Source organism: Bacillus sp. JJ1533 (genome assembly GCF_036965045.1).
Lineage (GTDB): Bacteria > Bacillota > Bacilli > Bacillales > Bacillaceae_L > Ferdinandcohnia.
In genome coordinates, this window is the sequence record NZ_JBALOV010000041.1 from 1 (window position 1) to 57671 (window position 57671).

The window sequence follows — 57671 nt, forward strand, 5'->3', positions numbered from 1 at the left end:
CGAGATATCATTTATCGTTTTACAGACCAGGGATATACCGTTTAACCCGGTTGCACAATATCATTTATCGTTTTGCAGATTGATGATATGCCGTTTACCTAGGGTTGTAGTTTGCCTTTTATTGCTTTACGGTGATATTCCAAATAATACACATAGCATAATTAATCTCGAAAAAAAATACCCCTTCTAAAAAGGAGTATTAACGATACTTATTTCTTAAAAAAAGCCTTTCCGCCTACTTTTTCAACGAGTCGAGGAAAAAGAGTATAAAACATGCTACCTGCATTCATCCAGCCTGGTAGGTTTATTTCGCGTTTTGGGGTTAGCATAGCGTTGACAATTTTTGAAGCAACGGCATCGGGATCCAGCATAAAACGATTTACATTCTTCGCATATGTACCCGACTCATCCGCGATATCGAAAAAACGAGTTCGAATCGGCCCTGGATTTACGGCTGTTACATGAATGTTCATACTTGAAAGCTCCATCCGCAAACTATTTGTAAATCCGAGAACCGCATGCTTTGAAGCAGAATAGACACTTGATTTTGGTGTCGCTATTTTTCCAGCTTGTGAAGCAATATTAATGATATGACCCGAATTTTGCTCAATCATCGTCGGTAATACCATTTTCGTACAAGAAATGAGTCCGAAAACATTCACTTCAAACATCGCCTTCATCTGCTCGATTTGAGCATCCACAACATTTGCAAACACACCAAACCCAGCGTTATTCACAAGAACATCAACCGTTTTTACCTTCCGTAAAATATCCTCAAACACTTCTTTTACATTCTCTGTATCACGAACATCTAATCTATAAAATAAGCAGTCTATGCTGTATTTTTCTTGAATGTTCTGGGCTATTTTTTCTAACTGGTCATAGCTTCGCGCCAATAGAATGGGAGATGCCCCTTGCTCAGCAACAAGATAGGCAATTTTTTCACCAATTCCGCTCGAAGCCCCAGTAATGACAATCGTTTTTCCTTTAAGTTTTGAATTCACGAGCTTATCACCTCAGGGAAAATTTTAATTTGCGTGGTAGATATGTTGTCCGTTTACAACTTCTATCTTAATTTCACCTATTTCCTCAAGGAAGTCAAGCTGTCCAACTGTTTCAGACACTGTAAAGAGCGGTTGCTTCAAATAAACTCGGGGGAATAACCTAGTACATACTTCAAATGCAGTCATTGGCTTTTCCTTGATCATGTCCAAAACATGATATGCTCGCTCTTTTTGCGATACGAATCGTTCTTGAATTAGCTCATGGGGATTTAGAATATCGTCTCCATGCCCTGTCACAACCTTTGACATATCAAGGGTTAAAAGTTTTCTTAAAGAGTTATTATATTGAATTAATGGTCTTGGTCTAGCAGTTTCACCAAATTGCGGCGGTTCAAGCAATGGGTTTGGTGAGATTTTTGCTAAAAGGGTGTCTCCTGCAATAAGCATTCCATCCGCTTCCCGATACAGAACAATATGACTTTGCGCATGCCCAGGCGTTTCAATTACCTTAAAGCCGGTTAATCCATCAATTGTATCTCCTTCCCCAACCGTCGCTGTTAGAGATCTACGGCAAGAGTATTCAAGTTCCTCATCCATATTAATTAAAGCGATAAATGCTGGATCCAGCCCTAATTGAGTAAAAAGCTCTTTATAAAACGGCTCATTATCTGCAAAGAATTGCTTATCTTGACTAATCCACGGTTGATTTTTAGGGTGACCAATTATAGGGATATTTGAGTTAAAATAATCAAGAAGGCCAACATGGTCCGGGTGATGATGAGTAATCACAATTTGTTCGATATCAGATGGTTTATATCCTAACTGTGTAAGCTGCTCATTAAAGGACTGCCATGCAACCTCTGTTTTTGCACCTGCATCGATTAAAGTTAAGGTTTCTCCCTTAACAACATATACATTCACATCCCCGACAGCAAAAGGTGTGGGCAAGGTAATTTTAAAAACATCCTTGGTGGTCGTAAGTTTGCTCATATAAATCTCCTTTGTACTATACCGATATAGTTCATTTAATTTATCCACTAATAGTTTACCTTTTCATCCTCATTTTGTCATTATATTCAAATAATATATCTGTTATGTAAAGATATTTGGGCTTATTTTGAACAAATAAGACCTTGACATCCTCTTTAAATCAGTGCATAATGACTATCAATATTAATTTCGTAAGGCAATGATTAGGACTAGTAAGTCATGAATGGCGAAAAAGAGAGTGAGATCCACCGGCTGAAAGATCTCTCGCCCGCTTCTTGATTGAACCTACCTATGAGCTGTTAGGAAAACCTAACCGTTCACCCACGATACGGGTTCGAGTCGAACATCGAAAAAATTTTTTTCAGATGTTAAATAAGGTGGTACCGCGGATAGCAGGCATATTCCGTCCTTTAACAAGGATGGGATATGTCTTTTTTATTTTTATCTTACGGAGGGATAGTTATGGAAATGAAACAAAATATTGTGTTTGTTGGGGCTGGCTCAATGGCCGAGGCAATGATTTCTGGAATGCTACAAAAGGAGCTCTTCTTACCCGGACAAATTTCTGTAATGAATCGCTCCAACCATAGTCGATTAGAAGAACTAAACAATACCTATGGAGTGAAGATCAGTCAGAATATAAAAGAAACGATTAAAAATGCGGGCATTATCATTCTTGCAATAAAACCAAAGGATGTTGCGGAAGCTGTTTTAGCCATAAAAGATTTTGTCACCGAAAAACAGCTGATTATCTCAGTGTTAGCAGGTGTCGCAACCACAACCATTACCGACTTACTCAACAAGGAAGTTGCAGTTGTCCGCGCAATGCCAAATACATCGGCAGCCATCGGAAAATCAGCTACTGCCCTATCAGTAGGAATGTACGCAAACGAAAACCACCTTCTGATTGCGCGCCAATTATTTGAAACCATTGGAATTGTTACAACAGTAGCTGAAAAAGATCTTCATGCGGTCACAGGTCTTTCTGGCAGTGGGCCTGCATATGTATATTATTTAGTTGAAGCAATGGAAAAAGCCGCCGATGATATCGGGCTCGAAAAAGCCATTGCCAAAGATTTAATTCTTCAAACAATCATTGGTGCTGCAGAAATGCTGAAAAGTTCTCCGAAGAGACCTGCAACATTACGAAAAGAAGTAACAAGTCCAGGTGGTACGACAGAAGCAGGCATAAACGTGTTGGAGCAGTATAACTACCAGCAAGCAATCGTGGCCTGTATTAAGCGTGCTACTGTTCGCTCCGCAGAGCTTGGAGAAGCCATGCTCCAATCCGTTTCACAGGAAAATTAAAAGCCAAATTTATAAAAAGTCAGTGGAATTCTACCGAATTCAAAAAAGTGGTGTACAGCGGTAGGATTTTACTGACATTTTTGGTAAAATAAAAGNNAGATTCTATGAGTGCACCTCTTATTAAAGAAACACCACCACAACTAAGTACGATCAAAGAAAAAATTTGGACCCGTGATTTTACCCTTATTTGCATTTCAAACTTTTTTATATTCCTCGGTTTTCAAATGACACTGCCGACGATTCCGCTTTTTGTAGAGCAGCTTGGAGGCAATGATCAACTCATTGGATTAGTTGTTGGAGTTTTTACTTTTTCCGCGCTTTTAATCAGACCTTTCGCCGGCCATCAATTAGAAAAAAGGGGTCGACGCTTCGTTTATTTACTAGGACTTACCATCTTTGTCTTATCTGTTGGATCCTACGGAATCATCTCAAGCTTACTTTTTTTATTCATGTTTCGAATCATTCAAGGTATTGGTTGGGGCTTTTCAACAACAGCCTCAGGAACAATTGCTACAGACTTAATCCCAGCTAAAAGACGTGGTGAAGGAATGGGCTATTTCGGTCTATTCGGTAATATCGCCCTTGCCTTTGGCCCCTCTTTAGGGCTTACACTTGCGGGTACCATTTCCTTTACTAAGCTCTTTTCTATTTGTGCCATTCTTGGTATAGTGGCACTCATCCTATCATCTAGAATCCACTATAAAAAAGTCGAACCAGTAAAAGAAGACCCTAGAAAATGGGACTTTTATGAAAAAACAGCACTCCCACCTTCAATTCTATTATTCTTTATAACTGTTACATTTGGAGGGATCGCAGCCTTTTTACCTATCTATACTGCACAAAAGGAAATACCGGGGATTGAATGGTACTTTCTTTTATTTGCGATTGCTTTAATGATTACTCGTACGTTTGCCGGTCGTATTTATGATTTGAAAGGACATCAAGCTATTTTTGCACCCGGTGCAGGTTTGATTGTAGTAGCTATGTTCCTATTAGCTTGGTTACCTAGTAGTCTTGTTCTATATATTGCGGCTTTTCTATATGGACTTGGTTTTGGTGCCTTACAACCAGCCTTACAAGCATGGGCAGTGCAATCGGCACCACCCCATCGAAGAGGTATGGCAAATGCAACCTTTTTTTCATCCTTTGATTTAGGAGTAGGGATTGGAGCGATTACTTTCGGGCAAATTGCCCACCTATTAGGGTACCATTCGATCTACATTGCCTCTGCATTCTCTGTGCTAATTTCCATTTTGCTGTATTTTACATGGATTGCGAAATCTACAACTCCAACCAAAGTTTAGGGGACCTTCTCCCCTTTTTCGTTTTTCGTCATATATTTCTTATCGTATCGAAGAAATTTGGATAGAATGGTATTTAGGGATTGGAGGGTACTTATGAGGAGGATCCTATTAGTTTTATCGTTTATATTTTTCTTATATGCCGGGTGGACCGTACTAGATAAACTTGCTGCTAAAACTGATAATCAATCAGTTTTTGATACTATTACATCTGAGATTGACCGAGTTTCTGAATCTGAGGAACTTGCAACAATTAAAACCAAACTAAATGATGGTATAGACTATATCGCTACATTACTACAATCGATAGAGGAAAAAGCACCGGAAAATTCAATTATCGACCAGAACGAAATCGAAAAGCCGGAGTTACATGTACCAAGTGAACAGGCTTTTTCGATCCACAATATCGAGCTCGGTGAGAGTAAACAGAGTGTGGAAAAGAAGCTCGGTGCCCCAGAACGCACATCATTAAATGAATATGGAACGAACTGGCATACGTACCATGAAAACTACCATAATTTTATGATGGTGACTTATGACTCGCATGACAAGGTTATGGGCTTATACACAAATCAAGATCTTATTTCATCAACAAAAGGGATTAAACGAGGAACACCGAAACAAGAGGTCCTTAATCTACTCGGTGAACCTATGACCCGAATCCAAAAGGGATTTGTCTATTATGAATTTCAGCAGGACCGTGACTATGATGTCTTCCACATTGATAACACCTATGTCACCCTCTTTTATGATAAACACGAAAACAATACGGTGACTTCCATTCAAATTATTTCAGAAGCACTCGAACGTAATCGAGAGGATTTTTATACAGATGCCAGTGACCAGTTAAAAGAAGGCTTCGAATTTCAATTATTTGATCTAACAAATGCATCGAGGGTCAATCATGGCTTAGGGGTACTGACTTGGGATGATCATGTGAAGGAAACGGCACGAAAGCATATTGGATATGGCGGAAAACAACTATTTTAGTCATACTAACTTACAAGGTCTGTCTCCTTTTGACAGAATGCTTGAAGACGAAATTTTATTTTCAATAGCCGGAGAAAATCTCGCGTATGGACAGTTTAGCAGTATTTTCGCCCATGAAGGGTTAATGAACTCCATGGGGCATCGAGAAAATATTTTAAAAAAGGAATATAAGTATTTAGGGGTGGGAGTTGCCTTTAATACGGAATCGCATCCTTACTATACGGAGAATTTTTATACAAAATAAGCCAATTCACCTATAGACCTCACCTCTTTTGGTTATCCTACAAAAGAGGTGATTTTGTGAAACTGGTACGATTTTTATTATTATTAGGTTTTCTCATCGGCTTTCACAGTGTGACTCTAGCCGTGGAAACTGATGTAGAATATGGCCCTTTTACAATAGTTCAAAAAGAGTATGTTGATTTAGACGGAGATGGCAAAAAGGACATCATTGAGTTATATGCGAGAAAAAATCAACATAATCTCGCGAATGAGTGGTCTTTAAAAATCAATGGTGAGCAATTAGGCACCTATCATAACAAACAGGATTTATACCAATTGGCTGATATGAAGTTTGCTGACGTTCTTCAAAATGGGAAACAAGATATTCTCTTATATTTTCATTCTGTTGGGAGTGGAGGTATCACCGGGTTAACGGTCCTAAGCTATACAGGTGACAAAGTTGAGGAAATTTTCAACGACCCTAATACGTCAGGATGGTTTGATGAAGCAAAAAAGCGTTTCTCGATGAAACACATTGGCGATTATCAAGTTGAATTTGTGGATAGACAGACTGACTTAGAAGCGGTCATCCCCCAATCAGAGGATCGTTATCGAGATTTTCCTGACAAAAAAGAATTAAAAAAACGACTTGAAGCAATTGAAACATGGGTTAACCCAGCTTCTAGCTATCGTTTTGATAAATTAACAAAAATGAAGCCTCAGGAAATTGTGGCAATTCGAGCAGTTTCAGGTATCGCCCATTATGATGTCATTGCATACTTCGAAACAAGATTTGTTTTTGATAAACAAAATCAAAAATATATGCCATCGAAAGTGGCACTCATCAGCGCAGAGACGGGAAAAAAATTGGCTGAAGCAACATATCAATAAACTTAGAAGCATCGACATTGATAAGGTCGATGCTTCATTATTTGATACGCACAATCGATGATTTTAACGTCATATCTTGATATACTATTTAGTGTAACGAAATACATAGGAGGCGAATATTTTATGGAACCAGCACTATTCTCACCATATACGATTAAAAATGTGACCTTAAAAAATAGAATTGTGATGTCACCGATGTGTATGTACTCCAGTCATAATGAAGATGGGATGCTGGAGGATTGGCATTACACCCATTATGTTAGCCGCGCTGTTGGTCAGGTTGGGCTCATCATGGTTGAGGCAACAGCTGTAACACCACAAGGAAGAATCTCTCCACAAGATTTAGGAATATGGAGCGATGAGCATGTACCAGGCTTCGAAAAACTTGTTGAAATGATGAAAGCTCACGGTGCAAAAACAGCTATCCAACTTGCTCACGCAGGTCGAAAAGCAACGGTTGAAGGAGAAATCGTTGCCCCTTCAGCGATTGCATTTAGTGAAAGTTATAAAGTTCCAAAAGAATTAACAATCAATGAAATCAAAGAAACAATCGAAGCGTTCAAGGATGGCGCACGACGCGCAAAAGCAGCGGGCTTTGATATCATTGAAATCCACGGAGCACACGGGTATTTAATAAATGAGTTTTTATCTCCACTTTCAAATAAACGTGAGGATGAGTATGGCGGAAGCAGCGAAAACCGCTATCGTTTCCTTCAAGAAACAATAGATGCCGTTAAAGAAGTATGGGATGGTCCCTTATTGGTTCGTGTATCAGCAAATGATTATACAGAAGGTGGCTTGACTCCTGCCGATTATGTAGAGTATGCAAAACGCATGAAAGACCAAGGTGTTGACCTAATTGATGTCAGTTCGGGTGCTGTAGTACCGGCTAAAGTTGATTCATATCCCGGTTATCAGGTCGGTTTTGCAGACAAAATTCGTAATGAGGCGGAAATTCCGACCGGTGCAGTTGGTCTGATTACCGAAGCGGTTCAAGCAGAAGAAATACTAAAAAACAAACGTGCCGATTTAATCTTTTTAGCACGAGAATTATTACGTGACCCATACTGGCCAAGAACAGCTGCAAAAGAATTAGGGGTTTCAATCGAAAGCCCGAAACAATACGATCGCGGTTGGCTTTAATTTTTGTTGGAATAACAAAGGCACTCCCCCAAGTGGAAAGTGCCTTGTTTTATATCATAAGTAGTTCCCGAATATCCTCTTCCGAAAGCGTCGTATTTTCCTCAGAATCGATTAGGTCTGAGATCAGATTTCGCTTCTTGTCTTGTAACTCATTCATTTTCTCTTCAATGGTCCCGCGGGCAAAAAGCTTAATTACCTGGACAACCTTTTTCTGACCAATTCGATGAGCACGGTCTGCAGCTTGTTCTTCTACTGCTGGATTCCACCAAAGGTCATATAAAATAACCGTATCAGCACCTGTTAAATTCAGACCTGTTCCACCGGCTTTCAACGAAATTAAAAACAATTCCCGCTCCCCTGCATTATAGCGTCCGCATAATTCCACTCGTTCATCTGTAGGTGTTTGTCCATCTAAGTAAAAGAATGTAAAGTCCCGTTTCGTAAGTTCCCTGCCAATCAATTCAAGCATTTTCGTAAACTGTGAGAAAATCAATACTCTTCTCCCAGACAATTTGGATTCCTCAATGATTTGCAAAAGCTGCTCAAATTTTGCAGAACTTCCCTTATAGCCTTCCACGAACAAACTAGGATGACAGCAAATTTGCCTTAATCGAGTTAGCCCTGCTAAAATTCTGATTTTATTTTTTCGAATTGTCCCCTTATCAAGATGCTTTAATGTATCATGTCGTAGCTTTGCTAAATAAGCCGCATATAGCTTTTTTTGTTCGGGAAGAAGCTCTGATGATTCAAGAATCTCAATTTTTTTGGGTAACTCAGCAAGAACCTCTTCTTTTACACGGCGAAGTAAAAATGGCCGAACCCTTCTTGCGATGTCTTTTCGAGTAAGATGACTATATTCCTTTAATCCCTTAAAGAGTTGTGGAAAGACAACATGATAAATCGACCAGAGCTCCTCGATTGAATTTTCTACAGGGGTCCCTGTTAATCCAAACCGATGAGCTGCCTTTATTCGTTTGACTGCCCTCGCTGTTTGCGTAACTGAGTTTTTAAAGGCCTGTGCTTCGTCAAAGAAAACAGAATGAAAATGTTGTGATTCATACCATTTAATATCACGTCTTAATAATGGATAGGATGTAATAAGAACATCCATATGCTCGCTCTCTTTTTGCAGCTCTTTTCGCTCTGTTTTATCTCCATCAATCACAATCGCTTGAAGCTCTGGAGCAAATTTCAATAACTCATGAAGCCAGTTATATGTCAACGATGATGGACAAACAATTAGTACAGGCTGCTTCCTATTTCTAATAGTTGAAAGCTCAGAAACCATAAAAGCAATGCTCTGCACCGTTTTCCCCAGCCCCATATCATCTGCAAGTACACCACCAAATCCGTAACTTGCCAGCGTCTTCATCCATTTAAAACCTATCTTCTGATAATCTCGTAAAATGGGATCCAGATGCTTCGGAACCTCAATAGATAAATCATTCGGATTCCGAATTGAGTCAAGAAACTGACGAAATGACTCCTCTGCTGTGAAAATCTCACTATCATCAATTGAATCCAAAAGGGGTAGAGCTTCAATCATAGGCATATTTAAGGATGCTTCAAAATCATCATCTTGGATAGGAACAGCATGTAAAAACCGCTGAATTTCCTCCATTTCTCTCGTTTCGAGAGATAGCAGTGATCCATTTTTCAAACGGTAATACTTTCGTTTTTCCTCAAGGGCGGATAATATTTCGCGTATCTCCTGGTCAGCAATCCCCTTCATTTCAAATTTGAATTCAAGCCAATTTGTGCGTTCCTTTTTGATTTTCACCCTGATTTTCGGATGTTCATTTTTCGGGACAATGCGATTCCGTATCGCTGTTGTCGCATAAATTTGGCAGAGCGGCTGTAGCATCGGAATGATACGAAATAAAAACTCATACTCAAGTTCCTCATTATGCATGAAATATCCGCCTTCAGTTTTCGAAAAGCCACTCTCGTCCATAATCTGTAGAATTTCATCCTCTTTTTCCACATCTCTGAAAATCATAGGGCCAGTAGGGAGATCACGATTCTCTAATGGTTGGATGATGATATTTTCATAGTGAAATTCAAGCCCCGCAAGCAATTTATGTCTCAGACGATCCAAGTATAGCTTAGCAACCAGAGGTGTTTTCATAAACTCTTTGGATATGGCTTGAGACATGTGAATGACGCCAATTTTTTTAAGGCTAGGCACAATTTTTTTAAGAAAAAAATGAGCTTGATCCTTCGGAATGGGAATATGATTTGATCCAGGACTTGCAAGCATCTGCTTTAGTTCCAATAATCGGTTACAATCCTCTTCTTCGATTTGATATAAAAGTCCATCGCTAAGAACCGTGTGATAAGGTTTTAAAATACTCATTCCATTGAAACCATGAATCCTTAACCGATAGTCACTCTCCTCCCCTTCTTCAAATGAAAATTGAAGTGGCGGCGGCTCTTGTATAATTTGAAGCCCTTCATAAGAATGACCATTGTATTCTAGCAAAACGGATGGACATTTTGAAAATAAAGAAATGATTCCTTTCCAAGATGATGGAGGAATGAGCAATATTTCAGGACTCGCTTTGTATTTTGAAAGCCCAGAGATCATGTCTAGAAAAATCGTTTCATCCTCGGTTACTTTCACTAAATGCTGAAGAAGACTATCTGCTTCATGTAAAAAGCAATGAAGATTTGGATCATATGTAAAATGGGAAGAGATTATACCTTGCTTCCCTAGTTTTAGATCCTTCAAAAAGTTACGAATATCATGTATTTTTATTTGATTCATTTCAATCTCGACACCAATTAACGTTTGCTCACTTGAAACCTTTACAGGTGTACATGTAAAGCGGACATCCATGACTTCTCTTTTTTCAAAATGGCGCTGGTGACCACTAGTACGTGTAGGGCGCTCTAAAAAAAGCGTCATGAAGTCATTTGTAAGGTTATTATTTTCTGATGTTGAAGTCATCGAGAATTCAGATGGCTGCTCACTTTGCTGTTCATGAATCGCGATTAAAACTGCCGCAATATGCTGGCAGTCCTTATCGAAATTTGCAAGAGACGGACACGTGCATGTAGACTTTAGTTTTCCATTTGTCTTAATTTCAATATGGACATGAAAGTCTTCTGCACCCTTTACTATAGCTGTGCACCGGTCAGGCCCGTATTCCGTAAATGCCACCTTATTTGTCCGATAAAAAGCGTCCCCTCTTTTGAAGGAGACGGTACCACACATTTCTTTAATCATTTTTTGATTGATTTTGATATCCATGGGTTCCGCTCCTTTCCTTTTGTTTTAGGGGTTATTGTTGATTAAAGCCTTGTTTTTTTACAAAGTTCTTCATATACATGCGTTTTGGGTTTTCAAGCATATTAGCCATCTGTCTCGTCCATGTATCTGAACGTTTCCCATTTGTGCGATTGGTGTAGTATTCAGAAATGATTTCATTGTATTGTGCTAATTCTTGCTTTACCAAGCTTTTATCTTGATTGTATTCCTCTTCATGATAGACATGATGTAATGGAAGTCGTGGCTTTTTATCAGGCATTTGTGACGGATAACCAACTGCAATTCCGAAAAGTGGGATCACCAATTTTGGGATATTTAAAATTTCACAAACTTCATCTAAATTATTTCGTAAGCCACCAATATAGCAAGCACCTAAGCCCATTGATTCTGCTGCGAGTACAGCATTTTGTGCAGCTAAAGCAGCATCAATTGTTGCAACCATAAACTTCTCTGTACTTTCCAATGAGGTTGATAAGTCCTTTTCTTCTATTTCGCTAATCACTTGGTGACGATGAAGATCACCACAAAATACAAAGAAATGACCATTCTCAGCAACATAAGCTTGATTGCCAACAATTTCAGCAAGCTTCCGTTTTTTCCCCGGGTCCTTAACCCCAATAATCGAATAGGCCTGAATAAAACTAGAGGTTGAGGCCGCTTGGGCACATTCAACGATCGTGCGGATTTGTTCATCTGTTAAAACTTTATCTTCAAATTTACGAATCGAACGATGATTCATAATCGTTTCAATAACAGTATTCATTTGTATGTATCCTCCTTGTTGACTCTTATTCGCTATGGCTTGACTTGATATCAAATTTAAAAAAATCCTTGGCTACGTATGTATGCAAAAACACTTGCTGGGCTTCATCTAGAAGCTTCTGACTATCTTCGCCTTGGTACCTTGAGCTGATATGTGTTAATATTAGACATTTTACCCTTGCTTGTCTTGCAACATCAGCTGCTTGGGTAGTCGTGGAGTGAAAATAATCATGAGCCAAATCAGCTTCATTTGCACTAAAGGTGGCTTCATGAATGAGCAAATCCGCATCCATAGCAAGTTCAATACTTTCCTTCATGTATCGAGTATCACCTAAAATAGTTACAATCCGGCCTTTTTTAGGAGGGCCAATATATTCTCCACCATTTATACGACGCCCATCTTCAAGGACGACAGTTTGTCCATCTTTAATTTTTTGATAGATTGGGCCTGGACTAATCCCTTCTTTTGTTAGCTTATCAACCAATAGTGTTCCAGGCAGGTCTTTTTCAACAATACGATATCCGTACGATTGAATCCCATGGTCAAGCTCCTTTGCAATGACAGAGAACTGATGATCTTCAAAAACCACGCCTTCCTCAATTTCAATCACCTCAAGAGGATACCGAATATGGGTCGTACTTACTTTTAATGATGTTTCTATAAATGCTTTAATACCCTTAGGGCCATAGACCGTAAGTAGGGATTCTCCCCCTTGAAAGGATCGGCTTCCAAGTAGACCAGGCAATCCAAAAATGTGGTCACCATGTAAATGGGTAATAAAAATCTTTTCAATTTTCCCAGGTTTAATGGATGTATATAAAATTTGATGCTGTGTAGCCTCCCCACAATCAAACAACCAGGAGGCCCTTCGTTCATCAAGCAATTGTAAGGCAATTGATGTGACATTCCGTTCTTTTGCAGGTACCCCTGCACCCGTTCCTAAAAATAAGACTTCCACCTGTGAAATCCTCCAATAAAAATAAAAATTTTTTACGTTTTTCTTCCGTTGTCCTTTTACATACTATATCATATTTTACCATCTGTTCACTAGAAAGAGCCCTAGCCATACTTTCAATCGTTTTCGAATATCAGTGCCTAGTTAAGGCATACTTTAAGTGTAAACCTAAAAAAATAATTTGAATTAGTTGATTTACTAAACAAAAAAGTATAAATTAAATAGATATTACTAATGCGTGATAAATGGGGGATTAATATGACAATTAAAGCACCAAAATCAATCGTTATTATTTTTGGAGCAACTGGTGATTTGGCGAATCGAAAGCTGTATCCTTCAATATATAACCTTTATACAAAAGGAAAACTTTCTGAAGATTTTGCAGTTATAGGTGTAGCAAGACGTCCATTAAAAAATGAAGAATTCCAACAAAACGTGCGAAATTCAGTTGCTGGACAATTTGAGGAGCAAAGAGAGGATATTGAAAAATTCTCAAAGCATTTTTATTACCATCCGTTTAATGTAAACGACACTGCTTCTTATCGAGAATTAAAGGTAATTGCTGAGGAATTAGATTCAATCTACAATACAGGTGGAAATAGAATCTTTTATTTAGCGATGGCTCCCGAGTTTTTCGGTACAATTGCAGTAAATTTGAAGTCAGAAGGACTAACATCAACAGATGGTTATACAAGACTGGTTATTGAAAAGCCATTTGGACATAATTTACCTTCTGCAAAGCAACTGAATGAACAGCTTCGCCACGCCTTTTCAGAGGATGAAATTTACCGAATTGACCATTATTTAGGTAAAGAAATGGTACAAAATATTGAAGTTATTCGTTTTGCAAATGCAATATTTGAACCACTTTGGAACAACCGTTACATATCCAATATCCAGGTTACTTCAAGTGAGGTACTCGGTGTCGAAGATCGTGGCGGATATTATGAAAAATCAGGTGCACTTCGAGATATGGTACAAAACCATATGCTTCAAATGGTTGCCCTTTTAGCCATGGAACCACCGATTAAATTAAACACGAACGAAATTCGAAGCGAAAAAATAAAGGTTTTACGTGCACTTCGCCCATTGGAAGAGGAAGATGTTAATAAGCACTTTGTTAGAGGGCAATATGGTGCTGGTACAATAAATGGAAAACAAGTTCCAGGGTACCGGGAAGAAGAGAAAGTAGATCCAGCATCAAATACTGCTACATTTGTTGCAGGCAAGCTTTTAATTGATAATTTCAGATGGGCAGGTGTACCATTCTATATCCGTACCGGGAAGAGAATGAAAGAAAAATCCACAAAGATTGTTGTTCAATTCAAAGACATTCCAATGGATTTATATTATAAAGAGGATAATGAGCGTCAAAATCCTAACCTGCTTGTCATTAATATCCAACCAGATGAGGGAATCACACTCTATCTAAATGCGAAGAGACCCGGACAAAATACAATGACATTGCCTGTTAAACTAGATTATTGCAATAACTGTATTGACGGTATTAATACACCAGAGGCTTATGAAAAACTTATTTTTGACTGTATGATGGGTGATACAACAAACTTTGCTCACTGGGATGAAGTGGCCCTTTCATGGCGTTACGTAGACTCCATTTCAAAGGTTTGGGAAAATCAAATTGCAACTGAATTTCCGAATTATCCTTCTGGTTCTAACGGTCCAAAAGCTGCCGATGAATTATTGGCGGAAAACGGATTCCACTGGTGGCCACTAGAAGATTAAATGGAAACTGTTTGGGTGAAGAATCCATACTATAAAAAGACGAAAGAAGCATTAAATGCATCTTTCGCCTTTTTTATTTCCTGTTATTAATTTAATTCTGGCCAGTACCCTTTATTCGCTTCAATTAAATCGTCTAAAATATCTTTTGCTACTTTTGCACTTGGAACTGTTTTTGATAGCGTTAAAGCTTGCCATAATTTTTGATAGCTACCTTCAATAAAGGCTTGTACGACTAATTTTTCGACAGTCACCTGTTGGTACATTAACGCTCTCTGGAATTCAGGAATTTTTCCTTGACTTAAAGGCTCTGGACCGTTACTTCCAACAATACAAGGAACTTCCACCATTGCATCATCGTCAAAATTAGCAATGGCTCCATTGTTTTCCACGATCAACAGCATTCTTTCGTGCGTGTTAAAAGCAATTGCAGTGGCTAAGTCAACGACAAAGGTTGCGTGTGCACCCATCTCAAATTCACTGCCTTCAGCTGTTCCCTTTTCAATGATAGCTTTAGCTGTTGAAAAGACAGTTTTTTCTCTCCCCTCTATGACTTCATTTGCTCTTGTATGCTCCGGATTTGAATGTTCTACTACATAATCAGGGTAAAAATAATATTTTAAATACGTATTTGGAAGGAATCTCGGATCTACAGCTAACAGATCCTTCGCTTTTTTATGTGTGTCCTGCCAACTTGCATCTGTATGCTGAGTATCCACTTCTTTTTGTGTTAGATAACCATTTTCCGCTACGTAATCACGAATTTCTGGTAGATATTCATGTCCTTCTTTATCTTTTACACTAGTCCACCAACCAAAGTGGTTTAATCCAAAATAGCGTACTTCTAAATCTTTTGGTTCTTTACCGATGATATGCGACATTCTACGCAGCGTTCCAACAGGCATATCACATATATTCAATACCTTTGAATCTGGACGAAGAACACGACAAGCTTCCGCAACAATCGCTGCTGGATTTGAATAGTTTAACATCCATGCATCGGGAGAATATTTTTCCATCATATCAATTAACTCGATCATATCACCGATGCTTCTCATCCCATATGCAATACCGCCAGGACCACATGTTTCTTGGCCAACGACACCATGCTTTAAAGGAATTTTTTCATCTTTTTCACGCATTTCATATTTTCCCGTACGGATATGTGCAAAACAGAAGTCGATATCAGTAAATGCTTCCTCTGGATCAGTTGTAAAGCAATATTCAATATCCGGTGCCTTTTCTTTTAAAACAATATCAATTGCTTCCCCTAAAACGGCTTGTCTTTCGCCGTCATTATCATATAATTTTAATTTTCGAAGCGGGAAGCGATCTAGGTTATCTAATAACATCATCACAATCCCTGGTGTATAGGTACTTCCTCCACCAGCAATTACAACTGAGAACTTTTTCATGTTTCTCCATTCCCTTCTAACATTCTGTAGTATCTTGGTTAGTTTAAATTACTGTTTACTCATTGGAAGTGAGTCCTAAGAAGCTATCAACTTCTTTACGAATATTTGTCACTTGTAAGCCGTACACAACCTGTACATTATTACCCTTGATGACAACCCCGCTTGCGCCAGTCTCTTTTTTCAAAGTATCCTCATCAACCTTATCTGGGTTATCCAATGTTAATCGGAGTCTTGTATAACAATTTGTCACTGTATTTATATTGCTAGCGCCGCCTAAAGCATCTACAATAACACCTGCAATTCCATCATTGCCTACTGATTCGGTAGCCCCTGTTTTTGCATTGCTTTTCTTATCGTTATATTCCTTCTTAGAATATAATTTTGTTTCTGAGCCTTCATCCTCTCTTCCAACTGTCTTAAAGTTAAATCTCACAATTAAGAATCGGAAGACTACATAGTAAATGACAAAGTATAAGAGACCAACTACGATATACATAGGCCAGTGAGTTTTTTCGATTCCTAGTGGTAGATTGAATAATAGGAAGTCAATCATTCCATTTGGACCAATGGCTCTAACATCTAATAGATTTAATGTAACCATACTTAAACCACTTAACGCAGCGTGAACCACGAATAACAATGGTGCTACAAACATAAATGAAAACTCAATTGGCTCAGTGACACCCGCAATAATGGAAGTTACAGCAGCTGGAATTAATATCGCCTTAACTTTGCCTTTATTTTCAGGCTTTGCTGTATGATACATGGCTAAACAAGCCCCAATTAAACCAAACACTTTAGAAATACCGCGTGCATCCCATATTACACTTTCAGATAGAACCTTAACGGATGGGTCGGCAATTTCAGCATAGTAAATATTTCTAGCACCTTCAAATACTTGTCCGCCTACTTCTGCAACACCACCTAATGATGTATATAAGAATGGTGTGTAGATCAGATGGTGTAAACCAGTTGGTATTAATAGACGTTCCAATGCTCCGTATAAGAAAAGACCAAAGCTTCCACTATGATTAATTAAATCACCGAGTTTATTAATTCCCTCTTGGAAAAATGGCCAAATAAACGTTAAAGCAATCGATAAGAGCACCACAACTGGAATAAGTACAATAAAGACAAAACGTGACCCGCCATAGATTTGAAATGCCCCTTTAAAGTCTGTATCAATGAATTTGTTATGAACTAAAGCAGTGATAATTCCTAGAATCAACCCTAGAAAAACACCCATATCCAAGATTTGAACACCGAGAACTAGGGTTTGTCCAGTTCCTTGTAAAGATTCACCTTTGAAAAGAACCCCGCTAAGTTCCATAAATCTATTCATTGCATTAACAAACACCAAATAGCCTAGTAAAGCTGTAAAACCTGCAACCGCTTTTTCTTTATTTGCTAATCCTACTGTGATTCCCACACAGAAAATAAGTCCCAAGTTCCCAAGTATGGAAACCAAAGATCCTGTTAAAATAGATCCAAATCCAGTAGTAATTGGATTATCTAAAAATGGGATTACCTCCAAAAGTCTTGGATTTGTAAATAAGTTTCCCAGAGCAATTAAAATACCCGCAATCGGCAAAATAAGTACTGGAATAAACATCGCTTTTGAAAATCGTTGCATCCCTTCCATGACTTGCGTTTTCATTTTGCCTTCCCCTCCTGTATGTGTTTTCTTTTGTTGACATGTCTAGAATACAATGTAACCGTTTTATAGTCGATAGATTCAACAACATAAAAAACGTGTTTCACACTTAGAAACACGTTTCACTCAACACTATCTTTTTTGGCAATAAAAGTTTCAAGATATTGCTTGACGATAAATTCAAACAACAATGTCAATCTAGGAAAGAAGCTGTTTGGGAGCATGTTACGATCATCAAGTTTATTCTGATCGATAATCTTAAAGTTTAAATCGGAAATGTCTGCAATTCGATTATGTGTTTCTTTTGTGAAAGACACTGTAAAAATATGATGCTCTTTTGCTGCAAGTAATTTATCAACTACCATCTGGGTCTCCCCTGATTTTGAAATCACAACCAGCGCGCCAATATCTTCCAGATTATTTTCAAACACTCCAATTGAATCCGTTCCACTTGCTAAGATCGTTTTTCTTCCTAATACCAATAATTTTTTATATAAGTACTCGGCAGCAATCGCTGAAAATCCAGTAGCATAGATAAAAATATAGCGTTGCTGTAAATTAAGCACTTTTTGAATAAAGGTTTGTATTTCTTTTATTGAATTATGGGCCAAGTAATCCCTTTGATTAATCTCCAAAAAATCCTCCGTTGTACCTGTTTTTGTTATTACCTTGTTTTGAACGAGCGGAAGTAACTGATAATACATATCAACAAAACCTGTATATCCTAACTTTTTTGACAAACGAATAACAGTTGCTGGAGAAGTAAAATTTTCTTTCGCTATTTTCCGTACTCCCATTTGTAGAACAGTATCAATATTTTCAAGAATATATCGGACAAGCTGGACATCATTTTCGGTTAAATTTTTCCCTTGAATAATTTTACTAATATCAATCATAATTACCTCACCTAATCACTTAAAAAATCCTTCTCGAAACTTGTCCCATGTTCATTATTTCGAGGATTTTTATCCTTTGGAAGCTTGATCCCATTTGATAGAATGTCGTTTCCATATTTGTCTTTCAAATCGTCAATAACCTTTAATAAAGGTTCTTTCTTCGCCTCTTTTTCATAGGAAAACAGATCGAGCTGTTTAAATGCCTCATGTTTCTCTACTAGGTCCTGTGCAGTAACACCTAATAATCGGATGGCTTCTCCATTCCAATGACTCTTCCAGAGACGCTTGGCAGCCTGAAAAATTTCTTTGTCCTGGTCAATTGGATTATCAAGCTTTCTGCTTCTAGTTACCGTTTTTCGGTCCGCATATCGTATCATCAACTGGATATTATTTGATAGCATGTCCTTTCTTCTAATCCGAGACCCTACCGAATTTGATAGCCTTTTGATAACACTAAGAAGCTCCTCTTCATCGGTTGAATCGTATGGTAATGTTGTTGAATTTCCAATGCTTTTAAACTCTGATATGGCATCAGGGTCAACGGGGCGATTATCCATTCCATTTGCTCTTTGCTTTAATCTTTCCCCATTTATACCTAACAATTTCTTTAATTGAATATCATTACCTTTTGCAAGATCACCAATTGTATGTATATTGATTGTTGATAACTTCTCAGCGGTCCTTGATCCCACTCCATGCATTTCACCGACCAGCATTGGCCAAAGGACAGCAGGGACATCCCGTTTCCGTAAGACGGTAATTCCTAACGGCTTTTTCATATCCGATGCCATCTTGGCGAGAAATTTATTCGGTGCAATTCCAATACTACAAGGAAGAAGAAGGGTCTTTCGTAGCGTTTCCTGAATTGAGGTTGCAATTTCAATTGGTGACCCTTTTTCATAACAGTCCGTTATATCAAGATAGCCCTCGTCTATTGAAACAGGTTCAATCAAGTCGGTATAGGAACGAAGAATATCAAACATCGCAAGTGACGCCTTACGGTAACGTTCAAAATTGGGTTTTCGGACGATAAGATTCGGGCATTTTCGTTTCGCTTCCCATAGAGGCATCGTCGTTTTCACTCCAAATGCACGAGCTTCATAGCTACAAGTGACAATGATGCCTTTACGCTCTTCGGCATTCCCCGCAATAGCTAAAGGCTTGCCCTGTAAGGACGGGTCATACGCAGTTTCAACCGATGCATAGAAGCTGTTCATATCCACATGTAAAATAACCTTTCCGTTTTTCGGATACATTTCTTTCATGTTTCACACTTCCCTAATCATCCACTACTACTAGTTTATCATAGAAAAAGCCACCTTAGTCTATAGGTGGCTGTGAATGTGTTCCTCTATTCGTTCGAATCCTTCTAGACCATTAAATAGCTTGTGAGGGTCTAGTAAAGTAACCAATCTCTTCTCAAGAGTTGCAACTCCTGTTATGTACGGAGAAAGCTGATACGTTAGATTTAGTGGTTTCATTTGATTCTGAGGGATATCGAGTATTTCTTTGGCATCATCGACGAGTAATCCAACTGAAAGGGTATCTGTTTTGGCGACGATGATTTTCGTTTTATCTGTAGGACCTATAGACTTATTAAATAAGATCATGCCTGTATCCACAATTGGAACAAGTTCTTCACGGATGGTTAGGACACCCAGCATATAATTTGGCATTTGCGGTATGGCATTAAGCTGTTGTACCCTTTCTATGGAAATTACGTTTAATACAGGGACACCAAATTCCTCATTACCTGCTGAAAAAACAACAACCTTCTGGTCTTCCATTATCAATTTCACCTCTACCATATTAACAACATCAATATTCTTCTATCATACTTTACTCGTTTTGGAAAAGAAACAAAAAAGCGAAACTCCCCTGTTAGTGGGAATTTCACTTTTACAAAATTATTATCTTGCAACCTCTTCTACTATCGCAACGATTAGTTCAGCGGTTTTAACAAGTTCTTCAATTGGCATTTTTTCGTTAGTTGTGTGGATTTCTTCATAACCCACTGCTAAGTTCACTGTTGGAATTCCATGACCTGCGATGACGTTTGCATCACTGCCTCCACCGCTTTGTTGCAGCTCACTTTGACGACCAATTTTTGAGACTGCTCGTTTCGCAACCTCAACTACATGATCACCATCCGCAAACTTAAAACCTGGATACATGACTGTAATCTCAACTTCCGCTCGACCGCCCATTTCAGCAGCTACAGATTCGAAAGCATCCTTCATTTTCTGTACTTGGCTTTCCATCTTTTCTGTTAGTAAAGAACGAGCTTCTGCTAAAATTTCAACATGGTCACAAACGATATTTGTTTGTGTACCACCTTCAAAACGTCCGATATTAGCGGTTGTTTCCTCATCAATACGACCTAAAGGCATTCTTGAAATTGCTTTTGCAGCCATGGTAATGGCAGAAACACCTTTTTCAGGTGCGACCCCGGCATGTGCCGTTTTTCCAATAATTGTTGCTTTTACTTTTGCTTGGGTAGGTGCGGCGACAATAATGTTACCAACCTTGCCATCACTATCAAGCGCATAGCCATATTTTGCTGTGATCATTGAACGATCCAAAGCTTTTGCTCCCATCAGCCCTGATTCTTCACCAGCCGTAATAATAAATTCTATTTTTCCATATGGAATTTGATTTTCCTGTAGTACTCGAATGGCTTCAAACATTGCTGCTAGGCCTGCCTTATCATCTGCACCTAAAATGGTAGTTCCATCTGAGACAATATATCCATCCTTGATGGAAGGCTTAATGCCCTTACCAGGGACAACTGTATCCATGTGTGATGTAAAGTAAATCGTATCTGCATCATTTTTATTTCCTTCAAGGGTACAAATTAAATTGCCTGCGCCATGTCCAGTTTGACCTGTTGTGTCATCCTCGACCACATGCACACCTAATGCTGTAAATTTGTCTTTTAAAACCTTGGCAATTTCTGTTTCAAATTTTGTTTCAGAATCTACCTGTACTAATTCTAAAAATTCATTGACAAGTCTATCTTGATTAATCATAGTATGTACCTCCAAGATGAATAGGTTAATGAAATTAGCCTATCATACTATAGTAAAAAAATAAATTCTAATTCTTATAAAGGAATATTTCCATGCTTTTTATTAGGTCGAGATTCCTTTTTATTACGAAGCATTTCTAAAGCCTGAACGATTTTAATACGTGTTTCACGAGGATCGATGACATCGTCTACCATTCCCTGACTTGCTGCAACATACGGATTAGCGAATTTTTCACGATATTCCTCAATCTTTTGGGCACGTGTCTTATCTGGATCATCGCTTTCATTAATTTCGCGGGCAAAAATAATATTGGCAGCGCCTTGTGGTCCCATTACCGCAATTTCAGCATTGGGCCATGCATAAACTAAATCAGCACCAATTGATTTACTATTTAATGCAACATATGCTCCACCATATGCTTTTCTTAGAATAACAGTAAGCTTCGGTACAGTTGCCTCAGAATATGCGTATAAAATCTTTGCTCCATGGCGGATAATGCCACCATGCTCCTGCTTTACCCCCGGGAAGAAACCTGTTACATCTTCAAATGTTATGAGTGGGATATTAAAGGAATCACAAAAACGGATGAATCTTGATGCCTTATCAGATGAATCAATATCAAGACCACCTGCCATGTATTTTGGCTGATTGCAAACTAACCCGACTACCTCTCCTTTGACTCTGGCAAAACCAACAACGATGTTTTTTGCAAAGTCTTTGTGTACTTCCATGAAAGATTCTTCATCAACCACTTGTTCAATAACTTTGCGAACATCATAAGGTCTGACTGCATCAAATGGAATAATATCTGTTAGATCCGGTCGATAATCATCGTCTTCTTTTGTGGTTTGAATGGGTGCTTTTTCTTCATTATTTTGAGGAAGATAGCTTACTAAATCCCTTACTTGTTGCAGAACCTCCTCTTCGGTTTTACCTGAAAAATGTGCGTTCCCACTGATTGAATTATGTACCTTCGCTCCACCTAAATCCTCTGAACTTATTTTTTCACCTGTTACAGTTTCAATAACCTTTGGCCCTGTGATAAACATCTGTGACGTATTTTCCACCATAAAGACAAAGTCCGTAATAGCAGGAGAATACACAGCACCGCCTGCACATGGCCCCATAATGACAGAAATTTGCGGAATTACTCCTGAATATATCGCGTTTCGATAAAAAATGTGACCATAGCCGTCAAGGGAGACGACCCCCTCTTGTATTCTTGCACCACCTGAGTCATTTAAGCCAATAAAGGGCGCGCCATTTTTTGCAGCTAAGTCCATGACATTCGAAATCTTTTTGGCATGCATTTCACCAAGAGCACCGCCAAAAACAGTAAAATCCTGTGAAAATAAATATACAGGTCTCCCGTTAATTTTTCCGTAACCTGTAACGACCCCATCACCAGGTCCTTTTTTTTCGGCTAAACCAAAATCAGTACTTCGATGCTCAATAAATGGATTTAATTCAACAAATGTTCCTTTATCGAGTAATAAATCAATCCGTTCTCTCGCAGTTAATTTTCCTTTTTCGTGCTGTTTATCAATTTTTTCGTCGCCGCCACCTAACTCTACTTCTCGACGGCGATCGTATAATTCGTTTATTTTTTCATAAATATCTACCATTATTTCATTTCCCCCTTGCTAGGTTTCTCACAAAGTTCATATAGAATACTACCTGTAGATTTTGGATGCATGAAGACAATCTTCGCACCACCTGCACCAAACTTTGGCTCATCTGCAAGCATACGAATGCCCTGTTCTTTTATTTCTTGGATGCGCTCTTCGATGGATGAAACACCTAAAGCAATATGGTGTATTCCTTCCCCGCGCTTTTCTATAAATTTAGCAATAGGACTTTCCGGTGACAACGGTTCCAATAACTCAAGCTTTGATTCTCCAATTTTAATGAAGGCAACTCTCACTTTCTCGGACTCTACTTCCTCAATACCTTCTACTTGAAGGTTGAGAACGTTCGTGTAAAAAGGCAGAGAGTTTTCAATCGATGAGACTGCAATTCCGATATGGTCAATTTTGTTAATCATGTTTTCACTCCTCAAGCGAGCGCTCGCTCAAAATTGTATGCGTTTTAATTTCGTTTAAAACCATTTTAGCACGAACTCATCAAAAATTGTGTATTTTCAGTTATACAGATTAGGACTTATTAGTTGTCCAAGTCGGGGATTCAAGGTAAAATATGATTAAATATGTAAGCAGAATGGAGTAGGTGACATGTCCCGAAAAACTCAAAAAATTGTTGTGTATTTAATGATAGCTGTTATGCTAATTACTACTCTGTTAGCAGGGGTAAGTATGTGGTTCTAATTCGAATATTTTAATTCATACGAGGCTTATTAATAGCCAAAAAAGGTGACCTAACAGGTCACCTTTAGCTTTATTCATTTATGTAGGCAATCCTTTAAATAATCTTTTTATGATTAAATATTCTTCCATTTCTTTAATAAATTGAAGAAGGGCAGCTCTTGTCTCAAATTCCTCTCGAGTTTTTGGCAAAGGCATTTCTCTAAACACCTTACGCATCGCTTCAAGTTTCTTCAAAAAAACAACTGCTGTGTTACCGGGATGAATAGATTGGCTCACCTCCATAATAAAATCAGCAACCATTGTTCTCTGTTCAACCGACTGTGTAATGGAAGTAATAGTGGGTAACATCCTTTGCAAAATTTCAAATTGTTTTTCTCTCATTTCAAAATAGGTATAATATAAGTTTTCATCTCGCAATAGGTTATTTTCAACATCCCTGTATGCAATTCTTTTCGCTTTCTTTAATAAATCTTCAACTGCTGTAATCTCACGTCCATCCCAAATACTCTCACCTGTTCGGAGATAATGAACCATTTCGTTTAATATATGTCCAAACAGCCCTTCTATTTCCTGTTGGTATGCCTTAAGATGCTTATCTACACTAGGCATATATAGATTTACAAGTAAGGCAACACCTATCCCAATAATAATTAACCCTAGTTCATTAATAATTAAATCAAGTGTTACATTCTCAGCTGAAAATATATGCAAAATGATAACGGTACTTGTTACAATCCCATCTTTAGCTTTTAAGGCAACAACAGTAGGAATAAAAAATAGGAGTAACAACCCGATGATTAATGGATGATAACCGATTACCTCGAAGAATATTGACGAAAATATGATTCCGACTACACACGCAACAAATCGCTCCCACGAACTCTCCAACGATTTTTTTCGTGTTACTTTAATACATAAAATCGTCAAAATGCCGGCAGATGCAAAACTATCTAGTCCTATTAATTTTGCTATTGAAATGGAAATGGTTGTACCTATAGCTGTTTTTAAAGTACGATAACCTATTTTAAACATACATCGGCTCCTAATAATCTAAAGTATTTTATTATATTGTTGCTTATATGAAAAATAAAACACTTATTCAGATCCAATTATTAATAAATAAACGAAAAAAAGAATGACCACACATGGATCATTCTTTTTATAAAACCTTTTCGAGGAAGTCCTTGGCACGTTGGCTTTTTGGATTTGTGAAAAATTCATCTGGAGCTGTTTGTTCTACAATGACCCCATCGTCCATAAACAGTACTTTATCCGCCACTTCACGGGCAAAGCCCATTTCATGAGTCACTATGAGCATCGTCATTCCAGTATTAGCTAATCCTTTCATGACATTAAGAACTTCTTTAACCATCTCAGGGTCAAGTGCTGAAGTAGGCTCATCAAAAAGCATAATTTCAGGTTCCATGGCTAAGGCTCTTGCAATCGCAACCCTCTGCTTTTGTCCGCCAGATAGGCGATTTGGATATTCATTTGCCTTATCTGATAACCCAACCTGTTTCAATAGCTCCTTCGCCTTGCTTTCAGCATCATTCTTTGACATTCCTTTTACCTTCATCGGTGCATACGTGAGATTTTGGATGACGGTCTTATGTGGAAACAGATAAAAATGCTGAAACACCATTCCGATATGCTGACGAACCTTTGTAATATCCGTCTTTGCATGTGTGATCTCATCTTCCTTAACCCAAATCTTCCCCTGTGTAGGTTTTTCGAGTAAATTTAAACATCTTAGAAATGTTGATTTTCCGGAACCCGAAGGACCAATAATGGCGACAACCTCACCTTGTTTGAAGGTGGTCGTAATCCCTTTTAATACATCAAGCTTACCAAATGATTTATGAAGACCTTCTACCTTAATATGATCGTTACTCACTACGACGCAACCTCCTCTCAAGTCTTCCGCCTAGGAACGTGAGGATTGTAACAATTATCCAATAAACTAGACCAGCAATTAATAACGGTTCAAAATAGCGGAATGTGTTCGCTCCGACAACTTGAGCTCGTCTCATAATATCCAATAATCCAATTGTACTTACAATTGCAGATTCCTTCGTTAAGGTGATAAATTCATTTAACAGTGCTGGTAATATATTTTTTACAGCCTGTGGAAGGATAATATCCAACATCATTGGGCGGTACGAAATTCCAAGTGCTTCCGCAGCTTCTTGCTGGCCTTTATCAACAGCCTGAATACCTGCTCTAATGATTTCAGAAATATATGCACCTGAATTTAGTCCGAATGCCAAAACCCCCGCTACAAACTTATCAATGTCATATTGAAAAAGCTGTGGAACAGCAAAATAGATTAATACCAATTGAAGGAGGAGTGGTGTTCCTCTGAAAATGGATGTATAAATATCCGCAAACCACTTTAAAAATGAAACCTTGCTTATTTTAAAAACCGCTAAAATCGTCCCCAAAATTAAACCTAAAATTGCCGATACTAGTGCAAAGGATACCGTAATACCGATCCCTTCTAGTATAAACGGAATTGAAGGCAGGATTCTGGAAAAGTCAATATCCAAACCCATGCCTTACACCTCATTTCTTCTAAAAAATTTTATTCTTCAATCCATTTTTTTTGTAATGCTTCTAATTCTCCATTTTCTTTCATTTCTTCTAAGACTTTATTAAATTCCTCAGTAAGCTCACTGCCTTTTGCAAATGCAATTGCCATGCCTGGTGATGCTTCAGTTGGATCATCAAATCCTGTTAAGTCTAGTTCTTTAATGAAGCCCACTGCAACAGTTTTATCTAAATAAACTGCATCAATTCTGCCAGCTTTTAGCTCTTGAATTAATTCTGGAGCTTTATTTAATGCCGAGATTTCAATGTTTTTTAGTGTCTCTTCTTTAATTTTTTTAGCTCCTTCTTCTTGAATGGAACCTAATTGAACTCCAATTTTTTTGCCATCTAAATCATCAAATGATTTAACATCAGAATCTTTTAATGTAACAAACATTTCTCCAGATTTATGATATTCAGTTGAAAAATCAACACTTTCCTTACGCTCAGCAGTTGCAGACATACCTGAAATGATAAAATCAAGACGTTCAGATTGTAATGCGCTAATAAGGCCACCGAAATCCATATTCTCTATTTTAAGCTCATATCCTAGCTTTTCAGCAATTGCCTCAGCTAACTCAATGTCGAACCCAATATATTCCCCTGTTTTTTCATCAATTGTTTCAAATGGAGGGAAGTCAGCAGATGTTCCCATTGTTAAAACATTTTTTGTGTCAGTTCCTTCTTCAGATCCTGTTGAATTGTCATCGCTTGTCCCACAAGCAGCAAGTAATACAACTGATAAAATAGTAATCAATGATGCTAGTAAAAACTTTTTCATTCTATTTTCCCCCTAAGATGTTATTTATAATTATTCGATAGAATGTATTTTAACACATCTGCATAAATATACAATATGTTTTTTAAAAATAATAATTGATTCATAATTCTATCATTTGCGTTAAGCCGTCTATTTATACTATTTAATTGGTATCTTCGGAAGAAAATTAATGTTTTTATTCATACAAGGACATCCACAAAACACTTTACTAATATAAACAACTAAAGTAAAAAAGTAATATCTTATACCTAACCATATGCATAATTTATATCAAAAAAGGCCCTTTTGTAAAAGTTTGTTGTTATTGCCTTTTAGTTTATTGGTGAAACTAGGGTGATTTCCGCTTCTGGCACTCGCTTTCCGCGGGCGATCCGCAAGCCTCCTCAGGCCTACACGATGTAGGTCACGAAGCCGTTGCCACAGGACGTGGCGTTCTTAGGCTTCGAACATTAATTCTGACTGCGGGGTCTCGCTTGGCTCGCTATTCCCGCAGGACGTTGAATAGGCTTCCTTGAAACTACACCGCACGAAGAAAATGCGTGCATTTTCAAGGATATCGTGCCGTACGCTCCAATCACTAAAGGGAAAACCAAAGTGTCTAATAATACATTGTATAGTCACATCAAAAACAACAAAGTTTAGGAAAACATCAAAAAAAAGAAGCCCAAAGGCCTCTTATACTTCTTCACAATATTCATCGAAGGTTTCCTGTAGTTTCGTGATAACATCCATTGGCTCATGTCCTTCAATTTCATGGCGCTCGATCATTTTAACAATTTTTCCATCTTTCAATAATGCGAATGACGGAGAAGATGGTGGATACCCTTCAAAATAGGATCTGGCTCTTTCTGTTGCAGCCTTATCTTGACCGGCAAACACGGTTACTAATTGATCTGGACGCTTATCATAATGAATGGAATGTGCCGCAGCTGGTCTTGCAATCCCCCCCGCACAACCACAAACAGAATTCACCATTACCAATGTTGTCCCTTTTTTGCTAAGTGCTTCTTCTACCTCTTCAGGTGTTTTTAATTCTTGATAGCCAGCTTCTGAAATTTCTTTTCTAGCTGTCTGTACTATATCATTCATAAATAAATTGAAATCGACTTCCATCTTGTACACTCCCTTAAAAAAATTGAATTACTCATTTTAATCATATCAATTTAGACCATGTTTTTTCAAATCTTAGGTACGTTTATAAAATGAAAGTTTCGGGTATTCTATTACTACATCTAGATCATACCCCTAAACTCCCTAGATGGAAGGAAAGCTAATGCTTTCCTTCTTTTTTTATGTTTCATAAAGTTTAATTAATTCCTTTACAGCAGTTGTTACATTCAAATCTCCCTGTACAACCTTATTTTCAAGCACTGGAAGTTGTTTTTTTATGGATGGATGTGTAAAAAAACTTGTTTCAAGATAATCCTTTATCATTGCGCGGATCCAGTCCTTTGTTTGAGCGTTTCTGCGCTCTGTGAAGACTCCAGAATCTTTCGTTGTCTCAACAAACCGTTGGATAACTTTCCACATTTCTTCCATACCTTCTTGATAAAGAGCAGAGGCAGTATAAGCTTTCGATGACCAGCCTTTCGTTGCCGGCTGAAGGTAGTGGAGAATTCGATTATACTCCCCACGCGCAACCTTTGCCTTCTGACGATTATCACCATCAGCTTTATTAATTAAGATTGCGTCTGCAAGCTCCATAACTCCTTTTTTCATTCCTTGTAGCTCATCCCCTGCACCGGTTAACACAAGTAGCAAGAAAAAATCCACCATACTTCTTACCATAACTTCACTTTGGCCAACACCAATCGTCTCAACTAGGATTACATCAAACCCAGCTGCTTCACAAAGTAAAATGGTTTCTCTTGTTTTTCGATTCACTCCACCAAGAGTTCCCCCTGATGGAGATGGCCGAATAAATGCATTTTGATTTCGGGTAAGTGTTTCCATTCGTGTTTTATCGCCTAGAATACTCCCACCTGTTACACTACTACTTGGATCAACTGCCAAAACAGCAACACGATGTCCCTCTTCACATAAATACGAACCAAAACTCTCGATGAATGTACTTTTTCCGGCTCCAGGGACCCCAGTGATACCTATTCGTATGGAGCTTCCTGTATATGGTAGAATTTCATTAATTACTTTCTGTGCCTGATCCTCATGACGTTTTGCGTTGCTTTCAACAAGTGTAATGGCTTGAGCAAGAATGGTACGGTCCCCATTTCGTATGCCCTGTACATACTCTTCCGTAGACCGCTCTTTCTTTTTAATAAACCTGGGTCTACTTCCAGAGTCGTAGGCTGGATCTCTTCCCTTTACAATTTCGGTTGTAAAACCATCAGATGCATTTTCTGGCACCCACTCAGGCCTATTTTTTTTATCAGTCATTGCCTGCTTCCTCATATCCTAAGCGAAGATATATTTCTTCGATTACTTTTTGAGCAGCTACCGGAATAACTGTCCCAGGTCCAAAAATAGCCGCGGCCCCTTGCTCTTCTAAATACTCATAATCCTGTGCAGGAATTACTCCACCTACGATTACAATAATATCTTCACGCCCCAGTTTTCTTAGCTCTTCCATTAACTGCGGGAGTAATGTCTTATGGCCTGCCGCAAGTGAACTCATGCCAACCACATGAACATCATTCTCCACTGCTTGATGTGCTGTTTCCTCAGGGGTTTGGAACAATGGTCCGATATCCACGTCAAAGCCAAGATCCGCAAACGCAGTAGCAATCACCTTTGCTCCACGATCATGACCATCCTGCCCCATTTTAGCAATCAGAATTCTAGGGCGTCTTCCTTCATTTTCTAAAAACTCATCTGTCATCTTCTTCACATTCATAATCTCTTCCTCATTTGAATATTCTGTGCTATAGATTCCACTAATTGAACGAATGACAGCTTTATGCCTTGCTGATGCTTTTTCAACCGCATTCGAAATTTCTCCAAGCGTTGCACGAACCCTTGCTGCATGAACGGCTATCTCCAACAGATTTCCATCACCTGATTCAACTGCCCTCGTAATAGCAGCCAACGCCTCTTCCACTTTTCCGTCATCCCGTGAAGCTTTTAATTCGCTAAGTCTTTCAATTTGCTTGAGTCGAACAGCTGTATTATCAATGTCTAATATATCAATTGGATCTTCTTGTTGTAATCGATATTTATTAACTCCAATGATCGTTTCCTTACCAGAATCAATCCTTGCCTGGCGTCGTGCAGCGGCTTCTTCAATTCGCATTTTGGGAAGACCTGTTTCAATTGCTTTCGTCATTCCACCTAGGGATTCAATTTCCTCAATATGATTCCAAGCCCGCTCCATAAGCTGCTTTGTTAACGTCTCTACATAATAAGAGCCTCCCCATGGATCAATCACATGACATATTCCGGTTTCATCCTGCAAATAGAGCTGGGTATTACGAGCGATACGAGCAGAGAAATCAGTCGGTAGTGCAATCGCCTCATCTAGAGCATTTGTATGCAAGGACTGGGTATGCCCCGAGACAGCAGCCAATGCTTCAATACATGTTCTTGTCACATTATTATACGGATCCTGTTCAGTCAAGCTCCATCCTGAGGTTTGTGAATGTGTCCTTAATGCAAGTGATTTCGGATTTTTAGGGTTGAAGGCCTTCATCATTTGTGCCCAAATAAGTCGGGCCGCTCTCATCTTCGCAACCTCCATAAAATAGTTCATGCCGATCGCCCAGAAGAAAGACAATCTAGGAGCAAAGGAGTCAATATCAATCCCCTTCTTAAGACCAGTTCGAACATATTCCAAACCGTCTGCTAAAGTATATGCTAATTCAAGATCTGCTGGTGCACCCGCTTCCTGCATATGATAACCAGATATACTAATACTATTGAATTTCGGCATATTTTTTGATGTGTACTCAAAAATATCAGAAATAATCCTCATTGAGGTCTCTGGTGGGTAAATATACGTATTCCGCACCATATATTCTTTTAAAATATCATTTTGTATCGTTCCTGACAGCATTTCTGGAGGGACACCCTGCTCCTCTGCTGTGACAATATAAAATGCCATAATCGGAAGAACGGCACCATTCATTGTCATTGAAACACTCATTTGATCAAGAGGAATGCCGTCAAATAATGTTTTCATATCTAGGATTGAATCAATTGCTACTCCAGCTTTACCTACATCACCAACAACACGTGGATGATCGGAATCATAGCCACGGTGGGTAGCTAAATCAAAAGCTACAGATAGACCCTTTTGCCCCATTGCTAGGTTTCGACGGTAAAAAGCGTTACTCTCCTCTGCTGTTGAAAAACCTGCATATTGTCGAACGGTCCAAGGTCGATTCACATACATGGTTGGATAGGGTCCTCTTAAAAACGGAGGAAGTCCAGGCATATAATCCAGATGAGTCATCCCTTCTAAATCTTCCTCTGTGTATAAAGGTTTTACAGCAATCTGTTCGTTCGTTTCAAATAGCAACTGATCAATAGATTGCTTGATTTCTTCTTCTACTTTTTGACGCCATTTTTCAGGAGAGGACGATGAATCCGACATTTTTAACTTTATTTTGGATAGATCAAGTCTTTTAGCCATTTTAGCGCACCCCCATTTCTTGTTGTAATTGATGTAAAAATGTAAAACAATCTGTACCAATGTGGATAAAGTCATTTATTCCTATGTTTCGGTAGAACTCTTCATTATCTTGTTTCCCAGCTAAAAACAAGCGGATGTCTGGTTGTAATTGTTTTAATTCATTACATATATCAGTAACCATTTCCTTGTAGGCTTCATCTTTTCCACAAATAATATAGGTTTTCAGATTCATAGCTTTTACGCCTTTAATCGCATCATCTGCTGTTAAATATCCATCGTTTTTGACAACCTGGAAGCCACCCGATTCAAAAAAACCTGTGATAAAATCCGCTCTTGATTTATGTTCCGGAATTGGACCTAAATTTAATAATCCAACTTTAGGCCGATCACCGGAAGTTTGAAGATAGCTTTCAGATGCCTGTCGGAGTTGCTCAAAGCTTTCTGAAATTCTCACTGGAGATATTGGTTTGATTGTAATTGCGGCTTCTCTATTTTTTATTGTGTTTTTTGATTTGGTGTATTCGATTGGTTTTTCTTGTATATTTGCATACATATTTGTGCCGACAATTTTATCTTTTCGGACGTTTACGTTTTTTTGTCTTTCATGCAAAACAGATGAGATATTTGCTTGAACAGTTCCTGTTTTTAACGCTGCAAGCATCCCTCCCAGGGATTCGATTTCCTTCATCAAGTCCCATGCTTTTTCTGCCAATTCATGTGTCAATGCTTCCACATACCAAGAGCCACCCGCGGGATCAATGACCTGATTTAAGAAGGATTCGTCGCGTAGAATCGATTGTGTGTTTCTTGCAATCCTCCTTGAGAAAGAATTAGAGGCCTTGATTGGTTCATCAAAAGTGGAAACATGAAGACTATCAATCCCGCCTATAATTGCGGAAAATGCTTCAATAGTTGAGCGCAACATATTAACATAGGGGTCATGAATCGTTTTCGTAAATGCTGATGTTCTCGCATGGATATGCATTTTAGAAGACTCTTCATTTCCTCCATATGCTTCAGTGATTGTCGTCCAAATAATTTTTGCAGCTCTTAGTTTGGCGATTTCCATAAATACATTTGAGCCAATTGAAAAAGAAAATGTCATACGCGGTGCAACTTCATCAACGGTAAGCCCTCTCTCTAGGAGTTCGCTTATATATTCAATTCCAGTTCCGATTGTAAATGCAAGTTCCTGAACAGCATTTGCTCCCCCATTATGGTATGGGTCACCTTTTACAAGAATCGTTCTTAGATTGGGTTGATTTTTCTTCACCCATTTTACGGATTCGGCTAATTGGTCATAGGCAGCTTCTGGTTTCAACGATAACTGACCTGATTGTGCTAATAGTCCAAGTGGGTCCATACCAATCGTGCCTGTAAGGGAATCTATTTTTGCATAAGAATGAATATGTGATAAAAATGCCAATAAGTCAGTTTGAGCATCGATTAAGAAAGGTGTATGAGACAATGAGATACCCTTAAAGGCTTTTTCGAAATCCTCTTCACTATGCAGTCCAAGACCTTCAATTGAGCTGTCTTGTGTCTGCAATGTCAGGTGGATCATTGTTTGGCCGTTTTGAAGAGCTTCCTTTAATACAGCGTTAAAATCCTCCGGTGTGTTCACGTCGATTTCCTGACTAACATGCCATGGATGACTCACATAGCCTGCAGGTTTTGAACCACGCACCCTTGAGCCTTCTCCAGGCATATCTTTTAGAAACGGTATTTCTTTAACGTCTTCCTTTGTATAAATAGGTTTTAGTTTGATTTTTTCGTACGTTTGTTTATGTAATTTTTCAATAGGTTTTCCTTTTAATGATTTTTCAGCTTCCTTCTTCCATGTCTCGTAATCTATGGAAGGGAAGGTAATATTCTGGTATTCTTTCGATTGCTTCGTCACAAGGCTTCCCCCTTTTATCGAAATCGCTTTCACCTATGTATTAATTTTAGTATATATATTAGGTTGTCGCAATGCATAGATGGAGTTTTAAATAGGGGCGGTTCACGTACTTGCCAACCAAATATTAAACGAATTATGCCCATAAGTATTTTCGCCGCACTGAAAAAAGACATTGCAGGGGCAATGTCTTTAGTAAATAGATGTATTTTCTTTTGATGTGTTCTCGATAATTTCCTTTACTCGTGCTAAGAAACGTCCACAAACAAGGCCATCCAATACACGATGATCAAGGGACATACAGAGGTTCACCATGTGACGTACTGCAATCATGCCATCGATAATAACTGGTCGTTGTACGATAGATTCAACCTGCAAAATTGCTGCCTGCGGATAATTAATAATCCCCATTGATTGAACAGAACCAAAGGAGCCTGTATTATTCACTGTGAATGTGCCACCCTGCATATCATCTGGTGCAAGTTTTCCAGTTCGAACTTTAGAGGCAAGCTCGGTAATCTCTCTTGCAATGCCCTTAATCGTTTTTTCATCCGCATTTTTAATCACTGGAACAAATAGAGCATCTTCTGTTGCAACAGCAATTGAAATATTAATTTCCTTCTTCTGGATAATTTTATCCCCTGCCCACATTGAGTTGATTTGTGGGAACTCCTTAAGGGCTTGAGCTACAGCTTTTACAAAAAATGCAAAGAAAGTTAGATTGTAGCCTTCCTTTTGCTTAAATTGATTCTTTATTGCATTTCTATATTGGACCATATTTGTTGCATCTACTTCAACCATTGTCCATGCATGTGGAATTTCATGCTTACTACGAAGCATATTTGCGGCAATTGCCTTTCGAACCCCTGTAACCGGTATTTCCACATCTCCAACTGTCACTGGAACATTAGCTGCAGGATTTGGCTTAGACGATTGTACATTTTCAACCGGTTGGTTAGTTGGTTCAGTTTCCACATTTTGAACCTGCCGCCCAGCTGTTGGGATCTGTCCTGATTCAATTAACTTTTGAAGGTCTTTTCGGGTAATTCGTCCGCCTGCCCCTGTCCCTTTCACTTGTGCAAGATCAATATGATGTTCCTGTGAAAGCTTTAGAACAGCAGGTGAATAACGTAATTTTTTCGTAGTGTCACTAGGTTCTTCAGTCACATTTATAGTCTTTTCGGGAGTTTCTTCTTTTTCAGTTGCTTGAGGTGTACCTTGTTCAGTTCCACCACCAATGGTTTCAATTACACAAATCACTTCACCAACTGCTAAAGTTTCTCCTTCTTCCGCAATAAGCTGTTTAATAGTACCTGAAAATGAGGAAGGTACCTCTGCATTTACTTTGTCTGTCATAACCTCAGCTAAAGGATCATATTTGTTTACGGTATCCCCAACTGCTACAAGCCATTTACTAATGGTTCCCTCTGTAACACTCTCGCCAAGCTGGGGCATTGTTATTTTTTCAGTTGCCAATCATAAAACCTCCTCAGAATTGCAGCACAATTAAAATTCCGCAAGCTCTCTCATTGCTTTTTCCACTTTATCCGGATTAACCATAAAGAATTTTTCCATCGTTGGTGCATATGGCATTGCTGGAACATCTGGACCAGCAAGTCGCTTAATTGGGGCATCTAAGTCAAATAAGCAATTTTCAGCAATGATAGCAGCCACTTCACCCATAATGCTTCCTTCTTTATTGTCTTCTGTTAACAATAAAACTTTACCCGTTTTTGAAGCTGCTTCGATGATTGCTTCTTTATCTAGCGGATATACGGTACGCAAGTCAAGGATATGTGCTTGAATTCCATCTTTAGCAAGACGTTCTGCAGCTTGTAAGGCAAAATGAACACACAAACCGTACGTGATAACCGTAATGTCATCACCTTCACGCTTCACATCTGCCTTACCAATTGGCAATACATAATCGTCTTTTGGTACTTCACCCTTGATTAAACGATAGGCACGTTTATGTTCAAAGAATAAAACAGGATCATCATCACGTATAGCAGCTTTCAGCAAGCCTTTTACATCATAAGGGGTTGAGGGCATCACAATTTTTAAACCTGGTTGGTTTGCAAACACCGCTTCTACAGATTGTGAGTGGTACAATGCTCCATGTACTCCTCCACCATAAGGAGCTCTAATAGTGATTGGGCAATGCCAATCGTTATTCGAACGATATCGAATTTTAGCAGCTTCAGATATAATTTGATTGACAGCAGGCATAATAAAATCTGCAAATTGCATTTCCGCGATAGGTCTCATTCCATACATAGCTGCACCTATTCCGACACCAGCAATTGCTGACTCAGCCAATGGGGTGTCCATTACACGCTGCTCACCGAATTGCTCATATAGACCGGTTGTCGCCTTAAATACGCCACCTTTTTTTCCAACGTCCTCTCCTAAAATAAACACTTTAGGATCTCTTTCCATTTCTTCACGAATTGCCATCGTTACAGCATCAATATATGAAATTACAGCCATTCTTTTTCCCCCTTACTGTTCCGCATATACATGTTTAAGAGCATATTCTGGCTCTGCATATGGTGCACTTTCGGCATAGTCGGTCGCTTCATTGACAAGCTTTGCAATCCGATCTCCAATTTCCTTTTCCTTCTGCTCATCTAAAACTCCGGTTTCCTTTAGGTAAGTTGCAAAGGATAGGATGGGATCATTCTTTTTCGCTTCTGCCACTTCTTCCTGCTCGCGATATGCACGGTCATCATCATCAGACGAGTGCGCAGTTAAACGATATGAAATCGTTTCTATTAAGGTCGGTCCTTCCCCTCGACGACCTCTATCCGCCGCTTCTTTAACTGCCTTATACACTTCAAGTGGATCATTTCCATCCACCGTTACACCTGGCATTCCATACCCAATTGCACGGTCGGAAATTTTTTCACAGGCCACCTGCTTTTCGTATGGAACAGATATGGCATATTGATTATTCTCACACATAAAAATGACTGGAAGCTTGTGAACGGCTGCAAAATTCGTACCTTCATGGAAATCTCCCTGATTCGAAGATCCTTCCCCAAATGTTACAAATGTAACTAAATCCTTTCCTTCCATTCTGCCACCAAGTGCCACGCCGACTGCATGAGGAACCTGTGTCGTTACAGGGGAGGAACCTGTTACAATTCGATTTTTCTTTTGTCCAAAGTGACCAGGCATTTGTCGTCCGCCTGAATTTGGGTCTTCAGCCTTCGCAAATCCAGACAGCATTAATTCCTTTGCTGTCATTCCGAAAGTCAGAACAACCCCCATATCACGGTAATATGGCAATACATAATCTTTTTCACGGTCAAGTGCAAAGGCAGCACCTACTTGGGCTGCTTCTTGACCTTGGCAGGAAATAACGAATGGAATTTTTCCAGCGCGGTTTAATAACCACATTCTTTCATCTATTTTTCTAGCTAATAGCATTGTTTCATACATTTCAAGGACAGCTTCATCACTTAACCCCAATGCTTGATGACGATTTTCAGTCACGAAAATACCTCCTTCAACAATCTAAGATTTGGACAACCCTACATATTAACAAATTATTAGAAAAGTATAGTACTTATGCATGGATTGCTTTTCCATCAACGGCCAAAGCTGCTTCACCTATGGCTTCAGATAAAGTTGGATGCGGATGGATTGTGTGTGCAACCTCCCATGGAGTTGCATCTAGTACTCTTGCTAATCCTGCCTCAGAAATCATATCTGTTACATGTGGCCCAATCATATGAACTCCAAGTAAATCATCTGTAGCTTCATCTACAACGAGTTTTACAAATCCGTCAGACTCACCAAAGACCAGTGCTTTTCCTATTGCTCTGAATGAAAATTTGCCAATTTTAACAGTGTAACCTATTTGTTTTGCTTCCTCTTCGGTAAAACCAACACTTGCAATCTCAGGATTACTGTATACGCATTTGGATACAAGTGAATAATCCATTGGTGATGGATTTTTACCTGCAATATGCTCTACCGCAACAATTCCTTCGTGGGATGCTACATGTGCAAGTTGAAGACCGCCTATGCAATCGCCAATTGCATAAATATGGGATTCTTTTGTTTGGAAATATTCATTTGTAGAAATAAACCCCTTTTCCAAAACAATCTCGGTATTTTCTAGGCCAATATTTTCAACATTTGCTTGTCGGCCGACGGATACAAGCAACTTATCTGCAGTAAACGATTTAGCTTCACCTTTATGTTCTGCTTGAATGGTAATCCCTTCTCCTTTTTCTAGGGTCTCAGGTAGAACCTTTGCACTGGTGACAACTTTTACGCCTCTTTTCTTTAATAAACGCTGCATTTCCTTAGAGATTTCATGATCCTCGGTTGGTAGAATTCGATCTGCATATTCAAGTACTGTTATCTCAACTCCGAAGTCATGGAGCATGGATGCCCATTCAATGCCGATTACTCCTCCCCCAACAATGATCATTGACTTAGGAAGTTGATCCATTTGAAGGGCCTCATCAGAGGTTAAAACATATGCTCCATCAATCTCTAAACCAGGCAATGACCTTGGTCTGGACCCTGTTGCAATAATTACGTTTTTTGGAATCAGCATTTCATTTTCTTCCCCATTGTTCATTTCAACGGAAATGGTTCCAGGGATCGGTGAAAAAATAGAAGGACCTAAAATTCGTCCATAACCCTCAATGACATCAATTTTCCCTTGCTTCATTAGATGCTGGACGCCTTTATATAGCTGTTCAGTGATTTTATTTTTTCGATCCTGCACCTTTGAAAAATCAAGTGATACATCCTTTACAATGACACCAAATTCTTCACTTTTTTTCGTAGTTGCATATACTTCAGCACTTCTTAAAAGAGCCTTACTCGGTATACATCCTGCATGTAAACAGGTACCGCCAAGCATACCTTTTTCAACAACTGCCACTTTCAGACCAAGCTGCGAGGCACGAATGGCTGCGACATATCCACCTGTACCGCCTCCTAGAATTACTAAATCGTATTCATTTGACATAACCTACTCACCTTCCTATTTTTAAGAGGAAGTTTAAAAAGTCCGGTGAAAATGACACATCTCAGGGGAACTTCGACTAAATGCCGACACGTCCTGTGTCGAACGTCAAAGTCACCACATCCTGTGGAAGCTCGTTGGCTTGCTTTTTTAGCTCCTCACGTATTAATTACATACGTTCCGGTGCTCAAAGCTTCACCGCCTCGAACTTTCGACGCACAGGATGTGCTAGTGTCGACAATGCCACAGGACGTGGCGTTTTTGTCGACCCGGTCCATTTCATCCTCCTTTTTAAACACTTATTTTAAGACAGGGGTTTGAAGTTGCTTTCCAGGGTATTCTTTTTCCTTCTCTTCCCCGCGTAGTACTCGTAATGCACCCTCTGCCAATGCCTGCAACTCATTTTCTCCTGGCTGGATGATGACATCCGCAATCCAATTCACATGGTTGGAAATTTCAGAGATAAATTCATTCCCGTATGCTAATCCACCGGTTAAAATTATGGCATCTACACGCCCTGCCAGGACTGCACTTGCTGCTCCTATTTCTTTAGCAATTTGGTACGCCATTGCTTTGTAGACTAGTCTCGCCCTTTCGTTGCCTTGTTTGATCATTCTTTCAACTTCAACTGCGTCGTTTGTACCCAGATATCCAACTAGGCCGCCATGACCAACCAGTTTTTTCATGATTTCTTCACGGAAATATTGACCAGAAAAGCAAAGGTCAATTAAATCCCCCGCAGGAACTGTCCCTGCACGTTCTGGGCTAAATGGTCCGTCACCATGCAAACCATTATTTACGTCCACCACTTTACCTTGTCTATGGACGCCAACAGTAATTCCACCGCCCATATGGGTAACAATGAAATTCATTTCTTCATATGTTTTTCCAAGATCCTTCGCAACTCTTCTTGCTACAGCCTTTTGATTTAAAGCATGAAAAATGCTCCTTCTTTCAATCAAATCAAAACCTGATATTCTTGCTATAGGTTCAAGTTCATCAACAACGACAGGATCGACAATATATGGCGGAATATTTAACCCAGATGCAATTTCATACGCTAAAATGCCTCCAAGATTCGATGCATGTTGCCCGGCATACCCAATTCTTAAATCATGGAGCATCTCATCATTTACTTTGTAGGTTCCGCCTTGAATTGGCTTTAATAACCCGCCTCTACCGCATACTGCGCTTAATTTTGAGATATTAATGCCTTCACTATCTAATGTTTCAAGTATCATATTTTTTCGAAATTCATATTGATCAATAATATTGTCATATGCATTTAGTTCTGAACGTTCATGTCGTATTGTCTTCTCAAAAACAGAACGTTCATTATCATAGACGCCGATTTTCGTTGATGTTGATCCTGGATTGATAACGAGAATCCGGTATTCTTTGTCAAGCAATATTGAAACCTCCAGTACTTAAATGCAGTCCATCGGATGTTAATATATATCCTATCGCAGCTATGAAAGATAAAGGTAAAAAGGAGGAAAAGCTTTTTCTAGCCTTCCCCCAAATCGGACTAGTTTTTAAATTTAGCACCAGGCACCGTTGACTCGAGGTCAGAAGCTAATCGCTTTGGAAGGTAAAATAAACATTCTGCCTGCGCTTATCTTATTTTCTTCGACTTAAAATGTGGTGTCCATTTTGTAAGAATTGACTTCTTGAATTTCTCATTCTTTCGATGCGCTCTTCTGCCAAACGATCTGCAGCTTGATAAGTTGGAATTCCATCTCTTTTTGCGATTTCAATTACTTTTTGAATGGTGTCATAAAGTGATTCAACTTTTTTTAGCGCCCGCTCTTGATTGTAGCCATATAATTCGTCAGCAACATTGATAACTCCACCCGCATTAATTACATAGTCTGGTGCGTAGATAATTCCTAATTCATGAACCATATCACCATGCCGTGGTTCTTTTAGCTGATTGTTGGCAGATCCCGCTATCACTTTTGCCTTTAATTGTGGAATTGTTTCATCATTAACTGTTGCACCTAGTGCACAAGGTGCATATATATCACATTCCACGCTATAAATATCGTTAGGATCCACTGCTTTTGCTCCAAAATCTCTTACAGCACGGTCTACAGCGTCTTTATTAATATCTGTAACGATTAAACTAGCTCCTTCTTCGTGAAGGTATTTACAAAGTGTGTACGCTACATTCCCTACTCCTTGAACAGCCACTGTCCTGCCTTCAAGTGAGTCAGAACCAAATGCTTCTCTAGCAGCTGCCTTCATACCGCGGTAAACGCCAAATGCTGTAACTGGAGAAGGGTTCCCAGATGATCCAAACGCAGGAGATATACCAGTTACAAAATCGGTTTCTTCGTGGATTATATCCATATCTGCAACAGTCGTACCCACATCTTCTGCTGTAATATAGCGTCCGTTAAGACCTTGTATATAGCGGCCAAACGCACGGAACATTTCTTCGTTTTTATCCTTACGAGGGTCACCAATAATTACAGTTTTTCCTCCACCGAGATTTAATCCAGCAGCTGCATTTTTATAGGTCATACCTTTTGCAAGTCTTAATGCATCCTCAATTGCAGCTTCCTCTGAAGTGTATGTCCACATACGAGTACCACCGAGTGCCGGACCTAATGTAGTATCATGAATAGCGATAATCGCTTTTAAACCAGATTGTTTGTCCTGACAAAAAACTAATTGCTCATAATCATATTGTTCCATGTAAGAAAAGATTTCCATTTTGATAGACCTCCCCAAGATTGACGATTAATTATTATTTGTTAACAGAGCATACGGCCAACGCCAATGAATATAATTTAGAATTTGCAGAGTCTGCTCTTGAAGTCAATACAATCGGTGCAGAAGCACCTGCAATAACAGCCCCTACCTCTGCTTTTGCAAAATAAACTAAAGATTTATACAATGCATTCCCAACCTCTATGGTTGGAACTAGCAAAATATCAGCCTGTCCAGCTACCGCACTTGTAATTCCTTTATGTTCAGCTGCATGAATTGAAATAGCATTATCAAGCGCTAAAGGCCCATCAACGATACAATTTCGGATTTGGCCACGATTGTTCATTTGGGTTAATACAGCAGCATCTAAAGTTGCTTGCATCGCTGGATTTACAACTTCAACAGCTGCTATAGGTGCTACTTTCGGGACATCTATCCCGATTGCGTTTGCCACCTTAACAGCGTTTGTTATAATTTGTACTTTTTCCTGTAGTTCTGGAGCGATGTTCATGGCTGCGTCCGTTACGATAACAAAGCGGTCATAATTAGGTATTTCAAAGACAGCAACATGAGATAGAACATTCCCTGTCCGCAGTCCATATTCTTTATGCAAAACCTCTTTTAAAATAGTTGATGTCGGGATATTCCCTTTCATTAATACATTTGCTTCTCCATCATGAACTGCTTTTACAGCGGCCCTTGCTGCCTCTTCCTGTGATGATGTATTTACGATAGTTAATGCATCATCCCTGACTTGATATCCCCCTTTTTCAGTAAGGATTTGATCGATTTCTTCTTGATTACCAAATAATAAAAAACGGGCAAGCCTGTGATTGACGGCTTCCAATACTGCTTTAAGTACCTCATCATCCTCAGCAGCTGCTACGGCAACGGTAACCTTTGTTCGTTCTGCAGCATTTTGGATAAGATTAATAAGTTTCATTAGGCATTACCTTCTTTTCAATCATAGTCCCCTTCGTTTTTTACACCTTTTTACTCATGCAATTATCATGCCACCACAAAATAGTTTGAAAGCGCTTTACATATTTTATTTTTTCGCAAAAAATCGTGCAACATCTTGCATATTTTGCAAATATTTGCGTGCTTTAATTTGCAAGATTATATTTTTCCAGCTTGTAATACAGGCTTCGAAGTGATATCCCTAATGATTTTGCTGCGGCAGTTTTATTTCCACCATTTAAATCCAGTACCTCTGAAATAACTTTTGCTTCATATTTTTCAACCAAATCAGACAATGGTACATCCTTAATTTCTGTTTGAGGTAACTTTAGGGTAGCAGGGGTCTTTTCCAGCATATTATGCAGGGGTTGGATATGCTTTACATCAATTAGTCTTTCCTGATAGTTCATAAAGATTACGGCTCTACCAAGGACATTTTCAAGCTCCCTCACATTACCAGGCCAGTCATATGAATACAAATAGTTAATTGCTTCTTCTGTTAGCCCCTCAACTGTCCGCCCGTAATCTTGATTTATTTTGACGAGCAAATGCTCTGCAAGAGGTTTGATATCCTGTTTTCTCATTCTTAATGATGGAATTTGAATTGGAATTTTATTTATCCGATAATAAAGATCCTCTCTAAACGTTCCATTTCCAATTCCTTTTTCTAAGTTAACGTTCGTAGCAGCTATGATTCGGACATCGATTGGAATCGACTTCGTTCCTCCAACTCGCATGATTTCTCGTTCTTGCAAAACCCTAAGTAATTTTGCTTGCGTGTTCAAAGACAGCTCTCCAATTTCATCTAAAAAAATACTGCCATTGTTGGCCTCTTCAAAAATGCCTCGTTTTCCACCACGCTTTGCTCCTGAAAATGCACCTTCTTCATATCCAAATAGTTCACTTTCTAATAGTGACTCAGAGATTGCGGCACAATTCACACGAACAAACTTGTTATATTTTCGCTTACTTTCATTATGTATAGCATGAGCAAACAATTCCTTGCCTGTCCCAGATTCCCCCCTAAGTAAAACGGTAGCAGGCGTTTTTGCCCCAAGTTTTGCTTGTTCTATAGCAAATTCCATTTCTTCCGAGGAACCGATAATATCATCAAATGTGTACTTTGCTTCAAGAGACCGAATGATGTGTCTGGCGCGGTTCAATTCAGATGTGAGTTGACTAATTTCTGACACATCGTGAATAACTCCTACACTGCCCTTAAGCTTGCCATCTACAATGACCGGGGCAACATTAACAATCACATCTTTTTCATGTGGCCCTACCTTCATCCGGGCACCTCTTACAGGTCTTCTTGTTTTTAAAACCTGCATGTGCATACTTTCTCCTTCAGAAATATCCGCATTTGCAGGCTTCCCAATGACTTGTTCTTTTTCAAGTCCGGTTATTCGGGTGTATGCTCGATTAATTAAAATGCCGCGTCCATTCTCATCTACAACCGAAATCGCCTCATCAGAGGACTGGATAATTGCTTCAAGCATTGTTTGTATTTCTTTTAAATTGGTAATTTCTTCAGCGAGATTAACAACCTCAGTTATATCTTTAAAAACAGCAAATGCACCTAATAGCATTCCTGATTCATTGACCATAGGAATACGTGTTGTAATGATTTTACGTCCATTTTCCAAAACGAATTCCTGGTTGACTTCAATAGCCCTCGTTGAAAGAATCTCCGGTAATCGGCTGTCCGGAATGCATTCGTAAATATGCTTACCTACTGCTTCTTCCTTTGTAACACCGATCATCCTTGATGCACTATTGTTTAATAAGATGACTTGGCTATTTATATCAATGACAATCATTCCATCATGGGTTGAATCTAAAATTAAATCGACCATAACTTTCTGCATAACCATAGTCACCCTCCCGCTTGCAAGGTTTTGCAATATTTTACATACTCTAATTATTTCCTTTGCAAAAAAATGCACACCTTTATAATAACCTTAAACCTCCTTCTTGACAAATTTTATTATTAGCTTAAATTTAAAGAGAGAAGTCTTTAGTTGAAAGGATTTTAAATATGCAACGTATACTGGCTCTAATCGTGCTACTCATACCAGGCATTATTGCCGGGGTTGGGATAAAATTTATGAGAGACATGTTTTTCGGTGTATTACACAGCCCAATTCCAAACTTAATGCTACAATTTATTATCGGTCTTATCTTCTTCTTAGCCGGCTTATCCTTTATCGGTGGTTTCATTCTCCACCGTGACCGTAAAAGAAATAAAGTACAAGAAAAATTTAATAAAGAAAGCTCCCCTGTTGGAGGAGAGCAAAATAAATAATCCTGCTTCCGGCAGGATTATTTATTGTTTATTTTATTAAAGAAAGTGCGGTCTTTGGATAATCTGTAATAATGGCAGAACACCCAAAATCGATGAATTGCCTCATCTTTTTTTGGTCATTTATCGTAAATGGCCGTACCGCAATACCATTTTTTATTGACTCTTCAATAATTTCTTTATTAACCGTTTTATGATACGGATGGATTCCGTTTGCATAAAGCTGTTTTGCATATTTCCACGGTTCATAAAGACCCTCCATATACAAAACAGCTAAATTAATTGTCCTCGATAACCGTCTGCACCTTACTAAGCTATAATGATTAAAGCTCGATAAAACAATTCGATTTTCCAATCTGTAGTCATTAATCATCTTCAATGTTTTCTCTTCAATGCCCTTATAAGAAACTAATCCCGTTTTAAATTCAACATTGATAAATAGCCGGTTTGATTTTGCCCAATCAAACACTTCTTCAAGGGTAGGTATTTCACAAATACCATACTGATTCTTAAATTTATAGCTTACATCCATTTTCTTAATTTGTTTTAATGTATAATCTTTAACCCAGCCTTTATACTTTCCGTTTGTTGTTCGGTTGACAGTTTCATCATGGATTACCACAATAACCCCATCCTTAGTCATTTGAATATCTAGTTCAATTCCATCAGCTCCTACTTTTGCAGCCTCTTTAAACGAAATCATTGTATTTTCCGGATGTGTTCCCGCAGAACCCCTATGCCCAAATATTTTCGTTTTCATCATTGATATTCTCCTTTTTTTGGTATACTTCCATTATAATGACTAACTGCAGAAAAAATATCAAAAACACCGCTTTCACTTTGAAAACGGTGTTTTTTTGATTACATGGCGAATTATACTTTCAGTTTATTTAGTTCTTACCCTTTCATGAAGCTTTGTGCTCAAGACGAAGCTTATCAGCTACCATTGCGATAAATTCAGAATTTGTAGGCTTCGCTTTTGACATGCTTACTGTATATCCGAAAAGACTAGAAATAGAATCGATATTCCCTCGGCTCCAAGCAACTTCAATCGCATGGCGTATTGCACGCTCAACACGACTTGCAGTTGTATTGAATTTCTTAGCAATATCAGGATATAAAACCTTTGTAATTGATCCTAATAATTCAATATCATTATAAACCATTGAGATTGCTTCTCTTAAATATAGATACCCCTTAATATGAGCAGGGACCCCAATTTCGTGAATAATACTTGTAATGCTTGCATCTAAGTTTTTGGGACCATTTTCTTGCTGTGTACGAATCACTGTATTCGTTGTGTTCCGTTTCATGACTGGAGTTGCTTTTCCGCTTACTTGACGGATTCGACTTGCAAGGTTTTCCATGTCAAATGGCTTTAAAATAAAGTAAGCTGCGCCTAAATCGACAGCCTTTTTCGTCACATCCTCTTGACCAAACGCTGTTAACATAATGACATTAGGCTGTTTTTCAAGATTTAATTCTCGTAATTTTTCTAAAACAGCTAAGCCATCTAAGTGAGGCATAATAATATCTAAAACGAGAACATCTGGCTGTTTGTCTTGAAGCATATTCAAACAATCTTGACCATTATAAGCAACACCTAAGATTTCGATATCATCTTGGCTAGATAAATATTCATCAAGTAAATTAACCAGTTCTCTGTTATCATCAACCACACAAACTTTAATTTTTTTCACTCTGTTTCCTCCTCAAGCTTAAATCCGCAAAAAATTTGTCTATATTCTTATTCTAAAGAAAGAATTCGACAATGCAATAAGNNATTTATTGAAAAATAAATTATTCTCCATTATACTTAAGGATTCGACTAAATGTGCCATTATTTCTTGATGAAATTTAGCATTTGTCGAAAAATCTTTATGTGACTTTATTATATAGTTTCTTTCACTTTTTGACGATAGAAATAATTACTCATAAAAAAAAAGCGAGCATTTAGCTCGCCTTTTTTTGTTCCTTTTTATAAATATCAATACCCGCTTCACTTAGCATCCATTCAATATGAACACCATATCCGCTTGTCGGGTCATTAACAAATACATGTGTTACTGCTCCAATTAATTTACCGTCTTGGATAATCGGGCTACCGCTCATACCTTGAACGATTCCACCGGTTTTATCTAAAAGGCGCTTATCCGTTATTTTAACGACCATTCCCTTTGTAGCAGGAATTTTTTGAGGAACTGCACTCACAATTTCGATGTCAAATTCCTCAACTTTATCATTTTCCACAACCGTTAAAATTTTGGCAGCTCCTGGCTTTACTTGGTGTGAAAGTGCAATCGGAAGAGGCTTATCCATTATGCCGTTATTCACTTGTTTGTGTAACTCTCCAAAAATGCCAAATGGACTATTTCGTTTAATGTTCCCAATGATTTCTTTATCCGCAGAAAAACGAGCAAGTTTTTCTCCAGGATCACCATTGCTTCCTTTTTCAATCGACGTAACCGTTGATTTTACAATTTGACCATCAGATACAACGATTGGCTCTTTCGTATCCATATCTGAGATAACATGTCCTAATGCTCCGTATTTTTTCGTTTGAGGATGGTAGAAGGTCATTGTCCCTATACCAGCAGCTGAATCACGGATATAAAGACCGATTCGATATGCCTCATCGTTCTTATCTTTTAGTGGCATCAGCTTTGCCTTAATATCCTCATTATCTCGGACGATTACTAGGTCTAACGGTTCGCCTGTCTTACCGGATTCTTGTACAAATGGTCCAACATCACTCATTTTTTCAATTTTTTTACCGTTAATCTCTTTAATAATATCGCCTACTTGTACACCAGCAATTTCACCTGGGGACTTTTTTCCATCTTGAGTATCAATTTGGTGGTGACCCACAACTAGTACGCCAAGCGTATTAAGTTTCACCCCAATTGATTGACCTCCTGGGATAACTTTAAAGTCTGATAATACATTAACATTTACTTTTTTTACTGGAATCCCAGCAAATTCAACCATCATGTCGCCTTCACCACTTTCATTAGCAGCAACTGAGATCTGCTGATCATTGACAGCTGATGAAAAAGCAAAGCTGGAATCATGAATCGTTGTGGTGACGGGTAAAGAGGATTGAACCGAGAAATTTTGGCCTTCAAATAAAGTAAGGTGCTTTGGAATTTCTATATATTCTTTAAGCGGCTTGTAAAATCCCAAGGCCATTATTGAAACAAGGAGAAATGTACCGATTATATATCTGATTTTATCTTTTTTCATTTTCTTTTCACTCTCCTCGCTCCTATCCCATGCCACATTTATTATATGGCTACATTCTATAATTTGACCTTTCAGGGCAACATTTATAACCCCTAAGAGATTAAAAAAGCTACCCATTTTGGATAGCATTACAAATAAAAGTCGCTCTTAACTTTGTATAAAGCTACTCAACCAAACACATTAGCGATGTGTACTTAGTGATTTACCATTTGTCGTGCAGTTTTACTATCTTTTGCCATACTTAATAGTTCTTTTGCATGCTCTTTTGTTAAATCTGTGATTTCCACTCCCGAAATCATCCGGCTAATTTCCTTGATTTTTGCGGTTTCATCGAGTGAGGTAACAGATGTTGTAGTTCTTCCTTGAACGGTTTCCTTCGCAATAAATAAATGGGTATCGGCCATTGCCGCCACCTGTGGAAGGTGGGATATACAAAGAACCTGAGATCCAACAGAAATCCCATAAATTTTATCGGCAATCGATTGAGCAACACGGCCACTTACACCAGTATCGACTTCATCAAAAATAATCGAGGTAACACCTTGATGTTTTGAAAAAATACTCTTAATGGCCAGCATAATCCTAGATAACTCTCCACCAGAGGCAATTTTTGCTAACGGCTTGAGCGGTTCGCCAGGATTGGTTGAAATATAAAATTCAATATCATCTTTCCCATTTGGAGTGAATTTAATAGGCGAATCTTCAAAAAAGTTTATATCAAACTTCGCTTTTTCCATATACAGGTCTTTTAATTCCTGTTTAATTTTTTCAACAAGCTCTTTTGCTTGCTTTTTTCGAAGTTGTGAAACATTTTCCGCCTCTAGTTTCACATCTTCTAAAACAGATTCCAGCTCTTCCTTAAGTTTATCAATATGCTGCTCGCGATTTTGGATAGTATCAATTTCATCCTCAATTTTCGCTGCATATTCGAGTATTTCCTCAACCGATTGCCCATATTTCCGCTTAAGTTGGGAAATTTCATTTAAACGATCTTCGATAAAATCGAGTCTTGCAGGATCAAATTCTAAATCGTCCAGTTGTTCTCGTATTTTATAGGTGATTTCCTCTAATTGATAAAAGCTATTGGAGATTGTCTCATGAATGTCCTTTAATTCTTTATCTAGATCCATTACATCTTCAGCATGATTCATAGCTAGTCCAACCCAATCAAGACCTTTTTGCTCACCGTAAAGGGCATTATAGCTATTTTGAAGGGCTTTGAAAATTTTTTCGTAATTGGAGATCTTTCTTCTTTCTTCGGTTAGTTCTACGTCTTCATTTGGCCTTAGTTCCGCTTTTCCTATCTCATTTAATTGAAATTGGATTAAATCTAGCCGATGGGCCATTTCTTGCTCATTTTCATTAAAGCTTTTTAAGCGCTGCTTCACATTTAAAAAATTCTTATAAAGCGTTTGGTATTCGTGTAATGCTTGTTTAATTATATTTCCACCATATTGGTCAAGCATATGAATATGCTGCTCTTGGTTCATCAAATCCTGATGTTCATGCTGTCCATGAATATCAATTAAGGTCCTGCCAAATTCACGAAGTATGGAAATAGTGACAAGTTTTCCGTTAATTCTGCAAACACTTTTTCCCGATTTCGAAATATCTCTTCGTAAAACAATCATTCCCTCACTCATTTCAATTCCAAACTCTTCGGCCTTTGCGTAACATGGGTGATTATCATCTTCGATTAAAAATAGACCTTCAATTTCGGCACGTTCTTCCCCATAACGTACAAATTCTACGGAGCCTCTGCCACCCACCAATAAATGGACAGCATCGATTATAATGGATTTTCCCGCTCCTGTTTCACCAGTCAGGACTGTTAAACCTTTTTCTAAGGAAACTGAAAGAGATTCAATAATAGCGAAATTCTTAATTGACAATTCTGCTAACAATTCCTCCACCTCCTCATTCAACTTTCTCTTATTACAACATGTCTAAAAATCGATTTGTCACAATATCGGTTTGGTCTGGAGTTTTACAGATAATTAAGATGGTGTCATCCCCACAAATAGTGCCTAAAATTTCTTCCCAATCTAAGTGGTCAATTAAGGCCCCTATGGCATTTGCATTGCCTGGAAGAGTTTTCATCACGAGCATATGTCCCGCTGAATCAATTTTTACGAAGGCATCCATCAATGAACGTTTGAGTTTTTGAAGCGGATTAAAACGTTGATCTGCTGGTAAACTGTATTTATATCGACCATCAATCATCGGCACCTTGACTAAATGAAGCTCTTTTATGTCACGTGATACGGTCGCTTGAGTAATGTTGTACCCCTCACTTTTTAAAATATCAACAATTTCATCCTGTGTTTCGATATCATTACTAGTGATGATTTCACGTATTTTAATATGTCTTTGCCCCTTATTCATTATGAATTCCTCTCTCTCATAGACGGTTTTCTTACCTCCTATGTTAGCCGATTCTGACAAAATTGTACATTTTTTTTAGTGATATTAGATTTAACAACATGAATCAAGTATTAAATTTTATCACGAAGAAAGAGGACAGCATATTCGCTATCCCCTTTGTTCATATTATTATTTATCGCTTTTTAAATCTGCATGTGCACGATTAACAACCTCTTGTTCGGAGACAGGTAACTTGTTTTCACCGACGCCACTATGTCCGTCCCATCTTAGATGAAGTAAAAATTCGATATTCCCTTCCCCACCCGTAATTGGTGAGTATGATAAATTGATGCAATCATACCCCTCCTTTAAGGAAAACTCAATTATATGTGTCAGCACAGCCTTATGAGTTTTTGGGTCGCGAACAATTCCTTTTTTGCCGACCTGCTCTTTTCCTGCTTCAAATTGTGGCTTAACAAGAGCCACTATATCAGAATTGGCAACAAGAAGTGATTTTAAAACAGGTAAAATCAAGCGTAATGAAATAAAGGAAACATCGATTGTAGCAAACTCCGGTAAACCACTTTGAAGATCTACAGGTGTCACATACCTAAAGTTGGTCCTCTCCATAACGACTACACGTTCATCCTGGCGGAGTTTCCAGGCAAGTTGATTATATCCGACATCAAGTGCATAGGATTTCTTAACGCCATTTTGGAGGGCACAATCCGTAAACCCGCCTGTTGAGGAACCAACATCAATCATGATTTTATCCTTTATATTCAAGTCAAAGTCTTTGATGGCTTTTTCAAGCTTTAACCCACCTCTGCTTACATAAGGAATAACATTGCCCTTAACAGTAAGTGGTATATCAATTTCTACTTTTTCTCCTGGCTTATCAAGACGTTCTTCATTTGAATAAACAAGACCTGCCATGATTGAACGCTTTGCTTTTTCCCTTGTTTCAATTAAACCTCGTTCAACTAATAAGACATCAAGTCGTTCTTTTTTTGTACCCATGCTTACACTCTTTTCTTCTTAGGTACGAGCTTGTGAATACGTTCAAGAACATTCTCCGTTGTCATTCCTATTTCACGAAGGAGTTCATTGACGCTTCCATGCTCTATAAATTGATCTGGAATTCCCATACGATCGATTTTCGCATCTCGATATTCATGATCATTCGCAAATTCAAGCACTGCACTTCCGAATCCTCCCATTAACGCAGATTCCTCAATTGTTAATACAGGAAGATTGGATCCTAAGATTTGGTGCATCATATCATTATCCAGCGGTTTAATAAAGCGAGCATTCACAACCCTTACTGAAATATCTTCTTTTTCGAGTTGCTCCGCCGCTTCAAGAGCCATCGGAATCGTTGTTCCAAAAGTTAGAATAACAGCATCTGTGCCAGGTTTAACAATCTCCCATGAACCAATTGGGATAAGCTGAAGCTCCTCGTCCATTTTAACGCCAAGACCATTGCCTCTTGCGTATCGTAACGCAATTGGACCATCATCATAATGAACGGCCGTATTCACCATATGCTGACCTTCATTCTCATCTTTAGGCATCATGATAACCATGTTAGGCATATGTCTTAAGAAGGCAATATCGAATACACCTTGATGTGTTTCGCCATCTGCCCCTACTAAGCCAGAGCGATCGATTCCAATGAATACATTCAGATTTTGACGGCAAACATCGTGCAAAACCTGGTCATAAGCTCTTTGTAAGAACGTTGAATAAATCGCCAGAAACGGCTTCATTCCTTGTGTTGCAAGGCCAGCAGCCATTGTAGTTGCATGCTGTTCAGCGATTCCCACATCATACATGCGTTCCGGGAATTCTTTTGCGAATTTTTCCAACTTTGAACCTACGGGCATTGCAGGTGTAATAGCTACAATTCGCTGATCCTTTTTCGCTAACTTCCGAACTGTCTCACTAATGACAGCACTCCACGCAGGAGGCGCATTCTCTGGTTTAACGAAATCACCTGTTTCAATTTTGTATGGGCCGGTTCCATGCCATGTCCCGATTTTGTCAGTTTCAGCAGGCGTATAGCCTTTGCCTTTTTTCGTGATTACATGGACTAATACTGGTCCTTTTGTTTTCTTTGCATATTCAAGAGTTTCAAATAGATCCTCAAAATTATGTCCATCAATCGGGCCTAGGTATGTAAATCCAAGTTCCTCGAAAAAGACTCCGGATACAAGAAGATATTTAAGACTATCTTTTACCCGCTCAGCAGTTGCAGCAAGCTTTCCACCTACAGCAGGAATTTTCTTGAGTAGAAGCTCAAGCTCATCCTTTACCCAATTATATTTTCCAGCAGTTCGTAATCTTGCTAGGACATTATGCAGAGCACCAACATTTGGTGCGATTGACATTTCATTGTCATTTAAAATTACAATCATATCTTTCTTTTCATGCCCAATATGATTTAACGCTTCCAATGCCATTCCGCCAGTTAAGGCACCATCACCAATAATCGGAATGACAAATTCCTTCGTTCCTTTCACATCACGCGCAACAGCCATTCCCATTGCAGCCGAAAGACTTGTTGAGCTATGTCCCGTTTCCCAAACATCATGTTCACTTTCAATACGTTTTGGAAACCCACATAGCCCTTTATATTGACGTAATGTATCAAATTCACAAGCCCGTCCCGTCAAAATTTTATGGACATAGGACTGGTGACCAACATCCCAGATAAATTTATCCTTTGGACTGTCAAATTCCTTATGTAAAGCAATTGTTAATTCAACAACACCAAGGTTAGGACCAATATGTCCACCAGTCTTTGATAGTTTTTCTATTAAAAATTGACGGATATCCTGGCTTAATCTATTTAATTCGTCAATTGACATATTTTTAAGGAACTTAGGGTCTTTAATACTTAGAAGATCCAAAGGTTTCACTCACTTTCATTTACTATTCAGCTGTCATATACTTAGTAAAAGTATATACTAATGATCTCTAGATGCAATTAGATTACACATATAGTCTAGTATATCATGTTTCATATCAACACTATATAAAAACCGCTTTGCTTCATCTATATGAAAGGTTAATTTTTCCTTTGCACCTTCAAGTGTTAATAAAGCAGGATATGTATTTTTATGATTGCCTGTATCACTGCCGACCGGTTTCCCAAGTACAACTTCCGTACCTTCTATATCCAATATATCATCACGAATTTGAAAGGCTAAGCCTAAATGGTGTGCAAACTGGGTAAGCTTATCAAGCTGTTCGCTTGTAGCATCTGCAAGAATCGCCCCTGCAATTACACTATAGGCTAATAATTTCCCTGTTTTATGGCGATGAATATATTCAAGTTCATCGAGGTTTAAGACAGATCCTTCACCTTCCATATCAGCAACTTGTCCCCCAACCATTCCCTCAGGTCCAGAAGCTTTTGCTAATTCAGTAACAAGCATCAGTCTTTTTTCAGGGGATATATGCTCTTTCATTGATTCAGAAATCACCTGAAAGCTATATGTCAAAAGGGCATCACCTGCTAGAATCGCAATTGCTTCCCCAAACACCTTATGATTAGTAGGTTTTCCCCTGCGAAGATCATCATCATCCATGCTAGGAAGATCATCGTGAATAAGGGAATACGTATGTATCATTTCCACAGCACACGCAGTCGGGTAACCAATTCTTTCATCTTTTCCAAAGGAACGAAGCGTTGCTAACAGCAGTAATGGGCGAATTCGTTTCCCACCGGCTTCCAGGGAATAGTGCATAGCATCCTTGATGATTTTCGGAGCTGATAAAAGTGAAATATAAGATGGGAGCTGTTCCTCAATACTCTTCTTTTGTACGTTTAAAAATTGTTCTATTTCATTTAATCCCACTTTTATTCTTCCTCCTGAATCGCAAACGGCTCAAGTTCGCCATCTTCACGCAAAATTTGCTCCATTTGTTTTTCAACATGTTGGAGCTTATCATGACAAAGCTTTGAAAGCTTCATTCCATCTTGGAAATAAGTGATTGCTTTTTCTAAAGGGACGTCCCCTTCTTCAAGACGCTCAACGATATGTTCGAGCTGCTCCATTGCTTCCTCAAAGGATAATACCTTCTCTTCACTCATTTATTGTCTCTCCTCTAATTCAATTACTTCACAGTCCAGATGACCGTCCTTAAGCTTTACCTTAATTCGATTCCCCACATCAACTTGCTGTACACTCTTTACTAATTGTTGTTCCTCATCGTATACGAGGCTATAGCCGCGGTCCATAATTTTTAACGGACTAAGTGCTTCAAGCTTTGCTACGGTTGACGAAAAGTCATATTGCTTTTGTTTTAATATTTGCGTAAATTCCTTTAGAAGCATTTTCGTATTAAGCTCCTGCTTTTGCATTGCTCGAATAAGCTTTTCGCTAGGATGGTTATGTCGCAACTTAAGTTTTAATTTTTGAAATTCCTCTTTCTTACGAGCAATTGCCATAACCCCTTCTCTTTCTAAACGTTCCACCAAGCGGTCAAGCTGTTGCTCTTTTTGTTCATAGAGATTCCTTGGAAAACGAAAAGCATACGATCTTTTTAATGTATCTAATCGTTTCGTATCATTTATAAGTTTTTCTTTCATAGCACGTACTAAACGTGTATGCCTCACTAATAAACGTTCAGAAAGCTCCGCCATATGGGGAACAGCCATTTCCGCTGCCCCTGTTGGTGTTGGGGCACGTAAATCTGCCACAAAGTCTGCAATCGTAATATCTGTTTCATGTCCTACTGCTGAGATAATCGGAACCTTTGACTGAAAAATCGCACGAGCTACCATTTCCTCGTTAAAGGCCCAAAGCTCTTCAATCGAGCCGCCACCACGTCCAACAATTAGAACGTCAATTTCCCCAAATTCATTTGCTTGTTGAATAGCTTGTACGATTGAAGGTCCTGCATTAACACCTTGAACTAAAGCAGGGAACACAATCACCTTTGCAATAGGAAATCGACGTCTGATTGTTGTAATAATATCTCGGATGGCTGCACCTGTAGGCGATGTAACAATCCCAATATAATGCGGGATATTCGGAATTGGCTTTTTATAACTTTGAGAAAAAAGTCCTTCTGCCTCCAGACGCTTTTTCATTTCCTCATAGGCTAAGTATAAATTCCCGATCCCGTCTGGTTGCATTTCTTTTACATAGAGCTGATAATTCCCGTTCGATTCAAATACTGTTACCTCACCGCGAACTAATACTTTCATTCCGTTTTCAGGAGTAAACTTTAAATCACGGTTATAGCCAGCAAACATAACAGACTGCACTCGTGCTTGTTGGTCCTTAATCGTGAAATACATATGCCCACGACTATGTGCCTTGAAATTTGAGATTTCCCCCTTCACCCAGATATCTTGAAGGTGTGGGTCGGCATCAAATTTACGCTTAATATACTTAGTTAAAGCTGTTACGGTTAAATAACGATTCTGATCCATTTAAGTAATCCCTACTTCCTTGAAAGAAGGGCAAAATTCTTTGCTGATTGAACGGTATTATGCAGAAGCATTGTAATCGTCATTGGTCCAACTCCACCTGGTACTGGTGTAAGATAGCTTGCTTTTTCCTTTGCATCATCAAACACAACATCACCAACAAGTTTTCCAGTTGATTCCAGACGGTTTACGCCAACATCAATTACAACGGCACCTTCTTTAATATAGTCCCCAGGAATAAAATTTGCTTTCCCAACAGCAGCAACCAAAATATCTGCTTGAAGAGTCATTTCTTTTAAATTTGTCGTTCTCGAATGGCAATATGTCACAGTCGCATTTTCTTTAAGGAAGAGTTGGCCGACTGGCTTTCCAACAATATTACTTCTCCCCACAACAACAACATGTTTGCCTTCAATTGAAATTTGCTTTGATTTCACCATTTCAATGATCCCAAATGGTGTACATGGAAGAAAGGCATCTTGTCCAGTCATCATACGACCGATATTAATTGGATGGAAGCCGTCTACATCTTTTTCAGGTGAGATTCTTTCGATGACAGCTGTTTCATTAATTGATTTTGGCAGTGGTAATTGAACTAAAATACCATGGATTGACGGATCTTGATTTAAGCGTTCAATTTCCCCAAGTAAAAACTCTTCCGTAATTGTTTCCGGATACTCTAGCATTAAGGAATGGATACCTGTTTCCTTACATGCCTTTTCTTTACCTTTTACATACGATCTTGAAGCTGGGTCATTTCCCACCAATAGTACAGCTAAGCCCGGAACGATTCCCTCCTTAGATAATTTCTGTACTTCCAATGCGATTTCATTACGTTTTGATTGTGCTAATTCTTTCCCACTAATAATCTCGGCTGTCATATTTCAACTCTCCCTTTTTTTCCATTTTAACATTTCTAAAATTTTATCTGTTTCGTAACATATCACGATACGGTTTACTTCACTAATGTATCTTTTATTTTCGATAGTATCGCATTAATGAAACGACTGGAGCTGTCATCCCCAAATTCTTTGGCAAGCTCAATTGCCTCGTCAATACTTACCTTAACAGGGATTTCCTCCACATACTTCATCTCATAGACAGCGATTCGCAAAATCGAGCGGTCTACATTAGCAAGTCGCTCAAGATTCCATTTTTCGAGATGCCCGCGTAATAAGGCGTCAATCTCCTCTTTATGCTCGACGACTCCATGAACGAGCTGCTCAAGGAAAGGATCTGACGAATCTTCTTCAAGTACGCTTTCAATCGCTTCCTTTGGATCACTCTCACTTACATCAACTTGAAATAACGATTGTAAAGCCTTCTGCCGTGCTGTACGTCTATTCATACTATTTCTGTTCTCCTTTATGTATATAAAACTTATTTGTCCCACTAGTTTCATTCCAATAACATGATAATATCATAAAATAATATCAAAATAAAAACCAACCCTAATGTGGAGCTAAAAACAAAAAAGTCTGACAGCGTTTGCCATCAGACAATTTTCTCTTACATTTCTTCTTCAATTACAGCTTCCGGTTTCTGGGATTCCAATAAGACACCTACAACGTGAATGTTTACCTCATTTGCATCCAACGCTGTCATATTTAATAAAGCTTGGCGTACGTTGTCTTGAATTTGACGAGCAACATTCGGAATGGAAACACCAAAGTTCATCACACAAAATACATCAACAATAATGCCGGTTTCGGTTAATTCAACCTTGACACCTTTTCCGTGATTTTTCTTTCCAAGTCTCTCTACCACACCTGAAGCAAAGTTGCCTCTCATTGAAGCTACTCCTTCGACTTCTGAAGAAGCGATCCCTGCAATCACTTCGATTACCTCTGGTGCAATTTCAACTTTACCAAGACCGTTACTACCTTGATTCATTTCTAAAATATTC

The 57671-nt window shown here is 38.6% G+C and carries 51 protein-coding genes (1 of these 51 running past the window's edge); 9 read left to right on the plus strand and 42 right to left on the minus strand.

Annotated features, from left to right (window positions below):
• Positions 1 to 209: 209 nt before the first annotated feature.
• Together V7138_RS21555 and V7138_RS21560 are read right to left on the minus strand one after the other, a co-directional pair.
• Positions 210 to 1004 carry an SDR family NAD(P)-dependent oxidoreductase gene (locus V7138_RS21555; protein WP_335401451.1) on the minus strand — a complete coding sequence of 265 codons (795 nt, stop codon included), beginning with the start codon at positions 1002 to 1004 and terminating at the stop codon, positions 210 to 212.
• 24 nt (positions 1005 to 1028) lie between these two features.
• On the minus strand, positions 1029 to 1994 hold the full coding sequence (locus V7138_RS21560) for an MBL fold metallo-hydrolase (protein WP_335401453.1): 966 nt from the start codon (positions 1992 to 1994) through the stop codon (positions 1029 to 1031).
• 462 nt (positions 1995 to 2456) lie between these two features.
• Between V7138_RS21560 and proI the strand changes: the two genes are divergently transcribed.
• The 6 genes from proI (at position 2457) to namA (ending at position 7849) form a co-directional block, all read left to right on the plus strand.
• Positions 2457 to 3302: a pyrroline-5-carboxylate reductase ProI gene (gene proI / locus V7138_RS21565; protein ID WP_335401455.1), complete on the plus strand. Its 846-nt coding sequence runs from the start codon at positions 2457 to 2459 to the stop codon at positions 3300 to 3302.
• Between the two features lie 104 nt (positions 3303 to 3406).
• Entirely contained in the window at positions 3407 to 4606 is a 1200-nt protein-coding gene (locus V7138_RS21570) for an MFS transporter (RefSeq protein WP_335401458.1), read from the plus strand.
• A 93-nt stretch (positions 4607 to 4699) separates the two neighbouring features.
• On the plus strand, positions 4700 to 5593 hold the full coding sequence (locus tag V7138_RS21575; RefSeq protein WP_335401460.1) for a CAP-associated domain-containing protein: 894 nt from the start codon (positions 4700 to 4702) through the stop codon (positions 5591 to 5593).
• Positions 5571 to 5837 carry a CAP domain-containing protein gene (locus V7138_RS21580; RefSeq protein WP_335401461.1) on the plus strand — a complete coding sequence of 89 codons (267 nt, stop codon included), beginning with the start codon at positions 5571 to 5573 and terminating at the stop codon, positions 5835 to 5837. Before V7138_RS21575 ends, V7138_RS21580 begins: the two co-directional genes overlap by 23 nt.
• A 56-nt stretch (positions 5838 to 5893) precedes the next feature.
• Positions 5894 to 6706, plus strand: a complete 813-nt coding sequence (locus V7138_RS21585; RefSeq protein ID WP_335401464.1) for a hypothetical protein — start codon at positions 5894 to 5896, stop codon at positions 6704 to 6706.
• Between the two features lie 123 nt (positions 6707 to 6829).
• On the plus strand, positions 6830 to 7849 hold the full coding sequence (gene namA / locus V7138_RS21590) for an NADPH dehydrogenase NamA (RefSeq protein ID WP_335401466.1): 1020 nt from the start codon (positions 6830 to 6832) through the stop codon (positions 7847 to 7849).
• Positions 7850 to 7898: 49 nt separating this feature from the next.
• Here namA and V7138_RS21595 read toward each other — a convergent pair whose 3' ends face one another.
• From V7138_RS21595 to rnz, 3 genes are read right to left on the minus strand one after another with little or no spacing between them, the layout of a single operon-like run.
• Complete coding sequence (locus V7138_RS21595; RefSeq protein ID WP_335401467.1) at positions 7899 to 11102, minus strand: DEAD/DEAH box helicase; 3204 nt, start codon at positions 11100 to 11102, stop codon at positions 7899 to 7901.
• Between the two features lie 31 nt (positions 11103 to 11133).
• The gene (gene nfsA, locus V7138_RS21600) at positions 11134 to 11883 is read right to left on the minus strand and encodes an oxygen-insensitive NADPH nitroreductase (RefSeq protein ID WP_335401468.1); all 750 of its coding nucleotides are present in this window, start codon (positions 11881 to 11883) and stop codon (positions 11134 to 11136) included.
• Between the two features lie 25 nt (positions 11884 to 11908).
• On the minus strand, positions 11909 to 12841 hold the full coding sequence (rnz, locus tag V7138_RS21605; protein ID WP_335401470.1) for a ribonuclease Z: 933 nt from the start codon (positions 12839 to 12841) through the stop codon (positions 11909 to 11911).
• 255 nt (positions 12842 to 13096) lie between these two features.
• Between rnz and zwf the strand changes: the two genes are divergently transcribed.
• Positions 13097 to 14584: a glucose-6-phosphate dehydrogenase gene (zwf, locus tag V7138_RS21610; protein ID WP_335401473.1), complete on the plus strand. Its 1488-nt coding sequence runs from the start codon at positions 13097 to 13099 to the stop codon at positions 14582 to 14584.
• 86 nt (positions 14585 to 14670) lie between these two features.
• On the opposite strand, the gene V7138_RS21615 is transcribed toward zwf, so the two are convergent.
• From V7138_RS21615 to mce, 8 genes are all read right to left on the minus strand, one after another.
• Positions 14671 to 15996 carry a 6-phospho-alpha-glucosidase gene (locus V7138_RS21615; RefSeq protein WP_335401474.1) on the minus strand — a complete coding sequence of 442 codons (1326 nt, stop codon included), beginning with the start codon at positions 15994 to 15996 and terminating at the stop codon, positions 14671 to 14673.
• Between the two features lie 55 nt (positions 15997 to 16051).
• Positions 16052 to 17653 (minus strand): PTS transporter subunit EIIC, encoded by a 1602-nt coding sequence (locus V7138_RS21620; protein ID WP_335401477.1) that lies wholly within the window; start codon positions 17651 to 17653, stop codon positions 16052 to 16054.
• A gap of 119 nt (positions 17654 to 17772) precedes the next feature.
• A complete protein-coding gene (locus V7138_RS21625) occupies positions 17773 to 18546 on the minus strand; it encodes a MurR/RpiR family transcriptional regulator (RefSeq protein WP_335401480.1) in 774 nt (257 codons plus the stop codon).
• 11 nt (positions 18547 to 18557) lie between these two features.
• Positions 18558 to 19811 (minus strand): DNA polymerase IV, encoded by a 1254-nt coding sequence (locus tag V7138_RS21630; protein WP_335401484.1) that lies wholly within the window; start codon positions 19809 to 19811, stop codon positions 18558 to 18560.
• Positions 19812 to 19871: 60 nt separating this feature from the next.
• Positions 19872 to 20333: a chemotaxis protein CheW gene (locus tag V7138_RS21635; RefSeq protein WP_335401486.1), complete on the minus strand. Its 462-nt coding sequence runs from the start codon at positions 20331 to 20333 to the stop codon at positions 19872 to 19874.
• 123 nt (positions 20334 to 20456) lie between these two features.
• Positions 20457 to 21575, minus strand: coding sequence for a tripeptidase T (locus tag V7138_RS21640; RefSeq protein WP_335401489.1), 1119 nt, complete (start codon positions 21573 to 21575; stop codon positions 20457 to 20459).
• A 74-nt stretch (positions 21576 to 21649) separates the two neighbouring features.
• Positions 21650 to 23200 carry an acyl-CoA carboxylase subunit beta gene (locus V7138_RS21645; protein WP_335401492.1) on the minus strand — a complete coding sequence of 517 codons (1551 nt, stop codon included), beginning with the start codon at positions 23198 to 23200 and terminating at the stop codon, positions 21650 to 21652.
• Positions 23200 to 23619, minus strand: a complete 420-nt coding sequence (gene mce / locus V7138_RS21650; protein WP_335401495.1) for a methylmalonyl-CoA epimerase — start codon at positions 23617 to 23619, stop codon at positions 23200 to 23202. The genes V7138_RS21645 and mce overlap by 1 nt, the downstream gene beginning before the upstream one ends.
• A 187-nt stretch (positions 23620 to 23806) precedes the next feature.
• Between mce and prli42 the strand changes: the two genes are divergently transcribed.
• On the plus strand, positions 23807 to 23899 hold the full coding sequence (prli42, locus tag V7138_RS21655; protein WP_335401498.1) for a stressosome-associated protein Prli42: 93 nt from the start codon (positions 23807 to 23809) through the stop codon (positions 23897 to 23899).
• A 78-nt stretch (positions 23900 to 23977) separates the two neighbouring features.
• Here the strand turns inward: prli42 and V7138_RS21660 are convergent, their stop codons facing one another.
• The 16 genes from V7138_RS21660 to V7138_RS21735 form a co-directional block, all read right to left on the minus strand.
• Positions 23978 to 24931: an aromatic acid exporter family protein gene (locus V7138_RS21660; protein WP_335401501.1), complete on the minus strand. Its 954-nt coding sequence runs from the start codon at positions 24929 to 24931 to the stop codon at positions 23978 to 23980.
• Between the two features lie 127 nt (positions 24932 to 25058).
• Positions 25059 to 25793, minus strand: a complete 735-nt coding sequence (locus V7138_RS21665; RefSeq protein WP_335401503.1) for an amino acid ABC transporter ATP-binding protein — start codon at positions 25791 to 25793, stop codon at positions 25059 to 25061.
• Positions 25786 to 26445, minus strand: a complete 660-nt coding sequence (locus V7138_RS21670) for an amino acid ABC transporter permease (RefSeq protein WP_335401609.1) — start codon at positions 26443 to 26445, stop codon at positions 25786 to 25788. Before V7138_RS21670 ends, V7138_RS21665 begins: the two co-directional genes overlap by 8 nt.
• A 35-nt stretch (positions 26446 to 26480) precedes the next feature.
• A complete protein-coding gene (locus tag V7138_RS21675; protein WP_335401505.1) occupies positions 26481 to 27266 on the minus strand; it encodes a basic amino acid ABC transporter substrate-binding protein in 786 nt (261 codons plus the stop codon).
• A gap of 675 nt (positions 27267 to 27941) precedes the next feature.
• Positions 27942 to 28379: a BrxA/BrxB family bacilliredoxin gene (locus V7138_RS21680; RefSeq protein ID WP_335401507.1), complete on the minus strand. Its 438-nt coding sequence runs from the start codon at positions 28377 to 28379 to the stop codon at positions 27942 to 27944.
• 177 nt (positions 28380 to 28556) lie between these two features.
• Positions 28557 to 29660, minus strand: coding sequence for a methylmalonyl Co-A mutase-associated GTPase MeaB (meaB, locus tag V7138_RS21685; protein WP_335401509.1), 1104 nt, complete (start codon positions 29658 to 29660; stop codon positions 28557 to 28559).
• Positions 29653 to 31812, minus strand: coding sequence for a methylmalonyl-CoA mutase (scpA, locus tag V7138_RS21690; RefSeq protein ID WP_438824393.1), 2160 nt, complete (start codon positions 31810 to 31812; stop codon positions 29653 to 29655). The genes meaB and scpA overlap by 8 nt, the downstream gene beginning before the upstream one ends.
• Positions 31813 to 31852: 40 nt before the next feature.
• Entirely contained in the window at positions 31853 to 33751 is a 1899-nt protein-coding gene (locus V7138_RS21695; protein ID WP_335401514.1) for a methylmalonyl-CoA mutase family protein, read from the minus strand.
• A 189-nt stretch (positions 33752 to 33940) separates the two neighbouring features.
• On the minus strand, positions 33941 to 35224 hold the full coding sequence (locus V7138_RS21700) for a dihydrolipoamide acetyltransferase family protein (protein WP_335401516.1): 1284 nt from the start codon (positions 35222 to 35224) through the stop codon (positions 33941 to 33943).
• A gap of 30 nt (positions 35225 to 35254) precedes the next feature.
• Positions 35255 to 36238 carry an alpha-ketoacid dehydrogenase subunit beta gene (locus V7138_RS21705; protein ID WP_335401519.1) on the minus strand — a complete coding sequence of 328 codons (984 nt, stop codon included), beginning with the start codon at positions 36236 to 36238 and terminating at the stop codon, positions 35255 to 35257.
• Positions 36239 to 36250: 12 nt separating this feature from the next.
• Positions 36251 to 37246 carry a thiamine pyrophosphate-dependent dehydrogenase E1 component subunit alpha gene (locus V7138_RS21710; protein WP_335401522.1) on the minus strand — a complete coding sequence of 332 codons (996 nt, stop codon included), beginning with the start codon at positions 37244 to 37246 and terminating at the stop codon, positions 36251 to 36253.
• 73 nt (positions 37247 to 37319) lie between these two features.
• Positions 37320 to 38741 (minus strand): dihydrolipoyl dehydrogenase, encoded by a 1422-nt coding sequence (lpdA, locus tag V7138_RS21715; RefSeq protein ID WP_335401525.1) that lies wholly within the window; start codon positions 38739 to 38741, stop codon positions 37320 to 37322.
• Positions 38742 to 39037: 296 nt separating this feature from the next.
• Positions 39038 to 40147 (minus strand): butyrate kinase, encoded by a 1110-nt coding sequence (buk, locus tag V7138_RS21720; protein WP_335401527.1) that lies wholly within the window; start codon positions 40145 to 40147, stop codon positions 39038 to 39040.
• 211 nt (positions 40148 to 40358) lie between these two features.
• On the minus strand, positions 40359 to 41456 hold the full coding sequence (bcd, locus tag V7138_RS21725) for a branched-chain amino acid dehydrogenase (RefSeq protein WP_335401529.1): 1098 nt from the start codon (positions 41454 to 41456) through the stop codon (positions 40359 to 40361).
• A gap of 34 nt (positions 41457 to 41490) precedes the next feature.
• Positions 41491 to 42396 carry a phosphate butyryltransferase gene (gene yqiS, locus V7138_RS21730; RefSeq protein WP_335401532.1) on the minus strand — a complete coding sequence of 302 codons (906 nt, stop codon included), beginning with the start codon at positions 42394 to 42396 and terminating at the stop codon, positions 41491 to 41493.
• A gap of 163 nt (positions 42397 to 42559) precedes the next feature.
• Complete coding sequence (locus V7138_RS21735) at positions 42560 to 44287, minus strand: sigma-54 interaction domain-containing protein (protein ID WP_335401535.1); 1728 nt, start codon at positions 44285 to 44287, stop codon at positions 42560 to 42562.
• Between the two features lie 164 nt (positions 44288 to 44451).
• Here V7138_RS21735 and V7138_RS21740 point away from each other — a divergent pair, with 164 nt between their 5' ends.
• Complete coding sequence (locus tag V7138_RS21740; RefSeq protein ID WP_335401538.1) at positions 44452 to 44718, plus strand: DUF2627 domain-containing protein; 267 nt, start codon at positions 44452 to 44454, stop codon at positions 44716 to 44718.
• A gap of 28 nt (positions 44719 to 44746) precedes the next feature.
• On the opposite strand, the gene V7138_RS21745 is transcribed toward V7138_RS21740, so the two are convergent.
• The 13 genes from V7138_RS21745 to V7138_RS21805 all read right to left on the minus strand — a co-directional run.
• Complete coding sequence (locus V7138_RS21745; RefSeq protein WP_335401611.1) at positions 44747 to 45475, minus strand: glycerophosphodiester phosphodiesterase; 729 nt, start codon at positions 45473 to 45475, stop codon at positions 44747 to 44749.
• Positions 45476 to 45620: 145 nt separating this feature from the next.
• Positions 45621 to 46415, minus strand: coding sequence for a sporulation transcription factor Spo0A (gene spo0A, locus V7138_RS21750; RefSeq protein WP_335401540.1), 795 nt, complete (start codon positions 46413 to 46415; stop codon positions 45621 to 45623).
• Positions 46416 to 46668: 253 nt separating this feature from the next.
• Complete coding sequence (spoIVB, locus tag V7138_RS21755; protein WP_335401541.1) at positions 46669 to 47958, minus strand: SpoIVB peptidase; 1290 nt, start codon at positions 47956 to 47958, stop codon at positions 46669 to 46671.
• Positions 47959 to 48152: 194 nt separating this feature from the next.
• The gene (gene recN, locus V7138_RS21760) at positions 48153 to 49862 is read right to left on the minus strand and encodes a DNA repair protein RecN (RefSeq protein ID WP_335401543.1); all 1710 of its coding nucleotides are present in this window, start codon (positions 49860 to 49862) and stop codon (positions 48153 to 48155) included.
• A gap of 31 nt (positions 49863 to 49893) precedes the next feature.
• The gene (gene ahrC / locus V7138_RS21765) at positions 49894 to 50343 is read right to left on the minus strand and encodes a transcriptional regulator AhrC/ArgR (RefSeq protein ID WP_335401545.1); all 450 of its coding nucleotides are present in this window, start codon (positions 50341 to 50343) and stop codon (positions 49894 to 49896) included.
• A 168-nt stretch (positions 50344 to 50511) separates the two neighbouring features.
• Positions 50512 to 51342, minus strand: a complete 831-nt coding sequence (locus tag V7138_RS21770) for a TlyA family RNA methyltransferase (protein ID WP_335401547.1) — start codon at positions 51340 to 51342, stop codon at positions 50512 to 50514.
• A gap of 2 nt (positions 51343 to 51344) precedes the next feature.
• Positions 51345 to 53234 (minus strand): 1-deoxy-D-xylulose-5-phosphate synthase, encoded by a 1890-nt coding sequence (gene dxs, locus V7138_RS21775; protein WP_335401550.1) that lies wholly within the window; start codon positions 53232 to 53234, stop codon positions 51345 to 51347.
• 57 nt (positions 53235 to 53291) lie between these two features.
• On the minus strand, positions 53292 to 54185 hold the full coding sequence (locus V7138_RS21780) for a polyprenyl synthetase family protein (RefSeq protein WP_335401553.1): 894 nt from the start codon (positions 54183 to 54185) through the stop codon (positions 53292 to 53294).
• Between the two features lie 2 nt (positions 54186 to 54187).
• Positions 54188 to 54421 carry an exodeoxyribonuclease VII small subunit gene (locus V7138_RS21785; protein WP_335401555.1) on the minus strand — a complete coding sequence of 78 codons (234 nt, stop codon included), beginning with the start codon at positions 54419 to 54421 and terminating at the stop codon, positions 54188 to 54190.
• Positions 54422 to 55768 (minus strand): exodeoxyribonuclease VII large subunit, encoded by a 1347-nt coding sequence (gene xseA, locus V7138_RS21790; protein WP_335401558.1) that lies wholly within the window; start codon positions 55766 to 55768, stop codon positions 54422 to 54424. It lies immediately after the preceding gene.
• An 11-nt stretch (positions 55769 to 55779) separates the two neighbouring features.
• Positions 55780 to 56646 carry a bifunctional methylenetetrahydrofolate dehydrogenase/methenyltetrahydrofolate cyclohydrolase FolD gene (gene folD, locus V7138_RS21795; RefSeq protein ID WP_335401561.1) on the minus strand — a complete coding sequence of 289 codons (867 nt, stop codon included), beginning with the start codon at positions 56644 to 56646 and terminating at the stop codon, positions 55780 to 55782.
• 74 nt (positions 56647 to 56720) lie between these two features.
• Positions 56721 to 57113, minus strand: a complete 393-nt coding sequence (gene nusB, locus V7138_RS21800) for a transcription antitermination factor NusB (protein WP_335401564.1) — start codon at positions 57111 to 57113, stop codon at positions 56721 to 56723.
• A 161-nt stretch (positions 57114 to 57274) separates the two neighbouring features.
• Positions 57275 to 57671: the 3' portion of an Asp23/Gls24 family envelope stress response protein gene (locus V7138_RS21805; protein ID WP_335401566.1), read on the minus strand. 14 nt of this gene lie beyond the right edge of the window; only the last 397 of its 411 coding nucleotides appear in the window; its start codon lies beyond the right edge, outside the window — the gene reads right to left on this strand; the stop codon is at positions 57275 to 57277.

Coding starts and splice junctions, on each gene's coding strand:
- V7138_RS21560 (WP_335401453.1), bottom strand. CDS start 1,994: ATGAGCAAACTTACGACCACCAAGGATGTTTTTAAAATTACCTTGCCC.
- proI (WP_335401455.1), top strand. CDS start 2,457: ATGGAAATGAAACAAAATATTGTGTTTGTTGGGGCTGGCTCAATGGCC.
- V7138_RS21570 (WP_335401458.1), top strand. CDS start 3,407: ATGAGTGCACCTCTTATTAAAGAAACACCACCACAACTAAGTACGATC.
- V7138_RS21575 (WP_335401460.1), top strand. CDS start 4,700: ATGAGGAGGATCCTATTAGTTTTATCGTTTATATTTTTCTTATATGCC.
- V7138_RS21580 (WP_335401461.1), top strand. CDS start 5,571: ATGGCGGAAAACAACTATTTTAGTCATACTAACTTACAAGGTCTGTCT.
- namA (WP_335401466.1), top strand. CDS start 6,830: ATGGAACCAGCACTATTCTCACCATATACGATTAAAAATGTGACCTTA.
- V7138_RS21595 (WP_335401467.1), bottom strand. CDS start 11,102: ATGGATATCAAAATCAATCAAAAAATGATTAAAGAAATGTGTGGTACC.
- nfsA (WP_335401468.1), bottom strand. CDS start 11,883: ATGAATACTGTTATTGAAACGATTATGAATCATCGTTCGATTCGTAAA.
- zwf (WP_335401473.1), top strand. CDS start 13,097: ATGACAATTAAAGCACCAAAATCAATCGTTATTATTTTTGGAGCAACT.
- V7138_RS21615 (WP_335401474.1), bottom strand. CDS start 15,996: ATGAAAAAGTTCTCAGTTGTAATTGCTGGTGGAGGAAGTACCTATACA.
- V7138_RS21620 (WP_335401477.1), bottom strand. CDS start 17,653: ATGAAAACGCAAGTCATGGAAGGGATGCAACGATTTTCAAAAGCGATG.
- V7138_RS21625 (WP_335401480.1), bottom strand. CDS start 18,546: ATGATTGATATTAGTAAAATTATTCAAGGGAAAAATTTAACCGAAAAT.
- V7138_RS21630 (WP_335401484.1), bottom strand. CDS start 19,811: ATGAAAGAAATGTATCCGAAAAACGGAAAGGTTATTTTACATGTGGAT.
- V7138_RS21635 (WP_335401486.1), bottom strand. CDS start 20,333: ATGGAAGACCAGAAGGTTGTTGTTTTTTCAGCAGGTAATGAGGAATTT.
- V7138_RS21640 (WP_335401489.1), bottom strand. CDS start 21,575: ATGATTAATCAAGATAGACTTGTCAATGAATTTTTAGAATTAGTACAG.
- V7138_RS21645 (WP_335401492.1), bottom strand. CDS start 23,200: ATGGTAGATATTTATGAAAAAATAAACGAATTATACGATCGCCGTCGA.
- mce (WP_335401495.1), bottom strand. CDS start 23,619: ATGATTAACAAAATTGACCATATCGGAATTGCAGTCTCATCGATTGAA.
- prli42 (WP_335401498.1), top strand. CDS start 23,807: ATGTCCCGAAAAACTCAAAAAATTGTTGTGTATTTAATGATAGCTGTT.
- V7138_RS21660 (WP_335401501.1), bottom strand. CDS start 24,931: ATGTTTAAAATAGGTTATCGTACTTTAAAAACAGCTATAGGTACAACC.
- V7138_RS21675 (WP_335401505.1), bottom strand. CDS start 27,266: ATGAAAAAGTTTTTACTAGCATCATTGATTACTATTTTATCAGTTGTA.
- V7138_RS21680 (WP_335401507.1), bottom strand. CDS start 28,379: ATGGAAGTCGATTTCAATTTATTTATGAATGATATAGTACAGACAGCT.
- meaB (WP_335401509.1), bottom strand. CDS start 29,660: ATGACTGATAAAAAAAATAGGCCTGAGTGGGTGCCAGAAAATGCATCT.
- scpA (WP_438824393.1), bottom strand. CDS start 31,812: ATGTCGGATTCATCGTCCTCTCCTGAAAAATGGCGTCAAAAAGTAGAA.
- V7138_RS21705 (WP_335401519.1), bottom strand. CDS start 36,238: ATGGCTGTAATTTCATATATTGATGCTGTAACGATGGCAATTCGTGAA.
- lpdA (WP_335401525.1), bottom strand. CDS start 38,741: ATGTCAAATGAATACGATTTAGTAATTCTAGGAGGCGGTACAGGTGGA.
- bcd (WP_335401529.1), bottom strand. CDS start 41,456: ATGGAAATCTTTTCTTACATGGAACAATATGATTATGAGCAATTAGTT.
- yqiS (WP_335401532.1), bottom strand. CDS start 42,396: ATGAAACTTATTAATCTTATCCAAAATGCTGCAGAACGAACAAAGGTT.
- V7138_RS21735 (WP_335401535.1), bottom strand. CDS start 44,287: ATGGTTATGCAGAAAGTTATGGTCGATTTAATTTTAGATTCAACCCAT.
- V7138_RS21740 (WP_335401538.1), top strand. CDS start 44,452: ATGCAACGTATACTGGCTCTAATCGTGCTACTCATACCAGGCATTATT.
- V7138_RS21745 (WP_335401611.1), bottom strand. CDS start 45,475: ATGAAAACGAAAATATTTGGGCATAGGGGTTCTGCGGGAACACATCCG.
- spoIVB (WP_335401541.1), bottom strand. CDS start 47,958: ATGAAAAAAGATAAAATCAGATATATAATCGGTACATTTCTCCTTGTT.
- ahrC (WP_335401545.1), bottom strand. CDS start 50,343: ATGAATAAGGGGCAAAGACATATTAAAATACGTGAAATCATCACTAGT.
- V7138_RS21770 (WP_335401547.1), bottom strand. CDS start 51,342: ATGGGTACAAAAAAAGAACGACTTGATGTCTTATTAGTTGAACGAGGT.
- V7138_RS21785 (WP_335401555.1), bottom strand. CDS start 54,421: ATGAGTGAAGAGAAGGTATTATCCTTTGAGGAAGCAATGGAGCAGCTC.
- xseA (WP_335401558.1), bottom strand. CDS start 55,768: ATGGATCAGAATCGTTATTTAACCGTAACAGCTTTAACTAAGTATATT.
- folD (WP_335401561.1), bottom strand. CDS start 56,646: ATGACAGCCGAGATTATTAGTGGGAAAGAATTAGCACAATCAAAACGT.
- nusB (WP_335401564.1), bottom strand. CDS start 57,113: ATGAATAGACGTACAGCACGGCAGAAGGCTTTACAATCGTTATTTCAA.